Consider the following 57,671-nt stretch of genomic DNA (forward strand, 5'->3'; position numbering starts at 1 on the left):
TGATTTCAACAATTGGAATGTCGCTATTTAATTTCATTTTACTCTGCTGTGCGACGTACTCTATATCTGGATCTTTAGTGTAGCCGTTAATTCTTGATAAAGTTGGATGTATATCCATGAATATTTCACTAGTATCAATGTTAATGCTTGGGTGGATTATTAGCACAACACCTATTGGGACGCTATTCATCTTGGTAATTAAGGTCTGATTAGAGTTTCTAGTATCTTTTTGTATATCGGAGGTAAAATAAATATGGTTTTTAGTAAATGAAATCATCGCTTGCTGATTATTTATAGCATGTACTCTGGGGCTTGAAATTACAGTTGAAGTGCCAAATTTGTCTAAATTTTTTACTAAATCTCCTAGATCATTTGCACCAAAGTTCATTGCTAGGTTAATAATGGAGTTATCTTGATTTATTATAGACTTAGTTCCATCTTGTAAGTCATTTAAGTTCATACCAGAAAGGTATTTGTCATCTAGCACAACTTCAACTATTTTTGCCTCTATCATTACTTGAGAAGACGCTAACTTCTTAACCTTATTAATATATTCTTCAACAGCTTTGTGGATATCTTTTTTAGCATTCAAAATAATAACACCAGCTTCTCTGTTGGATGAAAGGAATTCGCCATCATCCACCCCGTTAACATCCATTATTGCATTCAAGCCTTTTTCTAATGAATTCCATAAGTCACTACTGTATTGAGACTTCATAACATTGTTATAGTCCCTATCAACGTTACTTCCATCACTGTTAGTAATATTGTTATTAATGACGAAACTGCTTTGAGCAGAATGTTGAATATTGATGAAGTCTACGTAATAATTTTGTGCGTATGGCAAGTCCTGCTCAATTCTAATTACACCATTACTTGTTGAGTAACGCAGTTTGGCGCTATTTGCTATACTCTGAATTACTTCGTTTATATCCTTATCTTTTAGCTTTAAAATAATATTACCTGATATTTTTGGGTCCATATCCAAGTTAACGTCAGAAAGTTTTCCTATCTCAATCAGCAAATCCTTTACTGATACTTCTTCACTAACATTAATAGAAATAAGCTGATTACTGATTGTGAGATCGGGAAACTCTATTGGTAAAGGCATAATTTCTGGTATTGCCGGTTCATTAATCTCCAAAGAGGTGTTATATTGTTGCAACGGATAATCGTGCTTATAATTGTCTATGTTAATAGGATATTGCTTGGTAGGTAGATGTGTGCAAGAAATAATGAAGAGGAGTATTAAGCATTTAAAAATAGCCATTAGAACAGCATACAAAATCTATACTAATAGATTTCTATAAAAATATTAAAAATGTATTTAATCTCATTTTCATCGAGCAGATAATTGTCGTGTATTAGCTTTGGCTATGTATTTTTTGTATACTCTTCTTGTACTTAAATGTAGACCAGCATAGCCCTAATTTTTTTATATATTGTACTTCTTTCTCTGTATTTAATAATAGGCTTGAAAATAAATGGTAAGCCTATAATTGTTAAGCTTAGAGCTAGGGTTGAAAGTATACAACAGGCTTTGTGTTTACTATGTAGCTCTTTCAGATAAAGCATCAAAAATCTATAAAATTTTTTGTAATTTTCTTCGATGTTTTTTTTGCTATGAGCCTTGCTAATGAACATATCTATTGCGGTATGATCGTTATTGCACTTAATGTTAAGGTCTGCACCTTTTTCTGTTAACAACTGAGCTATATCAAAATAATCCTTTTGAACAGCAAGATGTAGAGGTGCAAAACCTTGTTGCTCACAAATGTTCATATTGGCTCTAACTTCCAATAACATTTTCACAATTTGTGTATGGCCTTTTTTAACTGCGAGTAGCAAGGGAGTTCTGTTACATTTAGTAACAGCATTAACGTTTACCTTAAGCTTCAATAAGAGCTTAACTGTTTTAGTGTTACCATTATGGCTAGCTTTATGCAGCCTAGCGTTACCATTAAAATCTTGATCGTTTGCTTCTATTCCCTTTGAAACAAGAAATGTTACCATTTTTCTATTATTATGCTCAATAGCGCAATCTAACGCATCAAAACCATGGTTGTTTTTTGTGCAAAAAAACTCTTTAAGTTTAATTTATCGTTACTTGCTTGCTGTTTTTTTGCAATAAGTTTTACTATTTGCATTTTGTTGTTATACGCTGCTAGGAAAAGCGTAGTGTTATTTTCTGCATCTTTGGCTTCTATATTTGCACCTTTCTTTATCAGATATTCTATAATTTCTGCTCTGCTGTCATAATGTGCGGTGCATTGATAAATGGTTAAAAACAAAGGAGTACGAAAATTGTTATCTTCACATTCGAGATTTGCTCCGCTATCAATTAAAATTTGGACGCTTTTTTTAGAACCGTATAGTGAAGCTATATGAAGAGGAGTATAGCCCTCTTTGGCATCTTTTTCATTAATTTTTGCGCCTTTTGTTATCAAAAAATCTATTAATTCCGTGTCATCTTGTAGTGCAGCAAGGTGCAGTGGAGTGAATCCATTTTTATCCTTGGAATTAATTGTCAGTTGGTTAACAAAAAGTTTAGCAACTTTCTTGTGTCCATGCATAATGGCGTAATGCAGAGGGTTTCTATTTTCGTTGTCTACGACATTGAAATCAGCTTCGTGCTCTAGTAATGACTTTACTCCAACTAAATCGCCTTCTTTTGTGAACTTATGCAAGAGAGTGATTCCACTTGCATCTTTTGAGTTAATATCAAATCCATTTTCTACTAATTGGTTTATATCTTCCTCACGCGCCATATCACTTAAATCTCTAATTAAACTCTTTTCGCGTTAATAATACTCCTACTTGATTAAGTTTAAATGAATCTGTGAGAAATGGCTAGTGCATTCTTGCATAACAAACTTTTGGCAGCGCATTGGATGAAACGAAAAACTTACTTGACAAACTCCGCCAGCCCTCTTATCATGAAACTGAAGCTATTTATTTATCTTCGCAATCTCTGCAGTGGATTAATGACAAAAAGCTTAATATATTTGGCGTAAATCATGCTTAATTTTTTGCACTATGTGCACCTCATGTCTTTATAAAACTTTTAGGTTTCTACCTATACAAGCCGAAACGCGCTTATAAAGTGTTTAAGACAGTAAAAGACGTCAAATAGACAAGGGAGAATTTGAATACTAGCTACCCTAGGGTTTCTTTGCCTTTTTTTTTATTTGGTAAATTTCTTAACATTTATAGCTAAACGACAACTGTCATTCCTGTAAAGGTCAAGTATCCCGCTACTTGTTAGCGGGATCTAGAGATACCGTGACGGTATGACGTAGGATTGCTGTCATTCTGCTACTTGTTAGCGGCTGAGATACCGCGAATGAATCGCGGTATGACGGTTCGCGGTGGCATGACGATAAGCTCGTCATTCTGCTACTTGTTAGCGGCTGAGATACCGCGAATGAATCGCGGTATGACGGTTAGCGGCGGCATGACGTAGGATTGCTGTCATTTCGCTACTTGTTAGCGGCTGAGATACCGCGAATAAATCGCGGTATGAGACGGTTAGCGGTGGCGTGACGATAAGCTCGTCATTCCGCTACGTGTTAGCGGCTAAGAGATATCGCGGTGGTATAGCTATAAATTGTTGATATCTTTTTTATATCACATTTTTAACTTACAATAGTTAGCCAGCGTTCCTTACATTAACCAAATTTTTCAAATTCTGCACTCACCACTACCTATAACTCACTTTCACGCAATATTGATCGTTCTTAAAAAGCAATCTAACATTTTTTATTCCTTGATTGCGAAGCTTTGATGCAGCTGATTTAGCAGCCTGAGCACTTTTAAAAAATGCAACATATCCCTTACTTTCTGCACTGTCTTGTTTCGGATGACGTTTCTGCATTTCTTTTTCATATTGCTTTCTGTAATGAGGAGTATTTTGTATCAATTGTTCTGACATCTTTCTTAGGTATTGAACTTTTACTTTTGCAAGCCCAGATTTATGAAATCTTAAGACTTGAGCTGCTTTTTCTGATAAGTCTATTATTCTGCCTTCAATAAAAGGCCCTCTATCGTTAACCCTTGTAACAAGCTTTCTTCCGTTTTCTAAATTAGTGACAAGAACAAAGCAGGGTAAGGGCAAAGTCTTATGCGCTGCAGAGATCAAGTGACGGTTAAACGCTTCACCATTTGCTGTAAGTGTGCCATGATCTTCTATTCCATACCACGATGCTATCCCTATCTCTTCATAGTGTTTACAGTTTTTTGGATAATAAGTTATACCATTTATTGTGTAGCTGCTGCCAATTTTATAATGACCTGCAGTGCAGTTAAACCTGTTGCTAAAACTGCAGCTACTTATCAAAACAAATATTAGACATAGAAAGGTTAGGTTTTTTATCATTGTATTCGGTAAGAGGGTTCGATATTATGAGGATTTTAAATTATACTATAATAAATTTAGTAATGAGTAAACATCTACTGCTAAATATTAACAAAATTCAAAAAGGAATAATACATATTATTGGTATAGGTGGAATCGGAATGAGTGCCATTGCTGAAATTCTTCACAATTCCAATTGCAAAGTTCAAGGCAGTGATGCACAATCAAACGACAATATAAATAAGTTACAAAAGCTAGGTATAGAGGTTTTTATTGGTCACAATGCTAATAATATAAGCCAAGCTCAAATAGTTGTACATTCTTCTGCAATAGAATCTGATAATGTGGAGTTAATTGCGGCAAAAAATAACAATAAAACCGTTTTGCATAGATCAGACATACTTGCTGAAATTATGAAAGGTAAATATGTGATAGCGGTTTCAGGTTCAAGCGGAAAGACAACAACAACCGCTATGATTGCTTCCATTTTTGATCATTCTGGCATTGATGCGACTGTAACTGTAGGAGGGATATTAAATTCCTATAAGAGCAACTTCAAACTTGGAGGGAGTGACACTTTTCTGATCGAGGCTGATGAGTCTGATGGAACTATGCTAAAAATCCCTGCAAAGATTGCTGTCATAACAAGTATCAACAATGACCACATAGATTATTACGGCACATTTGATAATATCAAAAATGCATTTTCCCAATTCGTGAATAATGCAGATTCTGCAGTTTTACCTGATTCTGTAGACATCGATTATGATGCGGGTAATTCTATAACGTTTGGGTTTGAGAATGGTAGCATAAGAGCCAGCAACATTAAACAGCATGCTAACAGCATAGAATTTGATGTGTTGAACAACTGGATTCCAGCATTACGTGCTGGAATGACAAAAGGAAAGTGTACAGAGATGTCATCCCAGTGCGTGACACTGGGATCCAGCCCTTTAAAAAACATAGTACTATCAAATGCAATTGGAATTCACAAAGTAAGCAACGCCCTAGCTGCAATATCAGTTGCGATAAAGCTCGGAATTAGCGATGCAGATATTAAAAAAGGCCTTTTGGAATTTCAAGGAGTAGCAAGAAGATTCTCTTTGATTGCCGATATTAAAGGTGTTAAGTTAATTGAGGATTATGCCCATCATCCAAATGAAATATATGCAACTTTAACGGCTGCACGTTCGATTACTAAAGGAAAAGTAATAGGAATTATCGAACCACTTCGTTTTGCCCGCATTCGTAATTTTTTTGATGAATTCATACGCATTTTCATGATGTTTGATTATGTCATCCTCACTTCTGTTCATCCCCCAGAAGACAAGCCTATTCCTGGTTGTGGGATTGATGATATACAAAAAGCTTTAATCAGTAATGGATTTAATAACACAAAAATTATGAATGATGCTTTGCTCATTTCACATTTTATTAGTGATTCGACAAGTCCAAGTGATATAGTATTATTTATTGGTGCTGGTAGTAATATAGCTAAATTGGCAAAGGAAACTGCAGCACTTATTGCGGAAGTTAAGGTTTAATGTAATGAATAAGATAATCAATAACGTATTTGCAAGAGAAATTTTAGATAGCAGGGGTTACCCCACTATTGAGGTAGAAATTGAGCTCTGTGATGGTGCAATAGGCAGGGCATCTGTACCTTCTGGAGCTTCAACCGGTAAATTAGAAGCCTTGGAACTCAGGGACCAAGATGAGAAAAGGTATTGTGGTAAGGGAGTGCTGAAAGCTGTTCAAGCTGTAAATGGGATAATAGCAGATGAAATCATTGGAATAAATGCAGCGGACCAAAATGCAATTGATAAAGCATTAATTGAACTGGATGGAACAAAAAACAAATCAAAACTTGGAGCAAATGCAACTTTGGGTGTGTCTCTTGCAGTTGCAAAAGCAGCAGCAAACAGTTTCAAAATGCCGCTATATAGATATTTGGGAGGAAAGCAGACGAGTGTTATGCCGGTTCCACTCATTAACATAATTAATGGTGGAGTACATGCAGACAATAAGCTCGATTTCCAAGAATTCATGATTCTTCCGGTCGGTGCTGAGACTTTCAGCGAAGCGATTAGAATATCTGCGGAGGTATTCCACAACTTACGTAGCATTCTTAAGAAAAAAGGTTATAGCACAAATGTAGGGGATGAAGGTGGTTTTGCACCAAATATTGAAAGTACTGAAGAAGCACTTGATTTGATCATATACGCTATAGAATCAGCAGGTTATTCAGCGCAAAGTGATTTTGCACTAGGCCTTGATGTTGCTTCATCTACTTTTTATGAAGATGGAATTTACAAATTTGAACACAGAGATCTTACTTCAGAAGAGTTGACTGAATATTATTGTAATCTTGTGGAAAGATATCCAATAATTTCTATAGAAGATGCAATGAGTGAAGACGACTATGAAGGTTGGAAATTACTTACTGCAAAATTGGGGAGTAAAATTCAATTGGTTGGGGATGATTTGTTTGTTACAAATTGTGAACTGATATGCAAAGGAATAGAGGAAAAAATGGCAAATGCTGTACTGATCAAGCCAAATCAAATAGGGACGTTAACAGAAATTTTTGCTGCTATTGAAATGGCAAAATCAAATGGCTATAAAGCTGTTGTTTCTCATCGCTCAGGTGAAACAGAAGACACAACAATATCTCATATAGCAGTTGCGTCAAATTGCGGGCAAATAAAAACCGGGTCGCTATCGCGTTCTGATAGACTCGCGAAGTATAACGAGCTAATCAGAATAGAAAGCGCATTAGGAAAGGATGCTAAATATTATCGTGGGTTAGCATGGGTTTTATAGACGAAGTAAAATTGTGTTTAAAAGCTGGTGACGGTGGTGATGGCTGTGCAAGTTTTCGTCGAGAAAAGTTCGTTGAATTTGGTGGTCCAAATGGTGGTAATGGAGGAAAGGGTGGAAACATAGTTTTCATCAGCGACGCTAATCTCAACACTTTGCTTCATTTTCGTTATAGAAGACACATTAAAGCAGATAGTGGAAAAAATGGTGCAGGCAGGGATAGATCTGGCACAGCAGGGAAAGACGTTATACTTAAAGTTCCAGTCGGTGCACAAATAATTGATGAAGAAAGTGAAGAGATAATAGTAGACCTTGACAAGCCTGGTATGGAATTTCAAGTAGCACAGGGTGGAAAAGGTGGACTTGGAAATACTAATTTTAAATCTTCTACTAATAAGGCACCAAGACATTTTACTTACGGTCAGCCTGGCGAAGAAAAACATGTATTATTAAAACTAAAAGTTTTATCAGATGTTGGAATTATTGGCATGCCAAACGCAGGTAAATCAAAATTTTTGACTCGCTGCTCAAATTCCGATACAAAAGTAGGCGATTATCCATTTACCACCGTAAGACCTCATTTAGGCATGGTAAAAGTGGATGATAGCGAAGTTGTAATAGCAGATATTCCTGGAATAATTACTGATGCTCACCTTGGAGTTGGGCTCGGGCATAAATTTTTAAAGCACATAGAAAGGTGTCAAATTTTACTTCATTTAATCGATGTAACTCACGATGACGTTGTTTCGGCTTATAGTTGTATCCATAATGAATTGGAACTTTACAATAGTGATCTTGTTGAAAAAGAAGAGATTGTAGTATTAAACAAATGCGACTTATTGAGGGAAGCAGAAATTCTGGAAAAGAAGAATCACCTAGCTAATTATCTCAATAAAGAAGTGCTGTGCTTATCAATTAATGGTGATTTACAGCCTATTTTAAGATTATTAAGTGAAAAATTGAAAAAGAGTAATTCTAAGGAAATCGATGTATATGATCCTTTTAAAGCGTAAATTTTCTATTTATGGATGTACAAGAATGGTAGCGTGCAACCAGAACTAAGCGTACAGCTGTGCAAACATCGTGATTTGAGTCCACCAGAAGGGTGTCATCCCAGTGCCCAGACACTGGGATCCAGGAATTTTATTAAGTTGGTAAGCATAAAAGTAGCCGTTTTATGTTAAAATACAACGTTTTGATGATTATGAAAAGGCTGGATTCCAGACTGGAATGACACCATCATAAAGTGAATCAGTGTCAGCTACTTGCATCTACCATGCAAGTTAACTGAAAATTGCAATGTTCGTACACTTGACTACTTGGATCTAGTATGATTTAATTAACAAAGAAGTAGGCATGAAAAAATTATGTAGTGAACCAGTTTGCATAACACCAGGAGGAAAATATGGATAGAAAGACGAGAATAGAATCAGACAGCTTAGGGGAAGTAAAAGTACCAAGTGAACATTACTGGGGAGCACAGACTCAGCGTTCTTTAGAAAATTTTAAGATTGGCACAGAAAAAATGCCAGAGCCTCTGATTAAAGCATTAGCAATAGTAAAACTTGCAGCAGCGCGTGTTAATATGAAACATGGTGTTATAGATGATAGGGTAGGGGACGCAATTTGCACAGCCGCGAGGGAAGTAATAGATGGCAAATTTAATAATGAATTTCCGCTTGTTGTTTGGCAAACCGGATCCGGAACGCAGACTAATATGAATATGAATGAAGTGATCAGCAATCGTGCAATAGAGATTTTAGGTGGTAATTTGGGTAGTAAATCTCCAATACATCCAAATGATCATGTGAATTATGGTCAGTCGTCAAATGACACCTTTCCAACAGCAATGCATATAGCAGCAGCAGAGCAAATAAACTGCTTGCTTATTCCAAATCTTGAAAAATTGCATAAGGTGCTGGATAATAAGGTTCAGGAATTTAAAGATATAATAAAAGTAGGACGTACTCATCTGCAAGATGCAACGCCCCTAACACTAGGACAGGAGTTTTCTGGCTATGCAGCCCAGATTAAAAAGGGGATAGAGAGAGTAAAATCAACTTTAAGTGGTATATACGAGCTTGCACAAGGTGGCACTGCGGTTGGCACGGGACTCAATACTAAAAAGGGTTTTGCTGAAGATTTTGCAAAGCAAGTTGCAGGAATTACTAACCTTCCATTTACTTCAGCAGGCAATAAATTTGAAGCGCTAGCAGCAAATGATGCTTTAGTTGAGCTCAGTGGAACACTCAATACAGTAGCAGTCAGTTTAATGAAAATTGCAAATGATATAAGGTTGCTTGGTTCTGGTCCAAGATGCGGAATTGGGGAAATAATGTTACCGGAAAATGAGCCTGGTTCTTCAATTATGCCAGGTAAAGTGAATCCAACTCAGTGTGAAGCGGTGACTATGGTATGCACTCAAGTTATGGGAAATCATGTTGCTGTAACCATTAGTGGTTCAAACGGTCATTTTGAATTGAATGTGTTTAAGCCAGTGATAATTTACAATGTTTTGCAGTCTATAAGACTTTTAGCTGACGCAAGTTTAAATTTTACAGAAAAATGTGTAGTTGGTATTAAAGCAAATGAAGAGAGGATAAAAGATTTACTGAATCAGTCGTTGATGTTGGTCACTATATTAAATACGCATATAGGGTACGACAATGCAGCAAAAATAGCGAAGCTTGCTTATAAAGAAAATATCACTCTAAAAGAAGCAGCAGCAAAACTTCAACTGCTCACTGAGGAAGAGTTTGAAAGGATAGTGAAACCAGAAGAAATGGTAAATTATTTGTAACCGCTCACACTTAATTCTTCAATCTCACTAATAGAAAGGCCAGTAAACTTGACAATAGTGTTAACATCAACATTATTATCTTGCTTTGTCTACCTTATTTTGCCGCTCCCCTGAACGGATACGGCTTAAGACATAAGATCCTTTTTCATAGCTATACTACGTTATCCAGCGTCTGGGCACTGGTTTCTTGGTACTTATTCCGCAATAATTTTTTTTTCCTTCAATAAACTTTGCAGTTCGCCTTTTTCGTACATCTCGCGAGTGATGTCGCAACCACCAATAAACTCTTCCTTTATATATAATTGTGGAATTGTTGGCCAATCAGAAAACTTTTTTATAGATTCACGTATTTCATCATTCTCCAACACGTTAATATACTTAAACTTCACGTTCAATTTTTTTAGGATTGACACGACGAGTCCAGAGAATCCGCATTGAGGAAAATCAGAAGTGCCTTTCATATATAATACCACATCATTTTCTGTTATATCTTTTTTTATTTGTTCAAAATTGCTCATAAATTCACCTTATTTTTAAGTATTAGTTTCCAGTTGCAAGGCGTGTATAGACTGACCTTCCAGAGCTTTATATACCATTTTATGCTGTTCTATTTTTGTCTTTCCAAGAAAACACTTGGAGTTTATTTTTAAATGATAATGGTCATCATCTCCAGCAAGATCATGAATCTTTATATCAGCGTCGGGGAACGATTGTTTGATGATCCTCTCTAATTCGTGAATTGCAATAGTCATTGATTTGCTTTAAATTACAATACTTTCATTATAAATCTAAAACGATTGAGCGCAATAAAAAGTTGCTATCATAAAAAATAGAAGCATACTATAATAATGGAATGACAAATTATGCAGGGAGGCTTTGTGGTGGGCGAAAGATTTAAATTCACATATCTATTGGTTTTGCTAACTTTTTCATTTAGGTGCTTATCTTACGATGATAAAATAAATAACTTAGAGAATGTTTACATCAAAGCTAACTATTTTGGAGCATTCTTCAATGCAATAGGTTCTCTAGAAGGAAAAGAAGATGCAGGTGACAATATAACAGAGGGGGTTTTTAGTTTTAATAAGAAGGAGCGAATTGAAGCTGGATACAGTCCTAAATATGTTCCAGAGTTTGCCGGTAGTGCTGCAATAGGGTATTTATTCAAAAATATGAGAGTTGAGTTTGAAGGCTTATATTCTCAGACTAACTTATATGATGAAGATTATTCAGATAAGAAAAAAGCAAGATATATTGAACTTCGTCGTCACAATGATGCGTCTACTGGAGCGGAATGCAATTCACCTTGGAGAAGTGGAAAGGTTGATATTCACATTCAAGAAAATTGTAGTGTTGAAGCAGAGTTCAGAGCTGCATTTAAGATGAAAAATGAAGGTTTTAATAACTTAGCTGGAATGGTCAATGTATATCGTGATTTTAATATAGCAAAAATGCCATTCACCCCATATGTTGGTATTGGTGCAGGTGTAACTAGGGTTAAATTTCTAGGAAAAACCAGATATGCCTTGGCTTACCAAGCAAAACTTGGTATCAATCACCAACTTACAGCACAAACTCAAGCATTTGCTGGTTTACGCTATTTTGGTATCCTTGATAACCAATTTAAAGATATTGTACCAGGAATAAAGATACTAGCTGGTGAAGGATATATTCCTGCCGGTGGAGGAAGTAAAGTTGATGAAACTGCACGTGTTGAATCAACAACTGCAACCATTACCAATAGGTTTGGCATATATGGCTTAGAGTTTGGGTTGGTTTATCACTTTTAACTTTATCCAATAAATTACATATGTGAAGATAGTAAATTCAGCATGCTGAGAACATTAGAAAGACGAGATTTTAATTGATTTTCATATTTACTCCAATCTTGTATTGCCTTTCTTGCAACACCTGAATCAACTGCGGCTTTTGCAACAGCAGGAGCTACTATAGAAATTAATCTTGGGTCAAATGGAGTAGGTATTATATATTCACGTCCATAGCCCATTTTACGACCGCCATAGACTGCAGATATCTCACCTGGTACTGGCTCACGGGCAAGCTTTGCTATTGCATCTGCAGCTGCAATTTTCATTTCATCATTTATTGTTGTTGCATGTACATCAAGTGCCCCTCTAAATATATAAGGAAAACCCATTACGTTGTTGACTTGGTTGTTGTAATCTGACCTACCAGTTGCAATTATTGCATCTGGCCTCACAGATTTTGCAAACTCAGGCCTTACTTCTGGATCGGGATTGGCAAGAGCAAAAATAATCGGGTCTTTGCCCATACTCTTTAACATCTCTTCATTTAACACATCTTTTGCAGATAGTCCGATGAATACATCAGCGCCTTTTATTGTATCAAGTAGAGAACGTTCGGAAGTATCAATTGCATACTTTTCCTTCCACTCATTCATATCCTCGTTTCTACCTTTGTATATTACTCCTTGCTTATCACACAGCACTATATTTTTAGCGCCCATGGACTTTAGTATTTCTAAACATGCAATACCGGCTGCTCCAGCACCATTCATAATGATCTTAACGTCCTCTAATTTCTTTTCAACAATATCAAGAGCATTTTCTATGCCAGCTGCAACAACCACCGCAGTTCCATGCTGGTCATCATGGAACACTGGAATATCCATCAGTTCATTCAGGCGTTTCTCTATTATAAAACAATCGGGAGATCTTATATCTTCTAAATTTATCCCCCCCCAACTTGGCCCAAGATACCTTACTGCATTGATGAAATCTTCTATATTTTCTGTACCAACTTCTATATCAACTGCATCAATATCAGCAAAACGCTTAAATAAAACAGCTTTGCCTTCCATGACAGGTTTTGCAGCAAGAGGACCGATATTACCAAGTCCAAGCACTGCAGTGCCATTTGAAATGACAGCAACACAGTTGCTTTTTGCTGTATAATCATAAACAACCTCAGGATTTTTAGCTATTTCAAGGCACGGAGCTGCAACACCAGGGGAATAAGCAAGTGACAAATCATACTGGGTAGATAAAGGTTTTGTTGGCATGATTGAAATTTTACCAGGGTTACCACCTCTGCTGTGATACTTAAGCGCTTCTTGTTTTGTGGTACTATCTAAATCATCGTTCATCATTACATCCTTATATTTTAAGCTTGTATTTTTTAAGTATATGGAGTTTTTATAAATGTTCAATTGTAAACTATTAACTTGTGAACTCTGTTGTACTTCTGTATAAGTTTACCTATTACGTAAGATGATATTACATGCTTAAAAAAAACGTGCCTAATTTGCTTACAATTTCTCGTGCACTTGCAATACCAGCAATAATATTAAGTTTTTATATAGAAAATAAATATGCAGGCCTGATAACAATATCAATCTTTGTGTTTGCGTGCATTACGGATTTTTTTGATGGTTACCTGGCGCGTGCGTGGAAAGTCCAATCAAAGTTTGGCAAGCTATTTGATCCAATTGCTGACAAATTAATAGTGGTTTCAACGATAATTATGCTAGTTTATAAGCATAAGATAAATGATTTTACAATAGTACCATCGATTATCATCATCTGTCGGGAGATATTAGTCTCGGGTTTACGGGAGTTTCTGATAGCTACAAATGTTAGTCTACCTGTAAGCAAAGCTGGAAAAATTAAAACATTTTTGCAGATGGTTGCTGTAGTAGCGCTAATAATGAACGATTATTATATGATTCAATATACAGGTGCGATTTGTTTATGGGTTGCAGCTATTATAACTATGTGGTCAGGCTATAATTATATCCTAGCCGGCATCAAATAGATTGATTAAATCTCCTAGGAAATAGTTAATAGACAAGAGTAGTTAATATCTTAGTGATATTGACTCAGAAAGCAAAAAGGTGTATAATTGTATTAACTTACTACTAATTAGGTTAATATTATGAAAATACCTAGTGGCAAATTTTCTTCTACTAAAAAGGTTCCAGGAAAGAATAAGAAAAAAAGAGATTTTGAACCATTAGAAGAGTTTTTTTGGGATTTTTGGCCAACAGTTGATAAAGAAGTCAAAAGAGAAAGGCTAGAACAAGAACTATTAGCACTAAAAAAAAGAGAGCTATATAGAGAAAATGTGCATCATTGGCAACAATGGTCCCATTTACATTGCTGATGGCGATTGAACTGGAAAAAACATATAGCGATCAGGTATTACTTGGCGTGATAAGTGGCGCGCTAAGCCACACTATATTACCTTTTACAGTCTTATCTCTTATTTGTACGCTATATTTAATTTACAATAATAGGAAGATAGCACAAAAAGAACGAGAGTTGGATATTATTGAAAATGGAGAGGAAGTAAAGGAAAAAGAGCACAATATTTCTGATATAGGTCAGTGTTTGATCTATATTGAGGCTATAACAACTGCACTGGTTATTGTAGGTATGATAATGGGTGAAACATCTTCACTTGAAGCAGCAGAGGATGCAATTTTATTTCTTGCCAATGCAATTGCTTTTCTTGCAACTCTTGTTTCTTATATTGATAAGCATGAAAAAAATAAGAAAAAGGAAACAGAAAAGTCTGATCTTGATGAGAAATCTAGCAAGAAAACTAGCAATATATCTGTAGCCGGATTGGCGCTTGCTGGTTCTTCTGTATTTTCAATAAGAAGGATAATGTTAATAGCATTAGCATCGTCCTTAAATCCTGCTGTTGGACCTACTTTAGGCTTGGTAGGTATTGCAATTTTTATGGCTGTACAGGTCTTAACTATACATTCCTACAGTAAGACGCTGAAAGATCCAAAAGTGGAAGGACGAGGTGAATCAAGAAATACAGGTAGTTCTGACCGTAGTTATAAAGAAGAAGGACCGGCTATTGCCTAAGAAATTTATTTATTTAAGTAATATTTAGGTCTATACTTTATTTTGATCGAAAAAAATCTTATGTATAAGACTTTAATCACGTGCTTTATTTTCCTAATTTGCTCCTTTACACAATCGTATGCGGATGATCTTGAAAAAACTGAAACTGAAACTGAACTATATGAAGAAGCAGTTGAACTTTTTGATCAGAAAAAATATAAACAAGCTATTAGGGCATTTCATAAGATAGAGGATTTGTATCCTTTTTCTTATTGGGCAATGAAAGCAAAATTATTATCTGGGGTCTCTCACTATAATATGGGTAACTATAGCAGTGCTGCAAGTGATATGGCTGATTATATATATGTTTATTCAAATGGTGAAGATTTACCATATGTATACTACTTAAGAGTATTATCTTATTACATGCAAATTAATAAAGTGCAACTTGGACAGCAAACTGCATATAAAACTTTAGAGCTAGCCACTGAGTACATTAATCTCTTTCCAGGCAGCGAATATGTAGACGAGATAAAGGAAAGAGCAAAATTAATCACAGAACATATATCAACAAAAGAGTATTCTATCGGTAAATTTTACCTGAGGCGTGGTGAATATTTAGCAGCAATTAAGCGTTTCCAGAATATGGCAAGCTATAAGGATTCTAAATATTTTTCTAAGTCTATTAACCATTTAATAGCAGCCCATTCAGCTCTTGGCCTTGACTTAGAAGCTGAGCAGTATGAAAGTATGTTATTAGCAGAAAACCTGCAAGATGCCAAGCCAGAGGCTTGAAAATTTGCTTTAGCTTTTTCTATGCTTTGATATATAATTAGGTTTTTAACTATTTGAATATGGCTGGTCATTCACAATTTTCAAATATAAAACATCGGAAAGGCGCTCAGGATGCAAAGCGCTCTCAAAAATTTACGAAGCTGATCAGAGAAATAACAGTTGCTGCAAAGCAAGGGCTGCCCGATCCCGAACTCAACCCGCGCCTTCGCTCTGCTATATTTGCTGCACGCAAGGAAAATCTACCAAAAGATAAAATAGAAACAGCAATAAAAAATGCAACTGGTAACGTTGCTGGAGAAAATTACGAGGAAATCCAATATGAAGGTCATGGGCCTTCTGGCACTGCACTCATTGTCCATGTTTTGACTAATAATCGCAACCGAACTGCTTCTGAGGTACGTTATATATTTTCTCGCAAGGGTGGAAACTTGGGAGAAACAGGAAGTGTTAGTTACCTTTTCGATCATGTAGGCTTAATCGTCTATAAAGCAGAGGGTGTGAATTTTGATGATTTATTCAGTCATGGAATCGAATTAGAAGTATTGAATGTTGAGGAAAATGACAAAGAAGGATTACACGTTATAACTTGTGAAATAAAAGATTTTGGTAAAGTACGCGATGCCTTTTATGCAAAATTCGGAGAACCAGAACTTGCTCGTCTTTCATGGCAGCCAAAAGATCTGATTGAAATTAGCGATAAAGAGTTGATTGATAAATTATCTGCATTGGTTGAAGAATTAGAAGATAATGATGATGTACAGTATGTGGAAGGTAATTTTACTTTTGTTGATGCTGTTTAAATGATGAAGCTGATTGTATTTATGCTGCTCTTTATCTTACCGTTATATACCGCTGAAACATCAACAGATCTTGCACAGCCATTCCAGCATGGAATCAGAAAAAAAAAAGCTACTTTGACGACAGAAAGTGATAGAAAGTTGTTATTCATATCCAGTACCATAAAATCTTCCTTTTTTGCCACGGAAGGGTTGGCGCCAAATACAGCGGTGAAATTGATCAACATATATAAAGATTTCGGTGTTGATTTTAAAAAAGACATTGTGCCGAAGAGTAAATTGGAGGTTCTTTTTGAGAGATTGCCTAATAATCAGAAGACTGAAGAAAAAATTTTATATGCTTCACTGATAATAAACAAGAAAGCTATTAGTTTATATCATTATAAATCGCAAGACGGCAAAGAAAGGTATTTTAATAAAGAAGGAATAAGCTTAAAAAATGGCGAAATTTTTGCAAATCCTTTAAATGGAGATTATCGCATATCCTCAAAATTTGGCAATAGAAAGCATCCTGTTCGCGGTAAAATTGCTTTTCACAAAGGAGTGGATTATGCAGCTAAACTTGGCACTCCCATATACGCTGCTGCAGAGGGTGTGATAGAATATATAGGAAAGAATGGTGGCTATGGAAATTACATCAAAATAAAACACAAAAATGAATATTCAACCTGTTACGCGCATATAAGTAGATTTAGTGGCGATATAAAGTTAGGCTCTAAAGTAAAGCAGGGGCAGGTCATCGCCTATGTTGGTAGCACTGGTGTTGCAACAGGCCCTCATTTACATTACGAAGTTATATATAACGGCAAACACATCGATCCGCTTACGATAGCACATAAAACTGAAGTAAAATTGCCTGATCATGAATTAAGAGAGTTTAAACTATTTGTAAATAAGATAAATAAAACGATCAACAGAGAGAGTTCAAGTGAAAAAGAAGTTTAAAGACAATATGGATAAGAATACGATAAACGATAGAATTTGAGTCAAATTCGGGCTTTTCCTGTACTAATAGCGCTAGGATTAATTTTATCGCTGCTTTTTTTGGCATATGACAGCACAATTGCACTTGGAGTTGCTGCCGTTTCAATTTTGACTTTTCTTCAAGGATTTTTTATTAATGACCCTAATGAAGCAAGAGTGATAGAATTTTTTGGTCATTATATTGGAACTTATTTTAAGTCTGGAATATGTGTAACGCTTCCCTTTTCAAGCAAATATATAGTTTCCCTAAAATTTCAGAATATTAACACAGAAAAAATAAAAGTTAATGATGCAAATGGAAGTCCAATAGAGATTTCTGCAGTAATTGTTTGGAGAGTGAGCAGTCCTGCAAAGGCGTATTATAATGTTAACAACTATCACGAATTTGTTTTTGTACAAAGTGACTCGGTAATTAGAGAATTGGCGAGCAATTATCCGTATGACAGCGAGAGCAATGAGGAATCTTTACGTAAAAATTCTGATAAAATTTCAGATGAATTGCGGTCAATGTTACAACAAAGATTAGATATTGCAGGAATTGAGATTACAGAAGCAAGAATATCGCATTTGGCGTATTCGTCCGAGATTGCACAAGCAATGTTAAGGCGTCAACAAGCACATGCTATCACTTCGGCAAGAAGGCATATAGTGCAAAATGCAATAGGAATTGTCGAGGAAGTAATAGCTCATTTTGAAAAAAACAAAAGCTTACAATTAGATGGCAAGCAAAAGGTTCAATTGATAAATAATTTGTTGGTTGCCCTAATCTCTGAGCAAGATGCACAACCGACGATTAGTTTAGATAATAATTAGCATAGAAGCCGATTGGGTTTCATAAATGCAAGTCACTATTAATTTCTTGATTAATAGACTAAATGATGTTATAAATTACACGCATTAGGGGTGCTCTAGAAAAGCTGAGAGTACATAAAGTACAACCCTTTGAACCTGATATTGTTAAAGCAAGCGTAGGAAAATGTATGTATATAAATATTGAAGAATGCTTCGGCTTCATTGCGTTAATTGCATCTCTAATTGGATTATCACCTCAAGTATATAAAGCATATATCACTAAAGTTACTCGTGATGTATCGATGTTAATGTTAGTAAACTATCTTATTTGTTCATTGTCTTGGATTGGCTATGGTCTTTACCAGAGCTCAATTTTTGTGGTGCTTAGCAATATTGCTGGATTAGTGATTAGCATAATATCAATTATTCAAAAATGTTACTACGATGCAAAACCTGCACCATGATCATGTGCTGCACTGCAGTACACAACAACAATATCGTTCTATTGTAGTGCTAAATGGAAAAATACCGAGCTCATCGTTTTTTAAACGAGATATACCTATTATTGCTGTAGATGGAGGAGCAAACAAGCTTCTATCAATTGGCGTAAAACCTGATCTTGTAGTAGGAGATTTGGATAGCGTAAATCTGGATTTACGTGCTAATTTGAATACGATATATCTACCTGATCAAGATTATTGCGACTTTTCTAAAGCAATGGCTCACTTAAAAACAGTAAAGTTATTGCCATCAATAGTAACGGGTATTACTGGAGGAGCAATTGATCACATACTACAGAATATTAACATTTTTCTAAGTACGGGCAGTATCTTTTACACACCTTCACCTCCCATGGTAGGTTACACTTTACAAAAAGGTATTACCCATTTTTTTTCTTTGCCAAAAAATACTAAAATATCTTTACTTGGTATACCGAGAGCTCAAATATCAACTAAAGGATTAAAATGGGAACTGCACCTTAGTAATCTTGCTTTTCCGGGAAAAAATTCTTGCTTTAATCGAAGTTTAGGCAATAAGGTATCCGTAGAAGTACACAGTGGTATATGTCTAGCAATGATTTATTTAGAGACAGTAGATGATGCTGCAAGACATCATGTGCGTCAAGTTAAGAAGTAAATAGACTTCTTGCATAACCCAAACTAAGTAGAAAAAGGTATCATCCAAGTAGCTGACACTGGTTCCTTTATGACGTGTCATTCCAATTCCAGCTACTTGAATGACAGCAGTCCTACGTCATACCGCCGCGGTATCTCTTAGCCGCTAACAAGCAGCGGGATGACGAATTACTTAACCATCATTACACCGTCATACCGCGATTCATTCGCGGTATCTCTTAACATAGATCCCCTACTATACCTTAACATAGATCCCGCTAACACGTAGCGGGATGACGATTGTCGTTTAGCTATAAACATTAAGAAATTTACCAAATGAAAAAAAAGGCAAAAGAAGCCCTGGGGTTATTATCTGCTTTAAAATATTGGCGTTTTTTATGTTTTAAACGCTTGACAAGCAAGATTAAGCTGCTTTTAATTGCAACTAACTTACGCTGCAAATGTTTAAGAAGTTTACTAAGCAGAAAAAAAGACAAAGAATCCCCGAGTTAGCTAGTCTTTTACTATCTCTGTCGAGTATTGGCATTTTTTGATGTCTTGTAACGCTTTATAAGCGCGTTCAGCTTATTTAGATAAAAATCTAGATGTAGATGAAGTTTTGTAAAGACATACAGTATCTATATACTGCAAAAAATTGAACATGAGACGCCGATACATTAAGTAATCCTTACCTTTTAATCTGCAGATTGGCGAAAGCAAATACAATAGCTTCAATTTTATGATAAGGGGGCTGGCGGAGTTTGTCAAGCAAGTTTTTTCGTTTCTACTGAATGACAGTTGTGGCTTGGGAGGTAGTGCAAGAAGTCTATTGTATTACTGAATTATTAATAATCTAGTAATAGTGCCTGCTATGTAGCTAAAATTTTCCTTTAACTTAAGCTATATGTAGCTAAAATAACTTGGGTTTACCGACGATTTGACAAACGACAAATTCGTCATCCCGCTACTTGTTAGCGGGATCTAGAGATATCGCAGCGGTATGACCCTGACTTGCATTAGCTATGTATAATAAAGGGAATCTATGACAAAAGAATCATTGGTAAAAACTGATATAGTGAAAATTGAAGACAAAAAGGCGGTAAGAAGCTTTTTTAAAATACTAGGTGGAGTGGCAGATGCTGTAAGATCGTGGATTGGTAACATCAGTCCTGATTTAAGCAACAGTCGCGATATCGATAGTTTAGTCTTGAAGATGAACGAGTGCTTAAATCCAAAGGGAGGGGAGGTTTCAGCACGTAAAAACGCTGTATCTCTTGGTAACTTGTACTTAAGCTTATCAGAGAAAGGTAAAATAAAATTTCTACAAACCCTGGCAGAAAAATTTAATCCGAATAAAGCGGAAATAGATGAGAAAATTAGAGAGTATAAGAAAAACCAAGATCCCGAGTTAAACTATAAATTTGAACAGGATTTAATAAAAATTCTTGAATCACCGCGTTCTAAAATATTGAAGCAATTTATTTCTTTACCAGAAGGCCTTAAGTTTATTGTTGATATGCGTTCTGACGTGCTTAAGCTAAAGAACCAATATAGAAGCTTGAATCCACTAGAAAGCGAATTAAAAAATATACTCTATACTTGGGTTGATGTTGATCTACTTGATCTTCGTCAAATCACCTGGGATTCACCTGCATCATTGCTAGAAAAACTTATAAAATATGAAGCTGTGCATAAAATTTCCTCTTGGGATGACTTAAAAAACAGGCTGGGTCTCTGTTTTGCTTTTTTTCATTACAAGATACCAAACGAACCTCTAATTTTTGTAGAGGTTGCATTGGTGGATAAGATTGCAGATAGTATTCAACACCTTTTAGATGAGTCAGTACCTTCAAATGATCCGAGTAATGCAAGCACTGCTATATTCTATTCAATATCAAACACTCAAGCAGGGTTATCTGGAATCAGCCTTGGTAATTTTTTGATCAAAAGGGTTGTAGAAAAGCTATCACAGGAGTTTAAAAGTATAAAAACATATGCAACTCTTTCTCCAATACCTGGCTTTACGAAATGGCTAAAAAACAATCTAAACCAAGATGTCACTTTATTGGGCAAACTAAATATAAAACAATCTAGTACAGAAATTTTAGAAAGTGCAGAGCAATTAAAAATTAACGTTGAATGTATAAATGAAACTAAACAATGCATGCTTAAACTATGTGCATATTATTTACTAAAAGTGAATAATAGTAATGGGAATGCTTATGATCCGGTGGCGCATTTTCATTTAAGCAATGGTGCATCGATAAAACAATTAAACTGGATGGCGGATACTTCTGAAAAAGGTATTGGTCAGTCGGCTGGAATGATGGTAAATTATCTGTATGAGTTGCCTAAAATAGATAATAATCATGAAAACTATATGGTTAATAAAGTGATTTCCTGCTCGAAAAAAGTGTCGTCTATGTTGAAGGAGTAAATAGTCTCTTAATAAAGGATTGCCCTCACAACACTTAAAATGTAAAATGGTTCTACTTAAGTAAAATAGCCATAAATGAACAACATAAGAAATTTTGCAATAATAGCGCATATAGACCACGGTAAGTCAACGCTTGCTGACCGTTTAATAGAGGAATGTAACGGCCTTGAAGCAAGAGAAATGATCAATCAAATACTCGATTCAATGGATATAGAACGCGAACGTGGGATTACAATTAAGGCACAGACGGTAAAACTCAATTATACGGCAAACGACGGTAATCAATATTGCCTAAATCTCATGGACACCCCAGGTCACGTTGACTTTTCTTACGAGGTAAGCCGAAGCTTAGCCGCATGTGAAGGTTCACTTTTAGTGGTAGATAGTAGCCAGGGCGTTGAAGCACAAACCCTTGCAAATGTATATAAAGCTATTGACAACAACCATGAAATAATAGTTGTGCTCAATAAAGTTGATCTTCCTGCTGCAGATCCAGAAAAGGTAAAACTCCAGGTTGAGGAAGTAATTGGCATTGACGCAAGTGAGTCAGTTTTAATATCAGCAAAAACTGGACTTGGAATAAAAGATGTACTGGAAGCAATAGTAGCAAAACTTCCAGCTCCTCAAGGTGATGTAAATGCTCCACTGCAAGCAATTTTGGTTGATAGTTGGTATGACACTTACTTAGGAGTAGTAATTTTAGTGCGAGTTAAAAATGGAGTGCTAAAAAAAGGCATGAGAATTGTTATGATGTCTAATAATGCTACATATCAGATAGATAATATCGGTATTTTCACCCCTAAAAAAGTGATGACGGGTGAACTTTCAGCGGGTGAAGTTGGTTTTATAACTGCTTCAATGAAGGAAGTAGCAGACTGCAAGGTAGGAGACACTATCACTGAGGAAAAGAGACCTTGTAGTGAAGCACTTCCTGGATTTAAAGAAGTGCATCCTGTGGTATTTTGTAGCATTTTCCCTCACAAAACGGATGATTTTAAATATCTAAGGGAAGCTCTAGAGAAGTTACATTTAAATGATGCAAGTTTTACCTTCGAAGCTGAAACTTCAAATGCACTAGGCTATGGATTTCGTTGTGGTTTTTTGGGAATGTTGCATCTTGAAGTTATTCAAGAAAGACTCGAGAGAGAGTTTGATTTAGATCTAACAGCAACTGCACCGAGTGTTATATATAGGGTTACAACACGAAGTGGTGAAGTTTTGAATATTCATAACCCAAGTGATATGCCAGATCCAACGAAAATTGAAATTGTGGAAGAACCGTGGATTACCGCAACCATAATGGTTCCTGATCAATACTTAGGTGATATTCTATCTCTATGTGAAGAAAGGAGGGGAGAACAGGAGGATTTATCTTACATTGGTAACACAACAACAGCATTGTTAAGATATAAATTACCACTGTCTGAAGTTGTTTTTGACTTTTATGATCGATTAAAATCAATTTCCAAAGGATATGCAAGTTTGGATTGGGAAATTTCCAGCTATCTGGTAAGCCAAATAGATAAATTAAGCTTTTTAATTAATGGAGAGCCCGTAGATGCACTGGCTTGTATCGTTCACAAAAGTAGGGTAGAAAAAAGGGGGCGTGAAATATGTGCACGCTTGAAGGATTTAATACCACGTCAGCAATATAAAATCGCGATTCAAGCGGCAGTGGGCGGAAAAATTATTGCCAGAGAAACGATTAACCCATACAGAAAAGATGTAACAGCTAAACTCTATGGTGGAGATGTAACGCGAAGAATGAAACTACTTGAAAAGCAAAAGAAGGGTAAAAAAAGGTTACATTCTATAGGGAACGTAAATATTCCACAGAATGCTTTTATTCAAGCCTTGAAGATAAGTGATTGATCTTAAAAGACTTCTTGTATAGTTTTTGGCAACAACCGTTAGAAACGAAAAAACTTACTTGACAAACTCCGCCAGCCCCCTTATCATGAAACTGAAGCTATTTATTTATCTTCTCTGTACAGATTAAATGACAAAAAAACTCACGTATCTGGCGTCTCATGTTTAATTTTTTGCACTATGTGCACCTTATGTCTTTATAAAACTTCTACCTACATAAGCTGAAACGCGCTTATAAAGCGTTTAAAACATAAAAAAACGCCAACTTAAAAAATGGATAGTGAATAACTAGCTACCCTAGGGTTTCTTTTGCCTTTTTTTTATTTGGTAAATTTCTTAATGTTTATGGCTAAACGACAACCGTCATCCCGCTACTTGTTAGCGGCTGAGATACCGCGGCGGTATGACGTAGGACTGCTGTCATCCCAGTGCTTGACACTGGGATCCAGTTGAGCTATTTCAACAAAAATACTGCATTTGAGATGAACGTTCCAGACTTATTTATAAATATAACAATTAAAGTCTGGATTCCAGCGTCAAGCACTGGAATAATATCGTTTACTATGTCTATATTACAATATTTGTGCAGTTGTGTGTCAACTACTTTTGTGGCACCGTTTGTTATTCAATCTTTATGCTAGTTTTACTAAAAATTATAGTATTTTAGGTATAATTGCAATATCTAAATTTAAGGTATAGAGATGAACCCTAGGAAAGTTTTTAATATTCTTTTTATAGTATTATTTATTTCTTTTTCTCATGTTGGGAGTGCTGCCGCTGACACTAATACTGATACAACTGCTCAAGTAATATGTAACATTATTGGCTACGTTTGGGGAATAGGCGGACCGCTTATGACCGTAGTGATAATAGGTGCAGCTTTGCTTGCGATATTTGGTAGAATGCCATGGCCAGCTCTTTTTGCACTCGGTATATTTTGTGCTGTATTTTTCGGTGCTAAAACTATCGTCATAAAAGTAATGGGTGGTATAGGCGGCACTGGAAATACTTCTTTGATGGACCAATGCGGAACAGGAGACACAAAAAAGAACTATTTTTTTCTAAAACAGACCTGATGCACGGCTTCAACTATATCTTCCACTTGCGGTAATGCTTTTTTTTCTAGATTTGCAGCGTAAGGTAAGGGGATGTCCTTGCCAGTTACACGTACAACTGGAGCATCAAGGTAGTCAAATCCTTGTTCCATAACAACGGCTGACAGCTCTGCTCCTATTCCTGCAAATGGCCATCCTTCTTCTACACTAACTAACCTATTAGTCTTCTGAATAGAGTTAATAACAGTTTGAGTGTCAAGTGGTCTTAAGGTTCTGAGGTCAATAACTTCAGCTTCTATACCTTTACTCGAAAGTAAATCTGCTGCATTTAAGGCATCCATTAATTTTAATGAAAAAGCAGTGATAGTTACATCCTTTCCTTCCCGTATAACAGCAGCTTTGCCTATCTCAAGTAGATAATCTTTGTTTGATAGCTCAGAGTCAGAAACTTCATGCTCATGTCCATAAGCTATTTCGTTTTCTAGAAATATTACCGGATTAGGGTCACGAATTGCAGCTTTAAGCAGACCTCTGCAATCTGAGGCAAAATAGGGTGCTATTACTTTTAACCCCGGTATATGCGAATACCAAGCTGCAAAGCATTGAGAATGTTGTGCAGCAACTCTTGCTGCAGCGCCATTTGGTCCACGAAATACTATAGGGCATCCAAGTTGTCCGCCTGACATATAATTTGTTTTTGCTGCGGAATTCACAATTTGGTCAATAGCTTGCATAGAAAAATTAAAAGTCATAAACTCGACTATTGGCTTTAATCCAGCAAATGCCGCTCCAACAGCAAGGCCAGCAAATCCATGTTCGGTAATAGGCGTATCAACTACTCTGTTTTCTCCAAACTCTTTCAGTAATCCTTTCGTTACTTTATAAGCACCATCATACTCTGCAACTTCTTCACCCATGATAAGCACATCAGAGTCGTTTTGCATTTCTTCTCTAATTGCTGTGCATAAAGCTTCTCTTACACTTAAGGTTGCCATTTATAAACTTTTATAGACTTTAACTAAAGTAACTATATCAGAATTACTGGGGGTAAGTAAAGTGTACAAATTAAGTTTTACAAACATCATGACCAACTCATTCCAAAAAAAAATCTTCTCACGCTTGCTGGTTTTGGTTGCTAAAAATGATTGTATTGCTTGTGTTTTTAATAATATATACTGCTAAGTTAATAATAATTCACTTGGGAATAACAGAAAAATACATGATAATTTTATATTTCAAATAGAATAAAATCCTTTTTATTGATACTGTCTTTTTTTGTAAAAAACATTCCTAACTTTTCCACCACTTTTTCTGGCTAAGGTCAGTATAACTTTTGCTTGAAATAACTGTTTATATGGTGCAATTTACAGCTTTTAGTTGCTAAAATTATAACTCTTAATTTAATAATTTTAATCCAATAAGCTTTCAGGTTAATAAAATTAAATTATTTGAGTAAATGCAATACCATGTCTTTATTTGTGGGTAATAATAAGAATAACGAAGGTTGGCTCAGCTACACTTCTATAATTTCAATTTTTATGTTTACCGTGTAAAAGAAGTTTCTTCTATCTGTGTCTTCGCGTTTGAAACTAACTTTATTCTATCTCTTTCTTGTTCTGGACTTAACCTGTGAAGCGCGTAACTGAAATCTTCCTCACTCACTATAAGCCGTCTTTGCGCACCAGCGCTAATTTTTGCTTCATTCACTAATTGCTCTAACTCAGCCCCAGAATAGCCTTCAGTCTTGTCTGCAATGTCTTGGAGGCTTAGCTTTTCATCAGTTTTTGTACCTCGCATATAAAGTGCCAATATCTTTTGTCTCACCTCTATGTTTGGATTAGGGACATAAACCTTCTGACCTAAACGTCCAGGTCTAATAAGTGCTGGATCTATACCACCGATAAGGTTAGTTGCACCAATTACTATTATATCTTTTCTGCTCTTAAATCCATCTATTTCAGTTAACAACTGTGTTAAACTCTCTCGACAATGGTAAGCTGAGTTATTAGCGGTACTTCTTTTTTGTGCAACTGCATCTATTTCATCTATAAAGACTATACAAGGAGAATATTTTTTTGCTATTTTAAAAAGCTCGCGTACAGCATGTGCACCATGACCAATATATACTCCAATAAGTTCAGGACCTGAGATGCTTATGAAATTCATATTTGATTCACCTGCAATTGCACGAGCGATAAGTGTTTTACCATTTCCAGGAGGGCCATATAATATGTAACCTCTTAGTGAATTAATACTTTTATTTCCAAACAGCTTGCGCATTTCTTCTGTCATTTGGTCACAGCAAATCATCTGCAACCGTTGTTTTAAGGAGTCATCAATTATAGCATCAGCAAATGTTATTCTTTTATCATCTGAATTAGCTAATTCTATCGATATAGGCAGCTCTACTTCCTTTAGTTTGCTGAATACTTGATCATATACAAACCAAACAATAAAAAGGAGAACGACAAGTAACACACAAGGCATAGCTTCACTAGCATAATGTGCAGCTAACTCATACCCTTTACTAAGCAACATTGTATGCATATAGGCAAACAAAAAAACGATAGAGACAATAGTTGCCACGCATAGTAAACAGATTGAAATTCTTTTTAGTAATTCTGAAATTTCAATTTTTTTCATCTTAATACCTTATACCAACTTTAAACTAAGAATAATTTTATCTAGCTTACCTATTTTAGCTTGATTAGAGCGTTCAGAAAAATTATCAAGTACGTACTTTATTAAATACTAAAAACAATATATCACCATATTGTCACACACATCTTTAAAGTTTACCAAATTCATTTTCAAAAAACAAGATTTTATTATTAACCCGAATTCTGGATTAGATTTTAGGTAAATTATTGAAAGTCTTGAATTTTACTAAATTAGTAACTAGTCTTAAAATGCTTACTGCTTTATCGTAAATGCTAAAACAATAAGCTATTGATATTCTTGTTTTTTTTAATCTCCAATCCAGAATTCGGGTTAAAAACGCTAACTTGTATCTTCAAGAAGCAAGACATAATAGCTCTAAAATGTCTTGCAAGGAAAGGTAAAGCTGAACGCTAACTTATGCCAGAAAAATACCGTCTTGTTTGCCTTTTTGAGTAGTATCATCTTATTTTTCCTGTAAATTTTGTTTATAACGCCTAAGATTTACGATATTTTAATCCCGGTAGAATATCTTATAAAATCAGATTATATGTTATACCTATGGAAATAGATAACTTTCAGCAATATTACAACCAAGAAGAAATGAAGACAGTAACATTAGCTCAAATTTATAAAGACTTGGTAATAAAGATATTCGATATAGCCACAAGCAAAATGTAAGCTACTATTAATGGTATTATGGAAATAGCACCAACGATACCACCTACTATACCTACTACCAGAGGTGACGGAGTAGTAAGGCTTAATATAATAAGTGGGAGAGATATAATTGATAGTATTATAGAAATTACACCTACTGTTTTCAGAAGAGATAGAAATCCTTTTGAATCTAAGTGTTCTTTAATTCCCTTAAATAATATAAAGAAAATGCTTATACACATTATAGCACAAAGTATTACTGCTGCTATTTTTATTATAGCTGCTGCTATAAGTGCTGCTAAATAAGCTATATTCATTGCAATTATCACACACCATAATAAAAAAGTCAACTCCATATGTTTAGGTTGTAAAATCCCAAAAAGCAGCCAGAATAGAATAAGCAAACATTTACGAATTGAATTTAGTGCAAACAAGGGTGTTGATATCAACCATACTCTGCAGAATCGCAATATGGTATGACTACATGCTTTTTATTGATTTGATTAACATAATCAGCAGAGAGTTTTGTTTTGCAAAAGATGTCTACAGTAACATACTGCAATTATTTGGAATTGTAGGGCTAGGTGCAATTGTAAGGCCACTTGGTGCATTCATATTTGGTCACGTTGGTGACAGGTATGGAAGGAGGATAGCATTAATAATTACTATCTTGCTAATATCGATACCATCAAGTCTCATTGCATTTATTCCAAGTCACAATCAAGTAGGTATAATTTCTACTATATTGCTTCTTGCAATCCATATAACACAAGGAATTGCACTTGGTGGTGAACAAGGAAGTTCTGTTTATCTTATAGAGCATTTATCCAGTAGGAAAGAGAACTTAGGGATGTATTTTGGAATGATGGGTTTTGGTCGCTCCATTGGCGTCTTGCTTTCTGCGGTGATAGTGATTATCTGCAAAAAAACTACTGATTTTTGTACCTGGGGTTGGAGATTGCCATTTATTTTCTCAGCTATTTTAGGATTAATTAGCGCGTATAGCATATACACATTGGGAGAAACTCCAGCATATGAAAAAAATCGAAAACAAAGAAATTTACCTGATTTGCCAATAATAGAGCTTATAAAACGCCACAAGAGAGCTCTTATACTTGCTATTTTAATATCTGTACCTGTTAATGTTGCTGTTGGATTTACCATATTTCTTCGAACTCTCGCAAAGGAAATAGCATCAGTGGATGTTTATGTAACAACATATATCAACGAAATTGTATTGATTATAACCAGTGTATTAATGCCGATATCTTCAATAGCGTTTGGAATGTTGGCTGATAAAGTTGGAAAAGAGCGCACTGCAATCTTATTTATAGCAATTACAATGGCACTGTGTTGTCCTGCGTTATCTATTGCATATTACTATAAAAATTATCTTGTGATTGCGTTGAGCGTAATGGTTCTCTCTATAATAGAAAGGGGTATAGTTCCCATAGGAATAGTTGCATCTGAACTCTTTCCTACCAATGTTAGATTTAGTGGTGTGAGCTTATCACGCAATATCTCTTATGCGTTACATGGAGGATTTACTCCTATGGTTTGTATTTGGTTGACTGTAACATTTCCTCAAACAAACCTTGCTGCTGGGCTTTATATAGTCTTCTGCTTGTTGATCAGTGTGGTAGCAATATTGCAAATAAAACCGCAAGATAAAAATTTTGATTTGTGAAAGTTCTCAGTTTTCTCTTAGATTTATACCGTAACCTAAATTAGGTCCTTAGTTTCTCAAAAAAATCCTTTAACAAAAAAGAGCATTCTATTTCTAATATCCCACCATAAACTTCAGGTATATGGCTGCAAAATTGAAATATCTTAGCACCATTTTCAATTCCTCCACCTTTTGGATTATAAGCTCCAAAGTACAATCGTTTAATTCTGGCAAAGGAAATAGCTTGAGCACACATCGGACATGGTTCTAATGTTACGTACATATCAGCATCACAAAGCGTGGGAGTTGAAAATGCTTGTCTGATCGCTAACATCTCTGCATGTGCAGTTGGATCGCTGGATATATTGTGTGCAGAAGAAATGATATTGTCTCCACTCACTATTACAGCACCTATGGGCACCTCATCATTTTTTTGAGCGAGTTTGGCTTGCTCTATGGCAAGCTCCATATATTGATACTTAAACACTAGGCACTTATTTCTTATCAATTGCTGCTTTAACGAACGACACGAAAAGAGGATGAGGAGAAAACGGCTTTGATTGAAATTCTGGATGAAACTGCACACCAATAAACCACGGATGACTCTCTAACTCCACTGCCTCTATGCACGTTCCATCTTCTGATATGCCACTGCATAGCAGCCCATTTTTTTCCAAATCATCTTTATAATCTGAATTGATTATGTATCTATGCCTGTGTCTTTCTGAAATAGTAGTGTTACTATATGCATCCATCATTTTAGAGTTTGCATTTATATTACATTTGTATGCCCCAAGTCTCATGGTTCCACCAAGATCGTCATCTTGATCGCCAGCTAACTTAACGATTGGATGTTTACAGTTACGAAATTCTTCAGAGTGTGCATCTTCAAGCTTAACAACATTACGAGCAAATTCAATAATTGCAAGCTGCATACCAAGGCAAATTCCGAAAAATGGGATATTATTTGTACGGGCATAATTTATTGCTAATATTTTACCCTCTACTCCGTCATCACCAAACCCCCCTGGAACAAGGATTGCATGAGAATTCTGTAATTTCTCTCCTATAAGTTTTTCATTTATAGGTTTTTCTTCCTTCTCTCTTGAGTTAACCCAATTTATCTTTACTTTGACTTTATTACTAATCGCACCATGATTTAATGCTTCAACCAGTGATTTGTATGCATCAGGGAATTCGGTGTATTTTCCCACTATAGATACAGTAACTTCCTGTGTTGGGTGCCTTATGGAATGCACTATTTGATCCCATTCAGTCAAGCTTGGTTTTGGCTTACTTAAATGAAAGTGCTCCAAAATTTGCGTATCAAGCCCACATTGGCTATACAACACCGGTAACTCATATATATGACTCACATCAGGGGCAGGTATCACATTGGATAAAGAAACATTGCAAAGCTTAGCTATTTTCTCTCTTTGATTATCGAAAATTTCTTTCTCACTGCGGCATAATATAATATCTGGTTGTAACCCCGCGGAATTTAACTCTCGAACTGAATGCTGCGTTGGTTTTGTCTTTAATTCTTGCGCTGCGGTAAGATATGGTATTAAAGTTAAGTGAATAAGGATAACTCTTTGTTTTCCTAATGTGTAGTTAACTTGACGTATAGCCTCCAAAAATGGTTGGCTTTCAATGTCACCTACAGTTCCGCCTATTTCACATATTACAAAATCTAAACCTTCCGTACCATTAAAAATGAACGATTTGATCAAATCTGTCACATGAGGAATGACTTGCACAGTTTTGCCCAGATAATCACCACGCCTCTCTTTCTTCAATAACTCATGATATATCTTACCAGTTGTTATATTGTCATCTTTTGTTGCTTTAATTCCAGTAAAACGCTCATAATGCCCAAGATCCAAATCAGTTTCAGCACCATCCTCGGTCACAAATACCTCTCCGTGCTGAGTTGGGTTCATTGTCCCAGGATCAATGTTGAGATACGGGTCAAGTTTTCTGATACGGATCTTAAAACCGTGAGCTTGAAGAAGCGCACCAACGCTTGAAGCAACTAAGCCTTTACCAAGCGATGACACAACTCCACCTGTAACAAAGATAAATTTAGCTTCCTTCATTAATTTTCAAATGGAACAGAAGTAGGTTCACTTTCTTGCTTTTTTTCTAATATAATTTTCTCTGCAATCGATTTTTTATGTACGTCTTTTGAATATAATCCTGACAATAGCAATGTGTTTATAATAAACAATCCAGCAACAATAGCCGTTATTCTGCTGAGCGGGTTTTCAGAAGATTTCACTGGAATCATCGAATTGACCCCCTGTTGTGTATTACTAAAACCACTTAACGAACTACTTCCAGGCGGCTGCAAGAGCACTAAAATTACTAACACAACAACCAATATTATTTGAAATATACTTAATACCGCTACTGACATTATAGATAGGGCTGAAAATAAAAATCTTAGCAGTACAAAGCACGTAAGTCAAGAACATCTGTCACCCAAATAACTTGAAATCTAAGTATGTATTTACTGCTTACCTTATTTTGATTAACATATGCATAAGACTTTGGGCTTAATATGTATCACATTTTAAAATATAAAGATTATGAACCAAAAATAGACGAAAGTGCTTTCATCGCAGGTGGTTCGCATATCATAGGTAAGGTTGAAATAGGAAGAGATGCAAGCATCTGGTTTAATTGTGTAATCAGAGGGGACGTTGGATCAATAAAAATAGGTAATGGAACAAATATTCAAGATGGAACGGTAATTCATGTGGATAGAAACCCAGGTGGTGACACAATTATTGGCAGCATGGTAACAGTGGGACATTTTTGTGTGTTGCACGCATGCACGGTGCATGATAAGGCGTTTATTGGTATGGGCTCTACCGTGATGGACCATGCAGTTGTGGAGCCTGAAGCTATGGTAGCTGCTGGCTCACTGGTAACACACGGAAAAGTGATAAAAAGTGGGGAAATATGGGCTGGCAGGCCAGCAAAATTCTTCAAAAAAATGTCGAATGAAGAAATTAAACATATTACACAATCAGCACAAAATTATATTATGCTAATGAAGGAATATAAAAACTGAAGTTCGCGTCAAGTGTTTTACTTGACACGTACATTTCGGCTTAACCCTTGTTACTTCTTTTTCCCATTCTCATTTACTTCTTGTGCTTTTGCCCCATCTACTTGAGTACTAAGTAATACTGCATATGTAATACCACCGGCTACGAGTGCAGATGCTACTGCTATACCAATCATTACTAACATCTCTAACTTAACTGTACGTTTAAGTGCAGTAAATGCTATCAGTCCAGCAGCAAGACCCATACCAACAGTAGCAGTGTACCGTGCTCCATTGCCTTGTTTTGGTTGCTCAGTTGTTTTGCTTTTATCTTCTAGTTTTCTATTTTTCTCCTCAGCTTCAGTCAATCGATTTTGTAAGTCTTTTATTTCATCCTTTTTGGCTTTTAACTGCTCTTTTGCAGCTTTCAATTCTGTTATTTTAACATTTTTCTCTTCTAACAATTGTACTGTGGGATGGCAAGATAGGGTTTTTACCATAATCTCCTTTTCCTCATCGTTAAGGTGTAACAGACTTTTCATTTTTTTGTGGTTAGTAAAATATTCGTTACCCTTTACCCCAACGGATTTTACATTTATGGTTACATTATCTCCTCCTAGTCCTTCTTGAGGATAAAAACCAGTAATATATAGTTGTTGATCATTTAGCGTACAATAAAACTTGTCATCAATTATAGTACCATCCCTATCTACGTCTTTATACTTTTTGAATTCTTTATGATCATCTTTTCCTATAACAAGCACTATTTTACTTCTGTTAACCTTTATTGTACCACCCTTTAAGCTTAGCATAACGAACCTCAATTATAATTTAACATTATATAATACCCTTAGAACCTAAGGTTAAGTAATACCTTTATCATAGCATAGAAATTTATGTTTATAAACAAAAAATTTTGGCGTAAAATTGCCGTAATTGTGCTATAGCTAAAGTAATTTAGGTTTACTGACCATCGTCATTCCGCTGCTTGTTAGCGGGATCTAGAGATACCGCGGCGGTATGACGTTGCTAGCTTAAAGTTTAAAATTGAGAAATATTTATGTTAAAAGAAAAATACGGCTTTAAAGAAGTTGAAGACAAATGCAACATATTGTGGGAAGGCAGTAAAGTTTACAGGTGGAATGGTGAAAAGGATAACACTTTCACTATAGACACACCTCCACCGACAATATCGGGTAAATTGCATATTGGCCATATATTTAGCTATTGCCACACGGACTTTATTGCAAGGTTTCAGCGCATGCTGGGAAAAGATGTGTTTTACCCAATTGGGTTTGATGATAATGGGCTTCCCACTGAAAGATTGGTTGAGCAAACCTATAAAACCCGCGCAAAAGAAGTTGGCAGGGAAAAATTTATAGAGATGTGCCATGAGGTTATTGAAAAATCAAAGCAAGAATTCAAGGAATTATTTAAATCGGTCGGCATTAGTTATGACTGGGATTTGGAATATCACACGATCAGCAAGGAAACTGTGACGCTTTCACAGATGTCGTTTATTGATCTATATAATAAAGGGTATGCATATAGAAAAATGCAGCCCATCCTTTGGGACCCGGTTGATAAAACAGCAATTGCGCAAGCAGAAATAGAAGATAAAGTTTTTGAGTCATCCTTAAATACGATAGTTTTCTCTACTGAAGAAAATGAGCAGATCAACATTGCAACTACGCGACCTGAGTTACTTCCAGCATGTGTTGCAGTTTTTTGTCATCCAGAGGATGCGCGCTACACCCATCTGATCGGAAAAACAGCCGTGGTGCCGATCACAGAGACAAAAGTTCCAATAATAGCTGATGATAAGGTTAAAATAGATAAAGGCACTGGGCTTGTTATGTGCTGTACGTTTGGTGATGAACTCGACATATATTGGCAGCAAAAGCATAATCTACCGATGAAAATTATCATCGATCAGGATGGGAGGATGAGCCTTCATTCAGTACATGGTCAGAAGGAAGAAATATGGATCCCAGTGTCTAGGCACTGGGATGACACCATAGGGGCTACTGGGATGACAGGAGAAAGGGCTACTCAGATGACAAAGGAAGGTGGGTGTGATCAGAAAGAAGAATGGATCCCAGTGTCAGCTACTCGGATGACAGACGATATACTAAATGAAATAAATGGATTGAAAGTTACAGCAGCAAGAAAGCGGATAATCGAAATCCTAACTGAAAAAGGACTTTTGGTAGAAAGCACTAACATTTCTCATTCTGTTAAGTGTGCAGAAAGATCTGGTGCACCACTTGAGATATTGCCTACTTATCAATGGTTTATCAAGACCTTAGAGCAAAAAGCTCAAGTATTAGATAAAGTAAAAGAATGCAATTGGCACCCAAGCAATATGCGTAAACGCATGGAAGTGTGGATAGAAGGGCTAAATTGGGACTGGTGCATCTCAAGGCAGCGCTATTTTGGTGTGCCATTTCCAGCGTGGTATTCCAAGCGTAAAGGAGAAGAGGGCAAAATCATCCTAGCTGAAATAAAGGCCCTACCTATAGATCCATCGAAAGATTTACCAAAAGGGTATAGCAAAGAAGAGATTATCCCAGATCAAGATGTAATGGATACTTGGGCCACAAGTTCAATTACTCCTCAACTAAGTGCACTGGCAGTAAACAGTGAGTTTAGCTTACCAAATCATCGCTATGATACGATATTTCCTGCAGATCTGCGCAGCCAGAGCCATGAGATAATAAGAACTTGGGCTTTTTATACTATTTTAAAGGCACATTATCATGCAAATTCTTTACCTTGGAAAAACATTATGATCAGCGGTTGGTGTTTAGCAGATGATAAGAAAAAGATGAGTAAATCAAAGGGTAACATCATCACTCCTCATGTAATACTTGAAATTTATGGAGCTGATGTAGTGCGCTATTGGGCAGCGAACTCAAGGCTTGGAGTTGATACAGTCTACTCTGAAAATACATTCAAAATTGGCAAGCGCCTCGTTACAAAACTTTGGAACGCTAGCAAGTTCGTTTCCATGTTCATGGAAAAGCATCAAGTGATGAGCATAAATTCTGCTCACGAGACAATGGATAAGTGGATATTGTCTAAGTTATACAAAGTTATAGAAAGAGCAACAAATAACCTATTACAGTTTGAATACTGCGAAGCTTTGGGCGCAATAGAGGAATTTTTTTGGAAGGATTTTTGTGATAGTTACTTGGAGTTAGTAAAAAAACGTGCGTACGGAAGCAGTGAAGCAACCTTAAGTGCAAAACAAAGCTTGGCGTATGTGTTAAATGTTATTTTGCGGTTATTTGCACCTTTCTTGCCATACATTACAGAAGAGATATACCACCAGTTGTATAGTTATAATTCTGTACACAATCAAAGTAATTGGCCAAGCAAAGAAGAACTTATCTACGATAAATATTCAGAGGAAATGGGAGATAATGTTATTCAGATATTAAACATTATCAGAAAGATAAAGGCAGATAATAATGTATCAGTTAAGCATCTGATAAAAAAGTTGATGATAAAAGCAGATCTACGAGAGGATAAGTTGGATCAATCCGCACAGAATGATTTGCAGGCAGTTTGCAATGCGGAAACGATAGAGTGGATGCAGTCTGAGCTTGAAACTGAAGACGAGAAATACATAGTGAATATAGATTTATATTGATTTTTATAGCTTTACTTCCTTTAATATCCATGCTATTGTAATCATTATTAGTATGAGGGAATAATAATGGGGGATTTATATAATAAAGCCAATGCACCGTATCTTATAGCTGGTGCTCTTGCTACTTTGGTATTGCTTGCGTCTGGGACACTTGCCGTTGCCCCTTATGTTGAGTTCTTGTCTTCAGTTGCAGCCTTTAATGTAGCTCTTCCTGTTGCTTTGAGCATACGCGTCAAGTTAAGAGATTGTAAGTAAATTCAGGGAAGTTAAGGTAGATACTCTAGTTTTTCTGTACTTGTCTTTTAATGAAAATCGAGACCAAGTTATGGTAAGCTTTTTAAGAAAAACTTTCAAACTATTAACTTTATTCTTTAGTGCTAAAAATAACTCTATAACCCGCCTTTTTAGCTCAATAAATGCCTTTGTTAAGCTAAGTTCTGTATTCTTTTTCACTTCTGTGCAACCAACTATGCCGTGAAATATAAGAATTGCGCACAATTTAGCATATAGTTCACATAATACTCTGCATGGCTTTCCTTTTAGCTTATCAAGTCTGATATGGCTTTTATACAATTTAAATAATAACTCAATTTGCCACCTTACTCTGTAAATCGTTAATACTTGCTCAGCACTAATTTTATTTTCTGGAACATTAGTTATAAATATTGACCAGTTCAACAATTTTTGATTTCTTTTAGAGGATGTATATCCCTGCGATCTTGCTAATCTATTAGCTTTCCTTCTTCTGGCCATAGACTGTTCTTCAGTTAGTTTCTGACATATAATTCTTACTCTAATTTTTGCTTCTTTTCCTAACAATACCTCGTTTTCTAAAAATAACTTATCCTCTAAACATTCTAATAACTCCATTTTTGATTTGTTTCTACATCATATATGTTGGTATCGGATTTATAACGACTTATGAAATAAGCTCCTATTTCATTGATTTGTTTAAAAGAACTTGGCACAAAATAACCGAGATCAGATATTAGCAAATCATTGCTTAATATATTACTTAAATGTTTCCTATATCCCTGGTCTGATCTTACTCCCTCCGTTAAATTAAGTTGGTCTATTATCTGATTCATGTAGTCGAAAACTAATTGTAACTTTATTCCAGATTTAGTATTGCTTTCATAGCCACTGTAGCTAGTACCATAACCTTTATACATCTCTTCCATACTGTTAGGTAGAGTAATATAGCTACTGTCCAATAATTTAACACTATTAAATTGCTGTAAGATTTTGCAATCAACTTGCAAGATATTTTTGAAGAGAAGCACAGATTCATTATACATCCTTTTCATAAATTCCACTGCTTCTTCAGTAAATCTAAAATCCAAACCTTGTTTTGTTATATCTATCGAGTCCTCGTTTAGTAATTGACACATTGTTTCTACGCTACAATTATCAACCCCTATATTACCCAAGACCATGGCTTTTACGAACGATGAACCTTTTAGCTTTCTTTTTTTTATAAACCTTGTTGTAATTGAGATTTTGTCTGCTTTTTTCATTAAAAATTCTTTGAGCTTTTTGATAAGCTAGTTATTTTATTCATTGGTTCTCTCACTAAAAGTATTTCTGGGAGAACTTATACCTTATTATTCTATCTCTTTCATACCTTTATTTCCTTAACTTGACGCGTATGGTTGCTTTGAGTTTGTCTATACTTTCTGTTCTGGTGCTTGTACTTTCATGTAAAATGATCAGCCAGAATAAAAAGCTTGATGCACAAAAAGCAGAACCTAATGAAAAAAATGGATTAGCTAAAGAGCAAGAAAATATAATACAAAGCTTAGAGCCTCAAATCAAAGAGCTAAATGAGAGGCTTAGTAGTCAGTACAATGAGATTGAAAAGCTAATTGCTAGTGCTGCAAAAAAAGAGGAGCTAAATAAGCTTAACAATGAAGTGAAAGAGCTAAAGGTAAAGATTGCTAGTGTTGCAACAAAAGAAGAGATAAATAAGCTTAGTAATGAAGTTGAAAAGCTAATTGGTAGTGCTGCAACAAAAGATGAAATGGAAGAGCTAAAGGCAAAGATTGCTAGTGCTGCAACAGAAAGTAAAACACAAGAAAAGATTTTTATGAAATTTTGCGCAAAAGGTGAAAAAAGAGGGAAGAAAGCATTTGAGGATTTTATATTTATAAAAGAGATAAAAACAAAATTAGTAAATATTTATGAATCAATAAAAATAATATTAATATAGTGTCTTCAGCAAAATCAGGTGATTCAGAAGAAGAGCAAGAAAAAATACAAAGAGGATTCATTTTTCACGGTCCAGGAGGAACTGGTAAGAGTTCAATTGTTGAGGCGATTGGGGATCAGCTGATATCTCTAACTACATTTATAAAAGTTTCTGGAGCTGATTTGCTTGAAAAATCAAATATAAATGAGCTTTTTAATAAAGCAAACGAAAACGCTCCTTGTATAGTTCTTATAGATGAAATCGACAGCTTTGGCAAGGGACGCACTGATGCCAATCGAGTACCTTTAAATTATTTTTTCACTAGATTCGATGAAGCTGATAAAGGTGTGACGGTGTTTGCTACAACTAATGTTAGTCTGCAAGATTTAGATGCATCACTTGTTAGGGGAAGTCGTTTGAGTAGTAAACTCAAGTTTACTATGATAGAAGGAAGTATACTTAAGAATATACTGAAGGATGGTCTGAATGAAAAATTAAAAAATAAAAAGTACAAGCATGCTATCTCAAGAATTTTAAACGAAACAACACTTACAACACTCTCTATCTCAGCAGCAGATGTGGAATGTTTTATAAATTATATAGTTGAAAAGTTAAACAACAAGATTGGAACTTCTGCTTATACTATAATTAAAGATTTTTGTATTAAATATAATATTGGAGAGGTGTCGAATAAGCAGACTAACAGGAAAATTGAAAATTCTATAGGAGAATCACAGCAATACACATCTAGACCATCACATAAGCTGAATGACGCTTTATGTGATTCTGGATATACCAGTATGTTCTACCCCGATCAATAGCTAACTAGACTTATAAGTACAATGGTACACTCGATACACAAGGTCTAAGTCATTTTTTAGCTAGCAGACTGAAGATGGGAAGTTTGTTGTAGGTGCAGCACTATAATTCCTCCACAGATAAGAGAATTTTAATAAATATATACAAGACTGCTGAACGTGGGGGGAGGAGGGGAGTAATGAGCAATTTGCTTAGTGAGGCTAACACATTTTATTTTATAGCTAGTTCCTTAGCTACTCTTACGTTACTTACATCTTTAGCGCTTATTGTAACTTCTAATGTGCCTCTTCCTCTAATTCTTGCTTTAGCTACATTATCTGTTTTGGTGCTTGCACTTTCGTATAAAATAATTAGTAATAATAAAAAAATAGAGGTTGAGAGAAATAAATTCGCTCAGAAAGAGCAAGAGTTAGAAAATAAAATAACTCTAGGAAAGGAAGCTGAAAAAGCTGCAAACAAAGAAGTGGAAAAATTAAAACATGAATTAACTCGAGAAAAGCAAAATTTAGACAAGAGAGCAAAAAGATTGGATCAGAAAGTAAATGAGTCAGAAGTTGAGAGAGAATCTCTTCTTGAAGAAAAAAAATCTTTAGAGAAAAAATTAGAAACAGCAAAGAATCGTACGTTTGAAATAGACAATGAATTGGACAAAACAAGAAAGGAAATAGGTAAGCTTAATGAGCAGGAAGAGAAATTAAAACTTGAAATCTCATGTTTAAAGAAACAGTTGGAAGAAAGAAGTAGATTTATTGCAAAGCTGAAGATGGAAGTGGATGATAATAAACATTTAGAGCTAGAGAATAAGGGGTTAAATGATAGAATAGAAACGTTACGTGAAGTACAAAAGGCACTACGTGAGAAAAAACATGAACTTAGTGAAAAAGTAGAGGCATTGAATAAGGAAAAAAATAAACTTTCTAAAGAAGTAGAGGAATTACGTGAAGAACAAGAAAGGCTGCATGCAAACTTAGATAAGCTACAATGTAAAATTAAAGAGGTCAACAAAGAAAAGAAAAATTTATCTAAAGAATTAAAAGAGAAATTTGAAGAGTTAGATGAAGCAAATGGTTTAATTAAAAATCAATCTTTTGAGTTAGATGGGATAAGAAAAGATTGTAATAATGAAGTAAAAAGTTTAAGAAATTCACTTTTAGAACGAGACAGTCAAATAGAAGATTTTTTGAAAGAGAAAGAAAAACAAGTGAATTTTGCGCAACTGTTGATAAGATGCGTAACAGACAATATAGAAGAACCAATAAGAAATAATGATGGAAAAGCAATATTAGATACGATTCAAATATTAAAGTCTGCGTTACAAGGAGAAATTGCACGGCTTTTGCCAGACGAAACGCCTTCTTCTTCGCTGGAAGATCTTGGATATGAATCATTATTTGTCAGTCGCTCATCCACCCCGACCAAGTTGCCAAATTCACTATTGACAGAATCTTATGAACGCAGTCAGTTCAATCAGAGTGAAAGTATTTGCAAAACACAACAATGAGTCTTATTATAAGATAAATCATGCAAGATAATGAACCCAATAATATGCGCACTGGATACACAAGACTTAAATAAGGCTATTTCTCTAGCTAATGCTCTGCGTGGTAAAGTTGGCATGGTAAAGCTGGGATTAGAATTTTTTGCTGCTCAAGGTCTTTCTGGAGTGCAAGAAGTTGCAAAATGCAATGTACCAATTTTTTTAGATCTGAAATTGCATGACATTCCAAACACTGTAGCTAAAACAGTTGAAGTAATAAAAGTTCTGAACGTTGAAATGTTAACTCTGCACATCAGCGGTGGGACAAAAATGCTTGAAGAAGCGCTAAGTGTAGTGCAAGGCACAAAAATAAAGCTGATTGGAGTGACAGTGCTAACTAGTATGAGCAATGAGGATTTAAACGAGCTTGGAGTAGCAAGAGAAGTAAAATCACAGGTAATTTTGCTTGCAAAGCTTGCAAAAAAGATTGGACTCTATGGAATAGTCTGTTCTGCATTGGAAGCTCAGGAAGTGCGCCGAGAATGCGGTGAAGACTTTAAAATTATTACTCCAGGAATTCGTATAGATCCAGGTCATGACGACCAAAAAAGAACAGCAACACCAAAAGAAGCAATAAATTCAGGAGCTGATTATATCGTCATTGGCAGACCCATTACAAAAACTACAAGTAGTGCGGAGCTAATATTGAAATCCATGAAAGAATTTTAATATAATAACTTAATTTATAAAAATACTAACATATTAATTAGGAATAAGCATGAGTAATATCAATAGAATAATACGCGAAGTAATCAAGGAATTCCGCTCAAAATTACCAGATAAGGGGAAATAGAGGAATATTCTGGCAAATTGAATAAGCTACATATCTACCAGTGCAATAAGCATATAATAGAAAATAAGAAGCTATATCATTATACAATAAATGGGAAAACCCATGCTATGGGTCAGCATGGGCATAATTTTGTCAAGAGTTTAGAAGTTATCTTGAGGAATAAGCCACAAATTTCCTTAGAAGAGGTAATTGATTTTATGGAAAAAATAATTAATTTTGGTATTGATAGTTGTTATGGAGCATTTGAGATGATATTTGAATCTCGCTCTGGTGTTACAATAGATGATGCAGTTAATTTTGTAAAAGATAGCTTATCTAGTAAATTTTATGGATTCCATGGCAGTGGGATTTTCAAAGTAATATTAGAACTTAATCCAGAGAGCTCTCTTGAAGAGATAGAGAAACAATTTAGCAAAGTAGTAGATCCTTACTTTCTTAATGCTTGGAGTCGAGAAAGTGAAAGGGCTTTTGCTAAGATATGTAGGTTATGTAGAGAAGGACATGTGGAGAATATGCAGAAATTTGATTTTAGCAATTTTAATTTAGATCAAGATAGTGCTGGAGCATTAAGAGCACTGTTACAGTATTGTGTTGACGTTTCTAATCAAAAAGCTTTAGGTGATTCACATGAATTGCATAGAGAAGAGATGGAGGGGATATATAAATTTGATGATAATTACGATTTAAATTTAGATAGTGATCATAATGATAGTATCTGGCATTGAAATTATACTACAATAATAAAATAACTGGATAAAAATTATCACCAAAAAAATTCAAAAAAGTGCTTGACATAAAAGAACGAACATTATATAGTGTCATTATCTTTTATTTTACCTCGCTTAATTTAATTACTGGATTAAGCTTACAGTACTAAGCGTGGCACAAAGTGCCACGCTATTTTTCGGTTTACATTTTCAACAGATAAAAAATGATGCCATTTCAGTGCCAAGCACATAACTGTACGGATATTCATTTTTAAAGGTAAATTGCACAACAGATGATGTCATTCCAGTGCTTGACACTGGAATCCAGAAATTTTGCTTATAACTGAGCTGATGAGCTAAAGGTAGTTGTCTTACGCTAAAACAAACGTTTTTAATTAAGTTGCATAGAAGCTGGATCCCAGTGTCAAGCACTGGAATGACATCGTTTACTATGTACCATATTGCAATATTCGTACAACTGTGGGAAACATCTATGGATGCCATTCCTATTACCTTATTTCCATTTTTATTTCATTTTCAAAGGAGGCTATTATGTCACTTACCGATATCGCTCACCGTATCAATGAACTCGCTTCATCATGGGAGCAATTTAAATTAATAAATGATCGCAAACTAAAAGAAATTGAAAGCAAAGGGCGTGCTGATTCTGCAACAATTGAGCAGCTATGCAAGGTAAATAATGCCATTGATAGTTGCAAAGAGCGTTTAGACTTGATCGAAACTGCAGCTCAACGCCCAGAAGTAAATACAGATTTTAGCACAAGCGATAAATATTTTTCTGATTATATCCGCAAGGGAATGGAAAGCGGTTTATCACACAAAACCCTCAGTGGAGATGACAGTGATATCGGGGGGTATCTAGTTACTCCGCATATTGTAAAACGCATAAACAAGCGCGTAACTGATTCGTCCCCAATGCGACAAATATGCTCCAGTCAAAGAATCTCTACTGAAACATTGGATTACATTATAGAAGATTTTGACCGCGCCGGTGCAGGTTGGAGCAGTGAAACAGTAGATGATGAGGACGGTGGCAATAAGTCTAAGTATGATTTTGCAAAAGATACGGACACGCCCAAAATCCAAAAGATTTCCGTCACAACTTACGAGTTATATGCTCAACCACAAATATCACAAAAGTTACTCGATGATGCGTTTGTCGATGTTGAGAGTTGGCTGGTGGAAAAGATTGCCGAGACTTTTAGTAAGGAAGAAAGCGAAGCCTTCATTAAGGGTGAGGGCACTTTTCAACCAAAAGGAATTTTAGCTTATGAAAATGGAAACAGTTATAATAAAATAGAGCAAGTTAAAACTGAAAAATTAGATAGTGATTCAATAATGATGTTGTATTACTCTCTGGACGAATATTATTCCAAAAATGCGTCATTTTTGATGAACAGGAGTACGTTGAAGGATATCAGGCTGCTAAAATCTCAAACAGGTCAGTATCTCTGGCAGCCAAGTCTGTCGCTTGAAGCTCCAGATACTTTAATGGGAATACCAGTATATCAATCTGCCGATATGCCACCAGCGCCAAACAATCAGCTACCAGTAATTGCGATGGCAGATTTCAAACAAGCTTATAAGATTGTAGATAACAGAGGAATGAGAATATTAAGAGACCCTTATACGAATAAACCTTATGTGAGGTTTTTTGTCACTAAGCGTGTCGGCGGAGAGGTTGTAAACACCAGTGCTATTAAATTGTTGAAAGTTGCGAGCAAGTACTAAAAACTTCCGCAGCATCATCTTTATAGCTGATCAAAGCAACACGTCATACCGCGATTCATTCCATAACTGTACGAACATTGTGATTTTGGCCCATCAGGAGGGTGTCATCCCAGTGCTTGACACATATAGCTAAACTGACTTAGATTTACCGACAGTTTGAAAAACAAAAATTCGTCATTCCGCTACTTGTTAGCGAAATCTATGCTGAGATATCGCGGCGGTATGACGTAGGAAAACCTTTCTTGGGTTAGCTATAGTTTGCTATATTATGTGATTTTATTTTTAGCATTGCTTCTTACATTATGTAATTTTGTTTTCCATAATGTATATTATGTAATTTTCGATGCTAAGATCTGTTATAGCTCTCAGTATGATATGAGTGATTCTCTTTTAATAATTATTTTTTAAATAATTTGTTGGTTCATCAATTTCTTTAGGATTGATATCTACAATTATTTTTCCGTTTTTTAACAGAATAATCCGATCTGATATTTTTGTTAAAAAATCCAAATTGTGAGAAGCGATAATCATAGTAATACCCATATCTCTAACTGATTGTAGTAGTTCCACAACGTCGACTATTGTTGCTACATCTAAACCAGACGTTGGCTCATCGCATAATAGAATCCTTGGATTCATCATTAAGCTTCTGGCAAGCGCAACCCGCTGTTTTTGCCCACCGGATAGATTACTAGGGTAATCATTTTTTTTAGAGGCAATACCCAAAGACTCAAGTAGTGAATCACTTTGATCCTGAGTTTTGTTTTTAAGTTTGGGAGCATATGTAAGATTTTCCCAGACAGTCATATGTGAGAAAAGTTGAAAATCCTGAAATACAAAACCAGTACTATCATTGCATTCAATGCTACCAGAATCTAAAACTTCGAGTTTTTGTATACAACGTAACAATGTTGATTTACCACTACCAGAAGGACCAGCAAGACCAACTATAGATTGCTCTATAATCAGGTTAATATTATTAAGTACTGGAACATTATTAAATAATTTACAAACATTATGCATTTTTATCATATATACCTTTCTGTTCAATCTTTTTGCCTATATATTCAATTAGTAATACAAGAGCGTAATAATAAGCCCCAGCAAGACAAAGTGGTATAAAATAAGTAAATTGTTCTGCTGCAAGCATTTGCGCAGAGCGCATAATATCAACACCACCAATAGTAGAGATTAATGCCGTTTCTTTAAGGAGTGCAATGATCTCATTTATCATTGCAGGAAGAATATTTTTAATAACTTGTGGTAATATAATATCTCTCCACATATAGAAACTAGGTATTTGTAAAGTTTTAGCTGCTTCAAACTGGTTTTTTGATATAGTTTCAATACCAGCTCGTAAAATCTCAGCAATATAAGCACAGCTATTTAGACCAAATGCTATAATGCCAGCACTAAATATGTTTAATTTAATTCCTGCAATGGTTGGGGTCATAAAATAAACAACACTTAACTGTAATATAAGGGGGGTGCCACGTATTACAGATATAATTCCATTAATTAATGGAATACAGATCTTATTATATCTGAGTACTGACAATAATCCCCCTAGACTCACACCTAAAAGCAGTCCTCCAATCAATAATTTTAAAGTAAAGGCAAGGCCTGTTCCAACAAACAAGAAATTAGAAATTAATTCCTGCATCAGTTATCTCCTAGCCATTTTTCTGCTATTTTTTGTATTACACCTTTACTTTCTAAACTTTTTAATGCCTCGTTTATTTTATCCTTTAAAGCAGATCCTTTATTCACAGCAATAACATAACCACCATCTAACTTGGCAGTGGCTGACCATGATAGACCAGGATTTTTTTTGCTAAATACTTTACCTTGGAATTCATCAATTAGGACGCCATCAACATGACCAGACTTTAATGTTTCTACAGCTTGATTATTATTGTCTATAGCAATAATTTGAGCTGTTGTAGGAACATGCTCTTTTAGCCAAATTTCCATGACAGTTCCTAGTTGAACGGCTATCTTCTTGTGAGTTAAGTTGTTTATACCGGCTATGGGTTTATTTTTGTGATATAGAATACCAAATTCCCCTGTATAATAACTATTTGAAAAATCAAAATTTTTTTCACGCTCTTCTGTGCTACCAATAGTAGATATAGCAGCATCTACAGAATTACTTTGCAATGCTGCAAATATAGCACTAAACTGCATATCTTTAAATATCGCTTCTTTACCTAACTCTTTTGCTACTAATTGAGCAAGCTCAATGTCAAAGCCAGTAAATTTACCATTTTCATAATATTCAAAAGGTGGATAATCTGCAGAAATTGCAAATCTAATGATATTATCGTGTTTATTTTCCTTGCATCCTGTTAATAGAATACTTATCACTATAGTAGCATTTAAAATATATTTTTTCATATTACTAATTTATATTCATATTTTATTCATCTTATGAATATAGACATTAAAAATTGAATAGTCAAGAAATAATGAATATAATTTCAAATATACTTATTACATATTCAATATGAGGAAAATGCATAATGCATGACAACACACTAGGTGAACATATTTTAAATATTATTCAAAATCACGAAATTTTAGAGCAGAGCGATTTACAGACCTTGCTTAAAGAAAGAGGGCACAACATTCCTCAGGCTACTTTATCAAGAAAATTAAAAAAACTTAAAATTGCCAAAGTTGCTGGTATGTATAAAGTAATTGACATCAACCAATATCGATTACCATTAATACTTAATATGCAAATTTCGGATTTTGGTTTAATAGTACTACACACTCAACCAGGACAAGCTAGCAGCCTAGCTTACTTTCTAGATCAGAAGTATGTTATTTATTCATTAAATAATAGCAAAAACATAGGAATTATAGGAACTATAGCAGGTGATGATACAGTATTATTGATCATCAAAAGTAAGGCTGAACTTAACAAAGTATTACAATCAATTTATGAAACATTTCCATATTTAAGTCCTGAATAAGAATGTTGTAAGTTAAAAATGTGATATAAAGGAGATAAGAGGGATTTCTTTGTTTAAATCTTTGTCTTCTTTTTTTCAATATACCTACATATCAGAATGGACAATTCATATAGAATCAGCATAGGTATTGCAAGCCCTACTTGGCTTAATACATCAGGTGGAGTTAAGATTGCAGCGATAATAAAAATTACCACTATCGCGATTCTGCGTTTATTTGACAAACTTTGTGTAGTGAGTAACCCTACTCTCATCATTAATGTGAGTATTACTGGAATTTGAAATGCAGTGCCAAAAGCAAACATAAATTGGAGAACGAGGTCTAAATATTCGCTAACTGATGGCATAAACTCTATTGGTATACCGAAAGATTTCCCACTATGTTCAAAAGTGATGAAAAACTTCCAGGCTAAAGGAAATATATAGTAATAGACTACAGTAGCTCCCGTTACAAATAAAACCGGTGTTGCAATCAAGTATGGCAACAACACTGCCCTTTCACTTTTATATAACCCAGGTGCTAAGAACATATAAAATTGCCATGCAAACACAGGAAAAGAAAACAAAAGTGCGCTCATTATTGCAACTTGGAGATACACAAAAAATGCCTCTGTTAAGTCTGTGTAAATTAAAGAAAAACCTTCGCTACCTTTTGTTGCTTCTATTAAAGGTGCGAGTAAAAAACGGTATATATTTTCCTTAAAGTAATAACAAAAACCAAAAGCAACGCAAAAAAATAGAAAGCAAAAGATAACTCTTTTTCTGAGTTCCGCAAAGTGCTCATAAAATGAGGCGTATTTGCTTGAGTTCCAGTTCATACTTTACTATAGCTCAATAATGCTATGTCTAACATTCTCAGCGAAAAAGCCCACTCATTGTCATACCACGCTGCAACCCTGCATATATCACCTGTAACATATGTACCAGTTAAATCCACAATTGCACTATAAGGGTTATGCACAAAATCTATTGAGACTAAAGGTTCCTCGCATATAGAAAGTACATTTGACATTGGATAACCCTCTGTCATCCTAGTACCCTCTGATGTCATCCGAGTAGCTGACACTGGGATCCAGAAATTAGATTCCAGCGTCACGCGCTGGAATGACGTAGAGGAGAGAGCTGCATCCTTAAACATTTCATTGATTTCTTTAACGGTCGCTTTCTTATCAGTCGTAAATGTAAAATCAACCATAGAAACATTGCTAACCGGAACTCTGACGGCAGTGCCATCTAGCTTGCCCTTTAATTCAGGAATTATAGAACCAATTGTTTTTGCTGCCCCGGTTGTAGTTGGCACCATAGATAATCCGCAAGCCCTTGCTCTACGCAAATCTTTATGATTACCATCAAGAACATTTTGATCATTCGTGTAGGCATGTATAGTAGTCATAAAACCGCTTTTTATACCTAAACTGGAGTGTAGGACTTTCACAATCGGAGCAAGGCAATTTGTAGTGCAAGAACCTGCTGATATCACTTTATGCTCTTTTTCGAGCATATCGTCATTCACACCATAAACTATAGTGACATCAGCATCCGGAACTGGAGCAGAGACAATTACTTTCTCTGCATTGTGCCTTATTGCTTCTTCACGTTTATTGAATGCACCAGTACATTCAAGTATTACATCAACATTCCAAGGAATATTTTCAGGATTCCGTTCTCTATATAAAGAAAACTTTTTGCCATTTATAGAAATCCAATTTTGAGACTCATTAAAATCAATATCACCACTGAATTTGCCATGAACAGAATCATATTTAATCAAATGTGCATGCTGCTTTGCACTGAGCGATCCATTGACAGCTACAACTTCTATTTGTTTGCTATATTCTTCTATTTCGAAAATAGCACGCAATACGCCTCTGCCTATTCTACCCAGACCATTAATTCCTACACGAATCGTCATCTCTTCATTCAAAAAATTTAATTATAGAGGATATCACTTGATATTTCATTTTATTCTTTTGCTTTTCTATCGATATGAACATTATAGCAAGGAGACAGGGCTAAAAACTTGCTTGACAAACTCCGCCAGCTCCCCTATCATGAAACTGAAGCTATTGTATTTGCTTTCGCCAATCTGCAGATTAAAAGGTAAGGATTACTTAATGTATCGGCGTCTTATGTTCAATTTTTTGCAGTATATAGATACTGTATGTCTTTACAAAACTTCATCTACATCTAGATTTTTATCTAAATAAGCTGAACGCGCTTATAAAGCGTTACAAGACATCAAAAAATGCCAATACTCGACAGAGATAGTAAAAGACTAGCTAACTCGGGGATTCTTTTGTCTTTTTCTGCTTAGTAAACTTCTTAAACATTTGCAGCGTAAGTTAGTTGCAATTAAAAGCAGCTTAATCTTGCTTGTCAAGCGTTTAAAACATAAAAAACGCCAATATTTTAAAGCGGATAATAACCCCAGGGCTTCTTTTGCCTTTTTTTTCATTTGGTAAATTTCTTAATGTTTATAGCTAAAAGAGCCCAAGAGAGGTCAATGCCCCTGTGATGTCATTCCAGTGCTTGACACTGGAATCCAGCCTTTATTATGCAGCCACTTGGTTGAAATTAAGTCTTCTGGATCCCAGTGGGCTTTGTTGCATCGCTAGCTATGATGGATTAAAGATAAAAAAGATAGGGAATATCAGTAGCTTATTATTCTGGTATTTATAACAAGAACGGTCAATGAATACCTAAATTTGAGTAAAAGAAATTTCACTACCATTTACCAATCCGGCTAAAATTCAAGAATTTCAATGCTTTAGCTATTTTCAATAGAATTAAATTTATTAATATAAATAACAAATTACTATTCTTAAATTTGATCAGATTGATTGCAAAAAAACAAGATTTTCAATAGGTTGCTTATAATCCTAACTATAGTTAGCCTTTCATAAGTAGCGATGCAACAAAGCCATCCCAGTGTCAAGCACTGGGATGACAAAAAAAGGAGGCTACTCGGATGACAGGAGAAGGTACTGCCGTCATAAAGGAACCAGTTTCAGCTACTTTCATGACATCGTTGTAACATTGTACCATATTACAATTTAGCGTTTTTAGTAACTAAGAAAGTGCTTCCCCCTTTTAGAGCACTGCATATAATAGAATTATATGCAGTGCATTGCGAAACAAAATTCCCAATACTACAGGAGGCTTTATGAATAAGAAATTTTTCTATTCACCATTGTCAATAAAAAGTATAGGAGAAAACGGTGTATTTTCTGGTTATGCGAGCGTTTTTAACATAGTTGATAAACAAAATGATCTGATATTGCCCGGAGCATTTAAGGAAAATTTAAACAGAAATAAAATAAAACTCCTTTGGCAGCATAATCCTGACGAACCTATAGGTAGTATCATAGATATTTATGAAAATGATGTTGGCCTGTATATAACCGCACATTTACTTTTGGGTATTCAGAAAGCAGAAGAAGTGTATTTGATGCTCAAAACTGGGGCAATTAACGGACTTTCCATCGGCTATATACCTATAGAGTATGATGTTGATCATAAAAGTGGAGCTAGAGTGTTAAAACAAGTGGAATTATGGGAAGTCAGTTTGGTCACTTTTCCTGCAAACTTGGCTACTCAGGTAATCAATGTGAAAAATCAGAACAATGAACAGGGAGTGTTAGCAAGAGCGATAGAAAAAGCAAATGCTGTACTTGCAGACATGTACATTTCTGCTTAAAGTGTATTAGGCGGGCAAAGACTTTACCATAATTTGACACCTGCGTTAGTATTTGTTTAACATTTATACTAATATATATAACTTTATTACTATTAAAATTTTCTGTAAATTAAAGTTAAAAAATAAGGTAATTTTATGCTAAATATTAATAATAAGGTTAATTATGAAATTAATATTAAGCGAAAGGAAAAAAAATACAGCTGGTCTACTGTATTTGCTTGGTTATATCTAAAAACGATTGGACGAATATTGCCCAAGAGATGGAATAGATGGGCAGAAAATATTTTGTACTACGATAAAACTACTGCAAACAATGAAGTTCAAACTGATGCTTTTAAGACAATAGATGGAAGTGTTCAAGTTGACTTAAAACCTGAAGTTGTAGAGAAAGAGAGCCAAAGTGTAGTGATAAACAAAGATGGAGGGGTTCAGACTGATGGAGTAGCATTGATAACAGAGGAAGATGATGAAGCATTAGAAGAACAGCTGGAGGGCATAAATTAGGAATTAGAACTTGAACGTTTACAAAATGCTTCCTTAAAAGAAGAAAATAGAGAATTACGATCTGCAATTGAAGGACTTGAAAAGAGTTATAAGGGACTTACAGAAGATGCAGGCGAACGAGAAGAGGAACTAACCAAATACAAACAAGATAAAAAAGCAATGCAGGATAAAGTTGATGAACAACAGAAAACTATATTTGATCAATACATGATAATAAGAGAGCAAGGAGAAGAAATTGAAGCTACTAGGAAAGATAATGAAAGTCTGCAAGCACAAATAATAGAACTTAAGAGTAGGTTAAAGGACAAGGAGGATAAATTAATTGAATTGAATCAACAATGGCAAGCTAGCAAATTAGTGGCTTTACTTAAATCACAGACTGATAAATTGTGTCAGGCTAAAGACAAAAATACTGAATTAGAAAATAAAGTCAGTGACTTAGGTCATGAAAACAAAGCTCTACGATTAAGTGTGAATACATTGACTGCTCAATTGGGTGAAATGGAGAACTTGGGGAAGCAATTACAAAGTGTTCAAGAATCTAAACAACAATTGGAGATTGATTTAGAAGGTCAATTGAAAGCTGACACTAAGAAACTACAGGAAGCAAAAGAAGGTCAATTGGCTAAAAAGGCAGGTGCAGTGAGTACAGTATCTACTGCAAAATCAACTCTTTCAAAATTACGAAACTTGCCCAATAAGCTTTCTAGGGATAAGGGTCTCAATAACTTTTTATCTGGGAAAAACGAGGAGTTAAAAAAAGGTTTTCCTGAATTTAAAGAGAAACACTTTTGCCATAACGTGCTTAATGAAACTATAAAGTCTCTATCAAATCAAGATGATGGCAAATTTGAAAGCAGTAAGCTGCTTGAATTATTAGAAAGTAATTTGAAACAATCCGCAAGGGAGATCATAGAAGCTAAGGTTAAAGAAGTTGTCAACGAACATTGTAACATTGGAAAAAATATGGGTAAAGAACTACGAGATGACACGTTAAAAGCCAAGTGGTCACCTTCTGTTAGAAAATGCGTAAAAAAATTAGAATTTAACAAACAAGAAGGGGTAAATAAGATTGTAGACTCTATCTTGCACAGCTTTAATAGCAAGAATAATAATAATAACGACTCAGGAGAATTGCTTAAAGAAATTGTTACAGGAAAATTAACAGAGGCTAAAATGAAATGTTTTTCAAATAAGATTCAAGAGTTACAACTGGCATTAAGCATAAGAGATAAATTTTTATCTCCAGATCAGGAAATGTGTAATCAAACTCAAGGAGGAGTAAACGAATATCAATTAACAGAAAAAGCTAAAAAAGAACATATACCTAATTCCTCTATGAGTTCCCCTAATATTGCAAGCATACATTCATTGAACAGTCAGAAAGCAGTTAGAATAGGTCCTTAGCATAAAGCACCAGCTCCTCTTTTGTTAAAGTGTAGGAGCTATCTTCCCAATGTTGTTTTAGCAATTCCAAGTTTCTACCTAAACTTTTTCCTGGCTGGTGACCTATACTTATTAAATCATCGCCAGATAAAGGAAATTTTGGAATATTGAATGTGTTAGCAAATGAAATGTATTCATCAACATTTTCTCCAGACTCAACACCGCAAATTTTCACTAAATCACAATATAATTCTCTACCAAATAAAGATATGTATTTTTTTTGCTCTTTTTCTGAGAGTTCTGTTTTGATATCGTTGGATAGTAAAAATAGCAGCTTTTTCTTTTGCTTGTTCGAAAGACGTAAAAATTTGTTTACATATTCTCCAAGACTTAACCTGTCATTTTTTTTAGTAGCCCTAAGGAGTAACGCTAATTTTACTAGTGCATCAGTGCCCAAAAGAAGTGGCGAAGACAGAATTTCGCATTTTACTTCTTTTGGGATAATCTTTTGCAAAACATCAGATTCTTGCATGCTCTTAAGTGTTGGAAAAGGATCATTGCACTCCAGCAATTTAAGTATTTCATCTCTTATTCTCTCTCCAGAGAGGTTTTGGATCATATGCGAATGCTTTTTGCATACGCTTAGTATTTCATCACTCAAATCTCCGACACATATTTTTGCATGAAAACGAAAAGCTCTTAGAATACGTAGATAGTCTTCTTTAATTCTATCTTCAGCGTTGCCTATAAAGTTTAACCTTCGCGCTTTTAAGTCCTCTATACCACCAAAGTAGTCATATATATGGCCATGCTTATCTGCATACAGAGCATTAAATGTAAAGTCGCGCCTTGAAGCATCCGCTTGCCAATTATTGGTAAATTCTACTTTTGCATGCCTACCATCACATTTCACATCATGCCTTAGTGTCGTAATTTCAAAAGACCTCTGATTTAGAACCGCAGTGATAGTTCCATGTTTTAAGCCAGTTGGAATAGTTTTTATATTACGGAGTTTTAGCGCTTTAATCGTTTGATTGGGAAGCAAATTAGTAGCTAAATCGATGTCGTGGACATCACGCTGCAAAATTGAGTCTCTCACACACCCGCCGACAAGCCTAGCCTCACCACCAAATTCCTCTATGGCATCAATAATTAAACTAGTCTCATGGTCAACTTGCATTTAGGTTAGTACGTACTGCAAGTTCATATTATATGAAATGCTTGCAAAAGCCCTATATAAAAATATACAGGGCTATTAAGATTTTACAAGTTGTGGTGCTCGTTGTTGATGAAATGGTTCTGCCATCGATTCCGTACCACATCTTAGTAAACTTGAAGGGTTTTGCTGCTCTATGCGCTGCTTTATATCACTAACGCACTGCCCTACAACATCACCAATTTTTCCATCAGCATTTTCTGCCAATAACTTATCAAATCCCTTTTCAATCTCTGCTCTCTCAGAGATATCCTTTGAAAGGTTACAATATTCTAAGATCTCGTCTAGCTGCAGTTTTTTTGCTAATAGGAAATCTTCTTGTTCTTGCTCTTGTTTAAGTTTGGTTTCCTCTTGCAGTTGTTTTGCTGAACTTTTATTTCTATCAAGCAATGGTTCGAAATGCAATCCGCCTTTGTTTATTATATGCACAGTACTACTATCATCATAATCAACTTTATTGTATTCACCTGCACTTTTTGAACCTGAATTGTCTATTAATTCATGCAAAGACAGATCTTGGTTATCAACAGTCTGGTTCTCTATAACATGTAGCTTTACCTTATACTTTTCACAAAGTATTCTGCCTTCAACGTCAGGATCACCCCACCTACTGTTACGCATAATGTCTGCTGTATAATCATCTACAGTTTCACTACGGTGCTGGCCATTGTTATCATGACTATTGACAATTGCATTTGTAAACCACTTTGGTGGATTCTTTTGCGCAAATTCCCTACAATCATTTCTTAATTTTTCGGCAGTAACTTGCTCTCCTGTCTGTTGTTCTAGACTTTGCCTGAACGAGTCAAAAAAACAGCTTCCATTACCAATTGCTTGTCCTACATAGAAATTGTCAGGGTAAGGGTTACTATTTAAAAGAGTTATTTCTTGCCCTGAGATCCTGGGCCTTTTTATTCCAACCTCAACATCATGAAAGTCACTTGGTAGTTTCCGTTTCTTAGCTGTAGTCATAGTTTTACCTTAATTTAAGCTATATATTACTATACCAACAAAATTGTCAATAAGCGACTAATTAAGTATAGCAGAAATTTTTAAATTATGCAATAGTTATAATTTTACATAGCAAATATGAGTTTTAACTGCGGTATAGTTGGGTTACCAAACATAGGAAAATCAACCTTATTTAATGCGCTTACAGAGTCAAGTGCAGCCGAAGCTGCAAATTATCCTTTTTGCACAATCGAGCCAAATATAGGCAAGATTTCGATAAAAGATCAACGTTTGAAACAAATCGCAGCAATTGCAGGCTCAGAGAAGGTAATCTACAACCAATTAGAAGTTGTAGATATTGCAGGTCTGGTAAAGGGTGCGAGCAAAGGCGAAGGGCTTGGCAATAAATTTTTAAGCCATATCAGAGAAGTTGATGCCATCGTTCATCTGCTCAGGTGCTTTACGGATGACGATATCAGCCATATACACAGTAAAATAGATCCAATATCAGATGCTGAAGTGGTAGAAATGGAATTAATCCTAGCTGATATTGATAGCATAGAAAAAAGGCTTCCTCAATTGGAAAAGAAAGCAAAGCAAGGTGATAAAGAGCTAAAGAGACAACTTGAATTAATGCAAGAGGTATTAGCTACTTTAAAATTAGGTAAACCTGCAAGAAGTTTGGAGAATATCAATGAAGATGAGATGAAGTTGCTTCAATTGCTGACAACAAAGCCCGTTATGTACGTTTGCAATGTTGAAGATACAAATGTTATAACTGGCAATGAATTATCTAAAAAGGTAGAGAGGATGGCGGAGGAAAATAAAAGCAAATTTTATTGCATTTCAGCAAAACTCGAAGCAGATATTGCAAATCTTGATAGTGAAGAGGAAAAACAGAGTTTTTTATCAGAATTTGGCTTACAAGAATCAGGCCTTGATGGAGTAGCGCGTATTATGTATGAAGTGCTGAGTATGATAACTTTCTTTACTGTGGGCCCCAAAGAAGCACGTGCATGGCCAGTAAAAATAGGGTCAACAGCCGATAAAGCAGCAGGTGTAATCCACACTGATTTTGAGAAAGGCTTTATAAAAGCAGAGACAATAAGCTTTGCAGACTACATAAAGTATGGAAGTGAATCAGCTTGCAAAGACGCAGGAAAAATTCGCTTTGAAGGCAGAGATTATATCGTGCAAGATGGCGATATAATGCACTTTAGGTTTAATGTGTAGTTTATTATGCAGCCACTTATTTAAAGTTAAGTTTTCTGGATCCCAGTGTCTGGGCACTGGGATGACATCCTCCCTAGCGGAGATTGCTCTCAAACCACAATGTTCGTACAGTAAGCACTGACCACTTTGCTTCAATATTTGCGATGCCCCTGAACAGATACAAAAAATCTATTGTTTTTTTATAAATTAAATCCTAAGGCATTTTTTACTGTAGATTAATCATTTGATTATAGTATCATTTTAATTAAGCTTATGCTTGGGATATTTATGAAGAATATTTTATATTTTATATTATTAGCTGTCGTATTCGGATCACCCATCCTGTTTGCCGTAGAGCAGCTTGAAGAAAAGAAAATTGAATCAGTTCATAAAAACGAAAATGTAGGTGTAAGGAAGCAAGATAGCACAAATCAAAAAGATGAGTTAAAAAGCAACGTCGATGCTAAACAAACACAAGAGGCTGAGAGCAAAAGATTAGACGGCACTACCGATAAAGAGAAACTGCAACACAACGAGAACAAAGCTTTCGTGGTTGAAAAAACTATAAGTGAAGGTGAAAGGATTGATAAAGATTTGCCAAATGACCAGCTAGAAGGAAGCACAGACAAATTTGCTCAAAATTTACCAAATGTGGCCAATAAAGAAGTGAATAAAGATTTGAAACCAGAGCCTTTGCCTTTAAGTGCTGATTTAAATGAGAATACAGCTAACCCGCAAAAAAATCTACAAGCTGATCAGAAGATTGATATAAAAGATAATGAACTTTCAAAAAGTGATGCGAGTCAATTATTAGAGGGAAAAAAAGAAAAAGTAGAGAATCAGTCTGAAGAAAAAAAAGTGAAAGAAACAAACAGTAATTCCAAGGACCGCAATAGAGTAAAATCTATAACTAAAAAAGATGAAGAAGAGCAAAGTGAAAAGAAAAGTTTACAAAAATGGACAAAGCTAAACAGAGAACCAATAAAAGAATGGGGTCATAAAGACATACAAAGCAAGTCAATATATAAACGACAATATGATAGCCTTAATGAGCATCTTCCTACAACTGTGTTTATTGATGATTACAGTAAGCAATTTTTTTACTGCATTAAGAAGAACAACTTAACTTGCTTAAGAGGAGTAATAAGTAAGCTAGAAAAAATTGGATTAACAATTCAAGAGATACTAAGGTTTAGAAATAAATTGGGTGATACTCCTCTCATTTATTCAGTTAAACAAGGTGAGGTAGACATAGTGCGCTTTCTCTTATTACAAGGTGCTGATCTTAGAGTAGTTAACAATAATTTTCAATCCCCAATTGATATAGCAATCGAAAAAAAGCAGATCAATATAATAAATGCGATTGCCGAAATGATGCCACATCTTTTGGAGGATAGAAAAATAGACAATAAAGAAAGCTCAGCAATGTACGATTGGGCTGTGAAAACGAAAGAAATACAGTGCGATAAGCAAGATGATTAGATTTTTGATATTAATTTTAGTTGGTCATTTATGTTATGGAAACGAAACAAATGATGAAAAAAATCAGATTAGTGATTTTTTAAACGCTTTGCGTGATGCAAA

54 protein-coding genes, 4 pseudogenes and 1 riboswitch (2 of these 59 running past the window's edge) are annotated in these 57,671 nt (G+C 35.2%); of the genes and pseudogenes, 36 read left to right on the forward strand and 22 right to left on the reverse strand.

Annotated features, from left to right (window positions below; translation table 11 throughout):
- The 3 genes and pseudogenes from J4T77_RS01185 to J4T77_RS01200 all read right to left on the reverse strand — a co-directional run.
- Positions 1-1,270: the 5' portion of a type II secretion system protein GspD gene (locus J4T77_RS01185; RefSeq protein WP_223823097.1), read on the reverse strand. 218 nt of this gene lie to the left of the window's left edge; the window shows 1,270 of its 1,488 coding nt (coding positions 1-1,270); the start codon lies at positions 1,268-1,270; the stop codon falls past the left edge of the window.
- Between the two features lie 134 nt (positions 1,271-1,404).
- Positions 1,405-2,768, reverse strand: a pseudogene (locus J4T77_RS07170) (ankyrin repeat domain-containing protein).
- A gap of 932 nt (positions 2,769-3,700) precedes the next feature.
- A complete protein-coding gene (locus J4T77_RS01200; RefSeq protein ID WP_369409702.1) occupies positions 3,701-4,375 on the reverse strand; it encodes a septal ring lytic transglycosylase RlpA family protein in 675 nt (224 codons plus the stop codon).
- Positions 4,376-4,401: 26 nt separating this feature from the next.
- Here J4T77_RS01200 and murC point away from each other — a divergent pair, with 26 nt between their 5' ends.
- From murC to fumC, 4 genes are all read left to right on the forward strand, one after another.
- Positions 4,402-5,898, forward strand: coding sequence for a UDP-N-acetylmuramate--L-alanine ligase (gene murC / locus J4T77_RS01205; protein ID WP_190321266.1), 1,497 nt, complete (start codon positions 4,402-4,404; stop codon positions 5,896-5,898).
- 4 nt (positions 5,899-5,902) lie between these two features.
- Entirely contained in the window at positions 5,903-7,177 is a 1,275-nt protein-coding gene (eno, locus tag J4T77_RS01210) for a phosphopyruvate hydratase (protein ID WP_233641071.1), read from the forward strand.
- On the forward strand, positions 7,165-8,187 hold the full coding sequence (cgtA, locus tag J4T77_RS01215; RefSeq protein WP_006280016.1) for an Obg family GTPase CgtA: 1,023 nt from the start codon (positions 7,165-7,167) through the stop codon (positions 8,185-8,187). Before eno ends, cgtA begins: the two co-directional genes overlap by 13 nt.
- Positions 8,188-8,579: 392 nt before the next feature.
- Positions 8,580-9,974, forward strand: a complete 1,395-nt coding sequence (gene fumC / locus J4T77_RS01220; protein WP_010962632.1) for a class II fumarate hydratase — start codon at positions 8,580-8,582, stop codon at positions 9,972-9,974.
- Positions 9,975-10,168: 194 nt separating this feature from the next.
- Here the strand turns inward: fumC and grxD are convergent, their stop codons facing one another.
- Entirely contained in the window at positions 10,169-10,492 is a 324-nt protein-coding gene (gene grxD, locus J4T77_RS01225) for a Grx4 family monothiol glutaredoxin (RefSeq protein WP_006280013.1), read from the reverse strand.
- A 15-nt stretch (positions 10,493-10,507) separates the two neighbouring features.
- Positions 10,508-10,726, reverse strand: a complete 219-nt coding sequence (locus tag J4T77_RS01230) for a BolA/IbaG family iron-sulfur metabolism protein (protein WP_006280012.1) — start codon at positions 10,724-10,726, stop codon at positions 10,508-10,510.
- Between the two features lie 111 nt (positions 10,727-10,837).
- Here J4T77_RS01230 and J4T77_RS01235 point away from each other — a divergent pair, with 111 nt between their 5' ends.
- Entirely contained in the window at positions 10,838-11,764 is a 927-nt protein-coding gene (locus J4T77_RS01235; protein ID WP_190321264.1) for a P44/Msp2 family outer membrane protein, read from the forward strand.
- Between the two features lie 14 nt (positions 11,765-11,778).
- Here J4T77_RS01235 and J4T77_RS01240 read toward each other — a convergent pair whose 3' ends face one another.
- Entirely contained in the window at positions 11,779-13,101 is a 1,323-nt protein-coding gene (locus J4T77_RS01240; protein ID WP_182319340.1) for a malic enzyme-like NAD(P)-binding protein, read from the reverse strand.
- A gap of 134 nt (positions 13,102-13,235) precedes the next feature.
- Here J4T77_RS01240 and pgsA point away from each other — a divergent pair, with 134 nt between their 5' ends.
- The 12 genes and pseudogenes from pgsA to J4T77_RS01300 all read left to right on the forward strand — a co-directional run bounded on the left by pgsA (position 13,236) and on the right by J4T77_RS01300 (position 24,677).
- The gene (pgsA, locus tag J4T77_RS01245) at positions 13,236-13,769 is read left to right on the forward strand and encodes a CDP-diacylglycerol--glycerol-3-phosphate 3-phosphatidyltransferase (protein ID WP_010962629.1); all 534 of its coding nucleotides are present in this window, start codon (positions 13,236-13,238) and stop codon (positions 13,767-13,769) included.
- Positions 13,770-13,889: 120 nt separating this feature from the next.
- Positions 13,890-14,117: a hypothetical protein gene (locus J4T77_RS01250; RefSeq protein ID WP_233641072.1), complete on the forward strand. Its 228-nt coding sequence runs from the start codon at positions 13,890-13,892 to the stop codon at positions 14,115-14,117.
- On the forward strand, positions 14,117-14,833 hold the full coding sequence (locus J4T77_RS01255; protein WP_233641073.1) for a hypothetical protein: 717 nt from the start codon (positions 14,117-14,119) through the stop codon (positions 14,831-14,833). The genes J4T77_RS01250 and J4T77_RS01255 overlap by 1 nt, the downstream gene beginning before the upstream one ends.
- A 60-nt stretch (positions 14,834-14,893) precedes the next feature.
- Entirely contained in the window at positions 14,894-15,607 is a 714-nt protein-coding gene (gene bamD, locus J4T77_RS01260; RefSeq protein WP_190321289.1) for an outer membrane protein assembly factor BamD, read from the forward strand.
- Between the two features lie 59 nt (positions 15,608-15,666).
- The gene (locus tag J4T77_RS01265) at positions 15,667-16,407 is read left to right on the forward strand and encodes a YebC/PmpR family DNA-binding transcriptional regulator (RefSeq protein WP_010962626.1); all 741 of its coding nucleotides are present in this window, start codon (positions 15,667-15,669) and stop codon (positions 16,405-16,407) included.
- A gap of 3 nt (positions 16,408-16,410) precedes the next feature.
- Complete coding sequence (locus J4T77_RS01270) at positions 16,411-17,349, forward strand: M23 family metallopeptidase (RefSeq protein ID WP_233641159.1); 939 nt, start codon at positions 16,411-16,413, stop codon at positions 17,347-17,349.
- Between the two features lie 7 nt (positions 17,350-17,356).
- Positions 17,357-18,201: pseudogene (locus tag J4T77_RS01275) on the forward strand (SPFH domain-containing protein).
- Between the two features lie 76 nt (positions 18,202-18,277).
- Positions 18,278-18,380: riboswitch (TPP riboswitch) on the forward strand.
- A complete protein-coding gene (locus J4T77_RS01280) occupies positions 18,369-18,644 on the forward strand; it encodes a SemiSWEET family sugar transporter (protein WP_006280002.1) in 276 nt (91 codons plus the stop codon). Its footprint overlaps the riboswitch before it by 12 nt.
- Positions 18,625-19,317 carry a thiamine diphosphokinase gene (locus J4T77_RS01285; RefSeq protein WP_010962623.1) on the forward strand — a complete coding sequence of 231 codons (693 nt, stop codon included), beginning with the start codon at positions 18,625-18,627 and terminating at the stop codon, positions 19,315-19,317. The genes J4T77_RS01280 and J4T77_RS01285 overlap by 20 nt, the downstream gene beginning before the upstream one ends.
- Positions 19,318-20,337: 1,020 nt before the next feature.
- Positions 20,338-21,732: a malonyl-CoA decarboxylase gene (locus tag J4T77_RS01290; protein ID WP_190321261.1), complete on the forward strand. Its 1,395-nt coding sequence runs from the start codon at positions 20,338-20,340 to the stop codon at positions 21,730-21,732.
- Between the two features lie 75 nt (positions 21,733-21,807).
- The gene (lepA, locus tag J4T77_RS01295) at positions 21,808-23,604 is read left to right on the forward strand and encodes a translation elongation factor 4 (RefSeq protein ID WP_190321260.1); all 1,797 of its coding nucleotides are present in this window, start codon (positions 21,808-21,810) and stop codon (positions 23,602-23,604) included.
- A gap of 698 nt (positions 23,605-24,302) precedes the next feature.
- Positions 24,303-24,677, forward strand: a complete 375-nt coding sequence (locus tag J4T77_RS01300; RefSeq protein WP_006279664.1) for a TrbC/VirB2 family protein — start codon at positions 24,303-24,305, stop codon at positions 24,675-24,677.
- Here the strand turns inward: J4T77_RS01300 and J4T77_RS01305 are convergent.
- Positions 24,653-25,651, reverse strand: a complete 999-nt coding sequence (locus J4T77_RS01305) for a pyruvate dehydrogenase complex E1 component subunit beta (protein WP_010082654.1) — start codon at positions 25,649-25,651, stop codon at positions 24,653-24,655. The genes J4T77_RS01300 and J4T77_RS01305 overlap by 25 nt on opposite strands.
- 547 nt (positions 25,652-26,198) lie before the next feature.
- On the reverse strand, positions 26,199-27,299 hold the full coding sequence (locus tag J4T77_RS01310; RefSeq protein WP_233641074.1) for an ATP-binding protein: 1,101 nt from the start codon (positions 27,297-27,299) through the stop codon (positions 26,199-26,201).
- Positions 27,300-28,013: 714 nt separating this feature from the next.
- Here J4T77_RS01310 and J4T77_RS01315 point away from each other — a divergent pair.
- On the forward strand, positions 28,014-28,280 hold the full coding sequence (locus tag J4T77_RS01315; RefSeq protein ID WP_038198831.1) for a hypothetical protein: 267 nt from the start codon (positions 28,014-28,016) through the stop codon (positions 28,278-28,280).
- Between the two features lie 178 nt (positions 28,281-28,458).
- On the forward strand, positions 28,459-29,661 hold the full coding sequence (locus tag J4T77_RS01320; protein WP_244226872.1) for an MFS transporter: 1,203 nt from the start codon (positions 28,459-28,461) through the stop codon (positions 29,659-29,661).
- A 40-nt stretch (positions 29,662-29,701) separates the two neighbouring features.
- Here J4T77_RS01320 and J4T77_RS01325 read toward each other — a convergent pair whose 3' ends face one another.
- From J4T77_RS01325 to secG, 3 genes are read right to left on the reverse strand one after another with little or no spacing between them, the layout of a single operon-like run.
- Complete coding sequence (locus J4T77_RS01325) at positions 29,702-30,109, reverse strand: nucleoside deaminase (RefSeq protein WP_010962617.1); 408 nt, start codon at positions 30,107-30,109, stop codon at positions 29,702-29,704.
- 25 nt (positions 30,110-30,134) lie between these two features.
- Positions 30,135-31,739, reverse strand: coding sequence for a CTP synthase (locus J4T77_RS01330; protein WP_015588967.1), 1,605 nt, complete (start codon positions 31,737-31,739; stop codon positions 30,135-30,137).
- Entirely contained in the window at positions 31,739-32,059 is a 321-nt protein-coding gene (secG, locus tag J4T77_RS01335) for a preprotein translocase subunit SecG (RefSeq protein WP_010962615.1), read from the reverse strand. Before secG ends, J4T77_RS01330 begins: the two co-directional genes overlap by 1 nt.
- A gap of 144 nt (positions 32,060-32,203) precedes the next feature.
- On the opposite strand from secG, the gene J4T77_RS01340 reads away from it, so the two are divergent.
- Positions 32,204-32,719: a gamma carbonic anhydrase family protein gene (locus J4T77_RS01340; protein WP_010962614.1), complete on the forward strand. Its 516-nt coding sequence runs from the start codon at positions 32,204-32,206 to the stop codon at positions 32,717-32,719.
- A 50-nt stretch (positions 32,720-32,769) separates the two neighbouring features.
- On the opposite strand, the gene J4T77_RS01345 is transcribed toward J4T77_RS01340, so the two are convergent.
- Positions 32,770-33,507, reverse strand: coding sequence for a hypothetical protein (locus tag J4T77_RS01345; RefSeq protein ID WP_233641075.1), 738 nt, complete (start codon positions 33,505-33,507; stop codon positions 32,770-32,772).
- A 248-nt stretch (positions 33,508-33,755) separates the two neighbouring features.
- On the opposite strand from J4T77_RS01345, the gene J4T77_RS01350 reads away from it, so the two are divergent.
- Entirely contained in the window at positions 33,756-36,350 is a 2,595-nt protein-coding gene (locus J4T77_RS01350) for a valine--tRNA ligase (RefSeq protein WP_190321256.1), read from the forward strand.
- A 66-nt stretch (positions 36,351-36,416) separates the two neighbouring features.
- The gene (locus J4T77_RS01355) at positions 36,417-36,605 is read left to right on the forward strand and encodes a hypothetical protein (protein WP_095742694.1); all 189 of its coding nucleotides are present in this window, start codon (positions 36,417-36,419) and stop codon (positions 36,603-36,605) included.
- Here J4T77_RS01355 and J4T77_RS01360 read toward each other — a convergent pair.
- A pseudogene (locus J4T77_RS01360) lies at positions 36,588-37,923 on the reverse strand (IS4-like element ISWen1 family transposase). The gene J4T77_RS01355 and the pseudogene J4T77_RS01360 overlap by 18 nt on opposite strands.
- A 132-nt stretch (positions 37,924-38,055) precedes the next feature.
- On the opposite strand from J4T77_RS01360, the gene J4T77_RS01365 reads away from it, so the two are divergent.
- The 5 genes from J4T77_RS01365 (at position 38,056) to J4T77_RS01385 (ending at position 42,412) form a co-directional block, all read left to right on the forward strand.
- Entirely contained in the window at positions 38,056-38,559 is a 504-nt protein-coding gene (locus tag J4T77_RS01365; RefSeq protein WP_233641076.1) for a hypothetical protein, read from the forward strand.
- On the forward strand, positions 38,559-39,359 hold the full coding sequence (locus J4T77_RS01370) for an ATP-binding protein (RefSeq protein WP_233641077.1): 801 nt from the start codon (positions 38,559-38,561) through the stop codon (positions 39,357-39,359). Before J4T77_RS01365 ends, J4T77_RS01370 begins: the two co-directional genes overlap by 1 nt.
- Positions 39,360-39,535: 176 nt before the next feature.
- Positions 39,536-40,858, forward strand: coding sequence for a coiled-coil domain-containing protein (locus tag J4T77_RS01375; protein WP_010962610.1), 1,323 nt, complete (start codon positions 39,536-39,538; stop codon positions 40,856-40,858).
- 30 nt (positions 40,859-40,888) lie between these two features.
- Entirely contained in the window at positions 40,889-41,563 is a 675-nt protein-coding gene (gene pyrF / locus J4T77_RS01380) for an orotidine-5'-phosphate decarboxylase (protein WP_010082622.1), read from the forward strand.
- Positions 41,564-41,704: 141 nt separating this feature from the next.
- Positions 41,705-42,412: a hypothetical protein gene (locus J4T77_RS01385; RefSeq protein WP_223823095.1), complete on the forward strand. Its 708-nt coding sequence runs from the start codon at positions 41,705-41,707 to the stop codon at positions 42,410-42,412.
- A 192-nt stretch (positions 42,413-42,604) separates the two neighbouring features.
- On the opposite strand, the gene J4T77_RS01390 is transcribed toward J4T77_RS01385, so the two are convergent.
- Positions 42,605-42,898 (reverse strand): hypothetical protein, encoded by a 294-nt coding sequence (locus J4T77_RS01390; protein WP_010962608.1) that lies wholly within the window; start codon positions 42,896-42,898, stop codon positions 42,605-42,607.
- 48 nt (positions 42,899-42,946) lie between these two features.
- Here J4T77_RS01390 and J4T77_RS01395 point away from each other — a divergent pair, with 48 nt between their 5' ends.
- Positions 42,947-44,146: a phage major capsid protein gene (locus tag J4T77_RS01395; RefSeq protein ID WP_065094900.1), complete on the forward strand. Its 1,200-nt coding sequence runs from the start codon at positions 42,947-42,949 to the stop codon at positions 44,144-44,146.
- 390 nt (positions 44,147-44,536) lie between these two features.
- On the opposite strand, the gene J4T77_RS01400 is transcribed toward J4T77_RS01395, so the two are convergent.
- The 3 genes from J4T77_RS01400 to J4T77_RS01410 are packed head-to-tail and all read right to left on the reverse strand — an operon-like array spanning position 44,537 to position 46,543.
- Positions 44,537-45,178 carry an amino acid ABC transporter ATP-binding protein gene (locus J4T77_RS01400; RefSeq protein WP_010962606.1) on the reverse strand — a complete coding sequence of 214 codons (642 nt, stop codon included), beginning with the start codon at positions 45,176-45,178 and terminating at the stop codon, positions 44,537-44,539.
- Positions 45,162-45,809, reverse strand: a complete 648-nt coding sequence (locus tag J4T77_RS01405; RefSeq protein ID WP_022626279.1) for an amino acid ABC transporter permease — start codon at positions 45,807-45,809, stop codon at positions 45,162-45,164. The genes J4T77_RS01400 and J4T77_RS01405 overlap by 17 nt, the downstream gene beginning before the upstream one ends.
- Positions 45,809-46,543 (reverse strand): ABC transporter substrate-binding protein, encoded by a 735-nt coding sequence (locus J4T77_RS01410; protein ID WP_190321254.1) that lies wholly within the window; start codon positions 46,541-46,543, stop codon positions 45,809-45,811. The genes J4T77_RS01405 and J4T77_RS01410 overlap by 1 nt, the downstream gene beginning before the upstream one ends.
- A gap of 125 nt (positions 46,544-46,668) precedes the next feature.
- Here J4T77_RS01410 and J4T77_RS01415 point away from each other — a divergent pair, with 125 nt between their 5' ends.
- Complete coding sequence (locus J4T77_RS01415; protein ID WP_010081874.1) at positions 46,669-47,124, forward strand: arginine repressor; 456 nt, start codon at positions 46,669-46,671, stop codon at positions 47,122-47,124.
- A gap of 53 nt (positions 47,125-47,177) precedes the next feature.
- Here J4T77_RS01415 and tatC read toward each other — a convergent pair whose 3' ends face one another.
- The 3 genes and pseudogenes from tatC to J4T77_RS07475 form a co-directional block, all read right to left on the reverse strand.
- Complete coding sequence (gene tatC, locus J4T77_RS01420) at positions 47,178-47,939, reverse strand: twin-arginine translocase subunit TatC (protein WP_190321253.1); 762 nt, start codon at positions 47,937-47,939, stop codon at positions 47,178-47,180.
- A complete protein-coding gene (locus tag J4T77_RS01425) occupies positions 47,936-49,033 on the reverse strand; it encodes a type I glyceraldehyde-3-phosphate dehydrogenase (RefSeq protein ID WP_010962604.1) in 1,098 nt (365 codons plus the stop codon). The genes tatC and J4T77_RS01425 overlap by 4 nt, the downstream gene beginning before the upstream one ends.
- Before the next feature lie 603 nt (positions 49,034-49,636).
- Positions 49,637-49,717, reverse strand: a pseudogene (locus tag J4T77_RS07475) (WPE palindromic element domain-containing protein); the annotation flags it as partial.
- A 567-nt stretch (positions 49,718-50,284) separates the two neighbouring features.
- Here J4T77_RS07475 and J4T77_RS01435 point away from each other — a divergent pair.
- The 3 genes from J4T77_RS01435 to J4T77_RS01445 all read left to right on the forward strand — a co-directional run bounded on the left by J4T77_RS01435 (position 50,285) and on the right by J4T77_RS01445 (position 52,729).
- The gene (locus tag J4T77_RS01435) at positions 50,285-50,818 is read left to right on the forward strand and encodes an HK97 family phage prohead protease (RefSeq protein WP_190321251.1); all 534 of its coding nucleotides are present in this window, start codon (positions 50,285-50,287) and stop codon (positions 50,816-50,818) included.
- Between the two features lie 135 nt (positions 50,819-50,953).
- Positions 50,954-51,322, forward strand: coding sequence for a hypothetical protein (locus tag J4T77_RS01440; RefSeq protein WP_010962601.1), 369 nt, complete (start codon positions 50,954-50,956; stop codon positions 51,320-51,322).
- Positions 51,323-51,481: 159 nt separating this feature from the next.
- A complete protein-coding gene (locus J4T77_RS01445) occupies positions 51,482-52,729 on the forward strand; it encodes a hypothetical protein (RefSeq protein WP_190321250.1) in 1,248 nt (415 codons plus the stop codon).
- Here J4T77_RS01445 and J4T77_RS01450 read toward each other — a convergent pair.
- Positions 52,713-53,888, reverse strand: coding sequence for a CCA tRNA nucleotidyltransferase (locus J4T77_RS01450; protein WP_190321249.1), 1,176 nt, complete (start codon positions 53,886-53,888; stop codon positions 52,713-52,715). The genes J4T77_RS01445 and J4T77_RS01450 overlap by 17 nt on opposite strands.
- A 75-nt stretch (positions 53,889-53,963) precedes the next feature.
- Positions 53,964-54,896: an OTU domain-containing protein gene (locus tag J4T77_RS01455; protein WP_233641078.1), complete on the reverse strand. Its 933-nt coding sequence runs from the start codon at positions 54,894-54,896 to the stop codon at positions 53,964-53,966.
- Between the two features lie 117 nt (positions 54,897-55,013).
- Between J4T77_RS01455 and ychF the strand changes: the two genes are divergently transcribed.
- The 4 genes from ychF to J4T77_RS01475 all read left to right on the forward strand — a co-directional run.
- Positions 55,014-56,108, forward strand: a complete 1,095-nt coding sequence (gene ychF / locus J4T77_RS01460; RefSeq protein ID WP_010962597.1) for a redox-regulated ATPase YchF — start codon at positions 55,014-55,016, stop codon at positions 56,106-56,108.
- A complete protein-coding gene (locus tag J4T77_RS07345) occupies positions 56,101-56,229 on the forward strand; it encodes a hypothetical protein (RefSeq protein WP_348994354.1) in 129 nt (42 codons plus the stop codon). The genes ychF and J4T77_RS07345 overlap by 8 nt, the downstream gene beginning before the upstream one ends.
- A gap of 146 nt (positions 56,230-56,375) precedes the next feature.
- The gene (locus J4T77_RS01470; protein ID WP_190321248.1) at positions 56,376-57,569 is read left to right on the forward strand and encodes an ankyrin repeat domain-containing protein; all 1,194 of its coding nucleotides are present in this window, start codon (positions 56,376-56,378) and stop codon (positions 57,567-57,569) included.
- Positions 57,562-57,671, forward strand: partial view of a pentapeptide repeat-containing protein gene (locus tag J4T77_RS01475; protein WP_190321247.1) — the 5' end (the start) only. 1,696 nt of this gene lie beyond the right edge of the window; 110 of the gene's 1,806 nt are visible here — the first part of the coding sequence; its start codon is at positions 57,562-57,564; its stop codon lies beyond the right edge, outside the window. Before J4T77_RS01470 ends, J4T77_RS01475 begins: the two co-directional genes overlap by 8 nt.

It is taken from the genome of Wolbachia endosymbiont of Drosophila innubila, assembly GCF_021378375.1.
Taxonomy (GTDB): Bacteria; Pseudomonadota; Alphaproteobacteria; order Rickettsiales; family Anaplasmataceae; genus Wolbachia; species Wolbachia pipientis.

Coding starts and splice junctions, on each gene's coding strand:
- J4T77_RS01400 (WP_010962606.1), bottom strand. CDS start 45,178: ATGATAAAAATGCATAATGTTTGTAAATTATTTAATAATGTTCCAGTA.
- J4T77_RS01365 (WP_233641076.1), top strand. CDS start 38,056: ATGATCAGCCAGAATAAAAAGCTTGATGCACAAAAAGCAGAACCTAAT.
- J4T77_RS01230 (WP_006280012.1), bottom strand. CDS start 10,726: ATGACTATTGCAATTCACGAATTAGAGAGGATCATCAAACAATCGTTC.
- J4T77_RS01470 (WP_190321248.1), top strand. CDS start 56,376: ATGAAGAATATTTTATATTTTATATTATTAGCTGTCGTATTCGGATCA.
- J4T77_RS01345 (WP_233641075.1), bottom strand. CDS start 33,507: ATGCTAAGCTTAAAGGGTGGTACAATAAAGGTTAACAGAAGTAAAATA.
- J4T77_RS01405 (WP_022626279.1), bottom strand. CDS start 45,809: ATGCAGGAATTAATTTCTAATTTCTTGTTTGTTGGAACAGGCCTTGCC.
- J4T77_RS01355 (WP_095742694.1), top strand. CDS start 36,417: ATGGGGGATTTATATAATAAAGCCAATGCACCGTATCTTATAGCTGGT.
- ychF (WP_010962597.1), top strand. CDS start 55,014: ATGAGTTTTAACTGCGGTATAGTTGGGTTACCAAACATAGGAAAATCA.
- grxD (WP_006280013.1), bottom strand. CDS start 10,492: ATGAGCAATTTTGAACAAATAAAAAAAGATATAACAGAAAATGATGTG.
- J4T77_RS07345 (WP_348994354.1), top strand. CDS start 56,101: ATGTGTAGTTTATTATGCAGCCACTTATTTAAAGTTAAGTTTTCTGGA.
- J4T77_RS01250 (WP_233641072.1), top strand. CDS start 13,890: ATGAAAATACCTAGTGGCAAATTTTCTTCTACTAAAAAGGTTCCAGGA.
- J4T77_RS01440 (WP_010962601.1), top strand. CDS start 50,954: ATGCTAAATATTAATAATAAGGTTAATTATGAAATTAATATTAAGCGA.
- J4T77_RS01455 (WP_233641078.1), bottom strand. CDS start 54,896: ATGACTACAGCTAAGAAACGGAAACTACCAAGTGACTTTCATGATGTT.
- J4T77_RS01270 (WP_233641159.1), top strand. CDS start 16,411: ATGAAGCTGATTGTATTTATGCTGCTCTTTATCTTACCGTTATATACC.
- eno (WP_233641071.1), top strand. CDS start 5,903: ATGAATAAGATAATCAATAACGTATTTGCAAGAGAAATTTTAGATAGC.
- J4T77_RS01425 (WP_010962604.1), bottom strand. CDS start 49,033: ATGACGATTCGTGTAGGAATTAATGGTCTGGGTAGAATAGGCAGAGGC.
- J4T77_RS01315 (WP_038198831.1), top strand. CDS start 28,014: ATGGAAATAGCACCAACGATACCACCTACTATACCTACTACCAGAGGT.
- J4T77_RS01415 (WP_010081874.1), top strand. CDS start 46,669: ATGCATGACAACACACTAGGTGAACATATTTTAAATATTATTCAAAAT.
- J4T77_RS01235 (WP_190321264.1), top strand. CDS start 10,838: ATGCAGGGAGGCTTTGTGGTGGGCGAAAGATTTAAATTCACATATCTA.
- J4T77_RS01410 (WP_190321254.1), bottom strand. CDS start 46,543: ATGAAAAAATATATTTTAAATGCTACTATAGTGATAAGTATTCTATTA.
- pgsA (WP_010962629.1), top strand. CDS start 13,236: ATGCTTAAAAAAAACGTGCCTAATTTGCTTACAATTTCTCGTGCACTT.
- J4T77_RS01305 (WP_010082654.1), bottom strand. CDS start 25,651: ATGGCAACCTTAAGTGTAAGAGAAGCTTTATGCACAGCAATTAGAGAA.
- J4T77_RS01240 (WP_182319340.1), bottom strand. CDS start 13,101: ATGAACGATGATTTAGATAGTACCACAAAACAAGAAGCGCTTAAGTAT.
- J4T77_RS01375 (WP_010962610.1), top strand. CDS start 39,536: ATGAGCAATTTGCTTAGTGAGGCTAACACATTTTATTTTATAGCTAGT.
- J4T77_RS01330 (WP_015588967.1), bottom strand. CDS start 31,739: ATGAAGGAAGCTAAATTTATCTTTGTTACAGGTGGAGTTGTGTCATCG.
- J4T77_RS01395 (WP_065094900.1), top strand. CDS start 42,947: ATGTCACTTACCGATATCGCTCACCGTATCAATGAACTCGCTTCATCA.
- murC (WP_190321266.1), top strand. CDS start 4,402: ATGAGGATTTTAAATTATACTATAATAAATTTAGTAATGAGTAAACAT.
- J4T77_RS01200 (WP_369409702.1), bottom strand. CDS start 4,375: ATGATAAAAAACCTAACCTTTCTATGTCTAATATTTGTTTTGATAAGT.
- J4T77_RS01390 (WP_010962608.1), bottom strand. CDS start 42,898: ATGGCATCCATAGATGTTTCCCACAGTTGTACGAATATTGCAATATGG.
- J4T77_RS01320 (WP_244226872.1), top strand. CDS start 28,459: ATGCTTTTTATTGATTTGATTAACATAATCAGCAGAGAGTTTTGTTTT.
- J4T77_RS01340 (WP_010962614.1), top strand. CDS start 32,204: ATGTATCACATTTTAAAATATAAAGATTATGAACCAAAAATAGACGAA.
- J4T77_RS01445 (WP_190321250.1), top strand. CDS start 51,482: ATGCAGGATAAAGTTGATGAACAACAGAAAACTATATTTGATCAATAC.
- J4T77_RS01255 (WP_233641073.1), top strand. CDS start 14,117: ATGGCGATTGAACTGGAAAAAACATATAGCGATCAGGTATTACTTGGC.
- J4T77_RS01300 (WP_006279664.1), top strand. CDS start 24,303: ATGAACCCTAGGAAAGTTTTTAATATTCTTTTTATAGTATTATTTATT.
- tatC (WP_190321253.1), bottom strand. CDS start 47,939: ATGAACTGGAACTCAAGCAAATACGCCTCATTTTATGAGCACTTTGCG.
- pyrF (WP_010082622.1), top strand. CDS start 40,889: ATGAACCCAATAATATGCGCACTGGATACACAAGACTTAAATAAGGCT.
- bamD (WP_190321289.1), top strand. CDS start 14,894: ATGTATAAGACTTTAATCACGTGCTTTATTTTCCTAATTTGCTCCTTT.
- J4T77_RS01350 (WP_190321256.1), top strand. CDS start 33,756: ATGTTAAAAGAAAAATACGGCTTTAAAGAAGTTGAAGACAAATGCAAC.
- J4T77_RS01280 (WP_006280002.1), top strand. CDS start 18,369: ATGTATATAAATATTGAAGAATGCTTCGGCTTCATTGCGTTAATTGCA.
- secG (WP_010962615.1), bottom strand. CDS start 32,059: ATGTCAGTAGCGGTATTAAGTATATTTCAAATAATATTGGTTGTTGTG.
- J4T77_RS01435 (WP_190321251.1), top strand. CDS start 50,285: ATGAATAAGAAATTTTTCTATTCACCATTGTCAATAAAAAGTATAGGA.
- J4T77_RS01265 (WP_010962626.1), top strand. CDS start 15,667: ATGGCTGGTCATTCACAATTTTCAAATATAAAACATCGGAAAGGCGCT.
- J4T77_RS01290 (WP_190321261.1), top strand. CDS start 20,338: ATGACAAAAGAATCATTGGTAAAAACTGATATAGTGAAAATTGAAGAC.
- lepA (WP_190321260.1), top strand. CDS start 21,808: ATGAACAACATAAGAAATTTTGCAATAATAGCGCATATAGACCACGGT.
- J4T77_RS01285 (WP_010962623.1), top strand. CDS start 18,625: ATGCAAAACCTGCACCATGATCATGTGCTGCACTGCAGTACACAACAA.
- J4T77_RS01310 (WP_233641074.1), bottom strand. CDS start 27,299: ATGAAAAAAATTGAAATTTCAGAATTACTAAAAAGAATTTCAATCTGT.
- J4T77_RS01325 (WP_010962617.1), bottom strand. CDS start 30,109: ATGGAGCTTGCCATAGAGCAAGCCAAACTCGCTCAAAAAAATGATGAG.
- fumC (WP_010962632.1), top strand. CDS start 8,580: ATGGATAGAAAGACGAGAATAGAATCAGACAGCTTAGGGGAAGTAAAA.
- cgtA (WP_006280016.1), top strand. CDS start 7,165: ATGGGTTTTATAGACGAAGTAAAATTGTGTTTAAAAGCTGGTGACGGT.
- J4T77_RS01450 (WP_190321249.1), bottom strand. CDS start 53,888: ATGCAAGTTGACCATGAGACTAGTTTAATTATTGATGCCATAGAGGAA.